Source organism: Streptomyces sp. NPDC048416, from assembly GCF_043200435.1.
GTDB lineage: Bacteria > Actinomycetota > Actinomycetes > Streptomycetales > Streptomycetaceae > Streptomyces.
Window position 1 is genome coordinate 57,672 of the sequence record NZ_JBICXU010000016.1, and the last position, 57,671, is coordinate 115,342.

The 57,671-nt window shown below is 70.0% G+C and carries 44 protein-coding genes, 2 tRNA genes and 2 pseudogenes (2 of these 48 cut by a window edge); 25 read left to right on the top strand and 23 right to left on the bottom strand.

Annotation, left to right across the window (positions count from 1 at the left end):
• The 6 genes from ACGFW5_RS20860 to ACGFW5_RS20885 all read left to right on the top strand — a co-directional run.
• On the top strand, positions 1–1,106 hold the 3' portion of the coding sequence (locus ACGFW5_RS20860; RefSeq protein WP_393835825.1) for a TadA family conjugal transfer-associated ATPase. It extends 31 nt beyond the left edge of the window; only the last 1,106 of its 1,137 coding nucleotides appear in the window; the start codon falls outside the window, past its left edge; it ends in the stop codon at positions 1,104–1,106.
• Between the two features lie 11 nt (positions 1,107–1,117).
• A complete protein-coding gene (locus tag ACGFW5_RS20865; protein ID WP_393835751.1) occupies positions 1,118–2,071 on the top strand; it encodes a type II secretion system F family protein in 954 nt (317 codons plus the stop codon).
• On the top strand, positions 2,068–2,919 hold the full coding sequence (locus tag ACGFW5_RS20870) for a type II secretion system F family protein (RefSeq protein ID WP_393835752.1): 852 nt from the start codon (positions 2,068–2,070) through the stop codon (positions 2,917–2,919). The genes ACGFW5_RS20865 and ACGFW5_RS20870 overlap by 4 nt, the downstream gene beginning before the upstream one ends.
• Before the next feature lie 374 nt (positions 2,920–3,293).
• Positions 3,294–3,497, top strand: a complete 204-nt coding sequence (locus ACGFW5_RS20875) for a DUF4244 domain-containing protein (protein ID WP_393835826.1) — start codon at positions 3,294–3,296, stop codon at positions 3,495–3,497.
• Complete coding sequence (locus tag ACGFW5_RS20880) at positions 3,484–3,861, top strand: TadE family type IV pilus minor pilin (RefSeq protein WP_393835753.1); 378 nt, start codon at positions 3,484–3,486, stop codon at positions 3,859–3,861. Before ACGFW5_RS20875 ends, ACGFW5_RS20880 begins: the two co-directional genes overlap by 14 nt.
• A gap of 125 nt (positions 3,862–3,986) precedes the next feature.
• A complete protein-coding gene (locus tag ACGFW5_RS20885; protein ID WP_393835754.1) occupies positions 3,987–4,379 on the top strand; it encodes an Rv3654c family TadE-like protein in 393 nt (130 codons plus the stop codon).
• A 147-nt stretch (positions 4,380–4,526) separates the two neighbouring features.
• On the opposite strand, the gene ACGFW5_RS20890 is transcribed toward ACGFW5_RS20885, so the two are convergent.
• Positions 4,527–7,004: a DEAD/DEAH box helicase gene (locus ACGFW5_RS20890; protein ID WP_393835755.1), complete on the bottom strand. Its 2,478-nt coding sequence runs from the start codon at positions 7,002–7,004 to the stop codon at positions 4,527–4,529.
• A 79-nt stretch (positions 7,005–7,083) separates the two neighbouring features.
• Between ACGFW5_RS20890 and ACGFW5_RS20895 the strand changes: the two genes are divergently transcribed.
• From ACGFW5_RS20895 to ACGFW5_RS20940, 10 genes are all read left to right on the top strand, one after another.
• Positions 7,084–7,437 (top strand): STAS domain-containing protein, encoded by a 354-nt coding sequence (locus tag ACGFW5_RS20895; protein WP_053728100.1) that lies wholly within the window; start codon positions 7,084–7,086, stop codon positions 7,435–7,437.
• Between the two features lie 104 nt (positions 7,438–7,541).
• Positions 7,542–7,988: an ATP-binding protein gene (locus ACGFW5_RS20900; RefSeq protein ID WP_393835756.1), complete on the top strand. Its 447-nt coding sequence runs from the start codon at positions 7,542–7,544 to the stop codon at positions 7,986–7,988.
• A 261-nt stretch (positions 7,989–8,249) separates the two neighbouring features.
• Complete coding sequence (locus ACGFW5_RS20905) at positions 8,250–10,643, top strand: sodium-translocating pyrophosphatase (RefSeq protein WP_393835757.1); 2,394 nt, start codon at positions 8,250–8,252, stop codon at positions 10,641–10,643.
• 178 nt (positions 10,644–10,821) lie between these two features.
• A complete protein-coding gene (locus ACGFW5_RS20910; protein WP_393835758.1) occupies positions 10,822–11,526 on the top strand; it encodes a small secreted protein in 705 nt (234 codons plus the stop codon).
• Positions 11,527–11,623: 97 nt separating this feature from the next.
• Positions 11,624–13,123 (top strand): methyltransferase, encoded by a 1,500-nt coding sequence (locus ACGFW5_RS20915; protein ID WP_393835759.1) that lies wholly within the window; start codon positions 11,624–11,626, stop codon positions 13,121–13,123.
• Between the two features lie 667 nt (positions 13,124–13,790).
• Positions 13,791–16,613 (top strand): type I DNA topoisomerase, encoded by a 2,823-nt coding sequence (topA, locus tag ACGFW5_RS20920; RefSeq protein WP_393835760.1) that lies wholly within the window; start codon positions 13,791–13,793, stop codon positions 16,611–16,613.
• 432 nt (positions 16,614–17,045) lie between these two features.
• Complete coding sequence (tmk, locus tag ACGFW5_RS20925) at positions 17,046–20,366, top strand: dTMP kinase (protein ID WP_393835761.1); 3,321 nt, start codon at positions 17,046–17,048, stop codon at positions 20,364–20,366.
• A 395-nt stretch (positions 20,367–20,761) separates the two neighbouring features.
• Complete coding sequence (locus ACGFW5_RS20930) at positions 20,762–21,967, top strand: DNA polymerase III subunit delta' (protein ID WP_393835762.1); 1,206 nt, start codon at positions 20,762–20,764, stop codon at positions 21,965–21,967.
• Positions 21,968–22,224: 257 nt separating this feature from the next.
• The gene (locus ACGFW5_RS20935) at positions 22,225–23,784 is read left to right on the top strand and encodes an alpha/beta hydrolase (RefSeq protein ID WP_393835763.1); all 1,560 of its coding nucleotides are present in this window, start codon (positions 22,225–22,227) and stop codon (positions 23,782–23,784) included.
• 95 nt (positions 23,785–23,879) lie between these two features.
• Positions 23,880–23,953, top strand: a tRNA-Thr gene (locus ACGFW5_RS20940).
• A 140-nt stretch (positions 23,954–24,093) separates the two neighbouring features.
• On the opposite strand, the gene ACGFW5_RS20945 is transcribed toward ACGFW5_RS20940, so the two are convergent.
• The 6 genes and pseudogenes from ACGFW5_RS20945 to ACGFW5_RS20970 all read right to left on the bottom strand — a co-directional run.
• Positions 24,094–24,273 (bottom strand): hypothetical protein, encoded by a 180-nt coding sequence (locus ACGFW5_RS20945; protein ID WP_393835764.1) that lies wholly within the window; start codon positions 24,271–24,273, stop codon positions 24,094–24,096.
• A 132-nt stretch (positions 24,274–24,405) separates the two neighbouring features.
• Positions 24,406–25,185 carry a carbon-nitrogen hydrolase family protein gene (locus tag ACGFW5_RS20950; protein WP_393835765.1) on the bottom strand — a complete coding sequence of 260 codons (780 nt, stop codon included), beginning with the start codon at positions 25,183–25,185 and terminating at the stop codon, positions 24,406–24,408.
• Complete coding sequence (locus ACGFW5_RS20955; protein WP_393835766.1) at positions 25,182–27,590, bottom strand: site-specific integrase; 2,409 nt, start codon at positions 27,588–27,590, stop codon at positions 25,182–25,184. The genes ACGFW5_RS20950 and ACGFW5_RS20955 overlap by 4 nt, the downstream gene beginning before the upstream one ends.
• Positions 27,587–27,928, bottom strand: coding sequence for a helix-turn-helix domain-containing protein (locus ACGFW5_RS20960; protein WP_393835767.1), 342 nt, complete (start codon positions 27,926–27,928; stop codon positions 27,587–27,589). The genes ACGFW5_RS20955 and ACGFW5_RS20960 overlap by 4 nt, the downstream gene beginning before the upstream one ends.
• Complete coding sequence (locus ACGFW5_RS20965; RefSeq protein ID WP_393835768.1) at positions 27,928–29,055, bottom strand: tyrosine-type recombinase/integrase; 1,128 nt, start codon at positions 29,053–29,055, stop codon at positions 27,928–27,930. The genes ACGFW5_RS20960 and ACGFW5_RS20965 overlap by 1 nt, the downstream gene beginning before the upstream one ends.
• A 58-nt stretch (positions 29,056–29,113) precedes the next feature.
• Positions 29,114–29,845 (bottom strand): annotated as a pseudogene (locus ACGFW5_RS20970) (site-specific integrase); the annotation flags it as partial.
• A 160-nt stretch (positions 29,846–30,005) separates the two neighbouring features.
• On the opposite strand from ACGFW5_RS20970, the gene ACGFW5_RS20975 reads away from it, so the two are divergent.
• Both ACGFW5_RS20975 and ACGFW5_RS20980 read left to right on the top strand, forming a co-directional pair.
• Positions 30,006–31,628, top strand: coding sequence for a restriction endonuclease fold toxin-2 domain-containing protein (locus ACGFW5_RS20975; protein WP_393835769.1), 1,623 nt, complete (start codon positions 30,006–30,008; stop codon positions 31,626–31,628).
• A gap of 18 nt (positions 31,629–31,646) precedes the next feature.
• Positions 31,647–32,081, top strand: coding sequence for a hypothetical protein (locus tag ACGFW5_RS20980; protein ID WP_393835770.1), 435 nt, complete (start codon positions 31,647–31,649; stop codon positions 32,079–32,081).
• Between the two features lie 791 nt (positions 32,082–32,872).
• Here the strand turns inward: ACGFW5_RS20980 and ACGFW5_RS20985 are convergent.
• The 10 genes and pseudogenes from ACGFW5_RS20985 to ACGFW5_RS21030 all read right to left on the bottom strand — a co-directional run bounded on the left by ACGFW5_RS20985 (position 32,873) and on the right by ACGFW5_RS21030 (position 41,605).
• Entirely contained in the window at positions 32,873–33,316 is a 444-nt protein-coding gene (locus ACGFW5_RS20985; RefSeq protein ID WP_393835771.1) for a hypothetical protein, read from the bottom strand.
• Between the two features lie 94 nt (positions 33,317–33,410).
• Positions 33,411–34,100: pseudogene (locus tag ACGFW5_RS20990) on the bottom strand (DUF317 domain-containing protein).
• 235 nt (positions 34,101–34,335) lie between these two features.
• Positions 34,336–34,551, bottom strand: coding sequence for a hypothetical protein (locus tag ACGFW5_RS20995; RefSeq protein WP_393835772.1), 216 nt, complete (start codon positions 34,549–34,551; stop codon positions 34,336–34,338).
• A gap of 250 nt (positions 34,552–34,801) precedes the next feature.
• Positions 34,802–35,410 carry a restriction endonuclease gene (locus tag ACGFW5_RS21000; protein ID WP_393835773.1) on the bottom strand — a complete coding sequence of 203 codons (609 nt, stop codon included), beginning with the start codon at positions 35,408–35,410 and terminating at the stop codon, positions 34,802–34,804.
• 544 nt (positions 35,411–35,954) lie between these two features.
• The gene (locus ACGFW5_RS21005; RefSeq protein WP_393835774.1) at positions 35,955–36,101 is read right to left on the bottom strand and encodes a hypothetical protein; all 147 of its coding nucleotides are present in this window, start codon (positions 36,099–36,101) and stop codon (positions 35,955–35,957) included.
• 821 nt (positions 36,102–36,922) lie between these two features.
• Positions 36,923–37,432, bottom strand: coding sequence for a hypothetical protein (locus ACGFW5_RS21010; protein WP_393835775.1), 510 nt, complete (start codon positions 37,430–37,432; stop codon positions 36,923–36,925).
• A gap of 539 nt (positions 37,433–37,971) precedes the next feature.
• Positions 37,972–38,892, bottom strand: a complete 921-nt coding sequence (locus tag ACGFW5_RS21015) for a hypothetical protein (RefSeq protein ID WP_393835776.1) — start codon at positions 38,890–38,892, stop codon at positions 37,972–37,974.
• A gap of 765 nt (positions 38,893–39,657) precedes the next feature.
• Positions 39,658–39,981, bottom strand: a complete 324-nt coding sequence (locus ACGFW5_RS21020; protein ID WP_393835777.1) for a hypothetical protein — start codon at positions 39,979–39,981, stop codon at positions 39,658–39,660.
• Positions 39,978–40,217, bottom strand: coding sequence for a hypothetical protein (locus tag ACGFW5_RS21025; RefSeq protein ID WP_393835778.1), 240 nt, complete (start codon positions 40,215–40,217; stop codon positions 39,978–39,980). The genes ACGFW5_RS21020 and ACGFW5_RS21025 overlap by 4 nt, the downstream gene beginning before the upstream one ends.
• 1,214 nt (positions 40,218–41,431) lie before the next feature.
• Positions 41,432–41,605, bottom strand: a complete 174-nt coding sequence (locus tag ACGFW5_RS21030) for a hypothetical protein (RefSeq protein ID WP_393835779.1) — start codon at positions 41,603–41,605, stop codon at positions 41,432–41,434.
• Between the two features lie 215 nt (positions 41,606–41,820).
• Between ACGFW5_RS21030 and ACGFW5_RS21035 the strand changes: the two genes are divergently transcribed.
• The 4 genes from ACGFW5_RS21035 to ACGFW5_RS21050 all read left to right on the top strand — a co-directional run bounded on the left by ACGFW5_RS21035 (position 41,821) and on the right by ACGFW5_RS21050 (position 45,553).
• Positions 41,821–41,894: transfer RNA gene (locus tag ACGFW5_RS21035), tRNA-Met, on the top strand.
• A 238-nt stretch (positions 41,895–42,132) separates the two neighbouring features.
• The gene (locus ACGFW5_RS21040) at positions 42,133–43,731 is read left to right on the top strand and encodes a class I SAM-dependent DNA methyltransferase (RefSeq protein ID WP_393835780.1); all 1,599 of its coding nucleotides are present in this window, start codon (positions 42,133–42,135) and stop codon (positions 43,729–43,731) included.
• 5 nt (positions 43,732–43,736) lie between these two features.
• Positions 43,737–44,699 carry a hypothetical protein gene (locus ACGFW5_RS21045; RefSeq protein ID WP_393835781.1) on the top strand — a complete coding sequence of 321 codons (963 nt, stop codon included), beginning with the start codon at positions 43,737–43,739 and terminating at the stop codon, positions 44,697–44,699.
• A gap of 437 nt (positions 44,700–45,136) precedes the next feature.
• Positions 45,137–45,553, top strand: a complete 417-nt coding sequence (locus tag ACGFW5_RS21050; protein WP_393835782.1) for a DUF3592 domain-containing protein — start codon at positions 45,137–45,139, stop codon at positions 45,551–45,553.
• Positions 45,554–45,649: 96 nt separating this feature from the next.
• Here ACGFW5_RS21050 and ACGFW5_RS21055 read toward each other — a convergent pair whose 3' ends face one another.
• Complete coding sequence (locus tag ACGFW5_RS21055) at positions 45,650–46,627, bottom strand: LuxR family transcriptional regulator (RefSeq protein WP_393835783.1); 978 nt, start codon at positions 46,625–46,627, stop codon at positions 45,650–45,652.
• Between the two features lie 896 nt (positions 46,628–47,523).
• On the opposite strand from ACGFW5_RS21055, the gene ACGFW5_RS21060 reads away from it, so the two are divergent.
• The 3 genes from ACGFW5_RS21060 (at position 47,524) to ACGFW5_RS21070 (ending at position 49,498) form a co-directional block, all read left to right on the top strand.
• On the top strand, positions 47,524–47,781 hold the full coding sequence (locus ACGFW5_RS21060) for a hypothetical protein (protein WP_393835784.1): 258 nt from the start codon (positions 47,524–47,526) through the stop codon (positions 47,779–47,781).
• A gap of 134 nt (positions 47,782–47,915) precedes the next feature.
• Positions 47,916–48,506: a hypothetical protein gene (locus ACGFW5_RS21065; protein ID WP_393835785.1), complete on the top strand. Its 591-nt coding sequence runs from the start codon at positions 47,916–47,918 to the stop codon at positions 48,504–48,506.
• A 122-nt stretch (positions 48,507–48,628) separates the two neighbouring features.
• Positions 48,629–49,498: a hypothetical protein gene (locus ACGFW5_RS21070; protein WP_393835786.1), complete on the top strand. Its 870-nt coding sequence runs from the start codon at positions 48,629–48,631 to the stop codon at positions 49,496–49,498.
• A gap of 738 nt (positions 49,499–50,236) precedes the next feature.
• On the opposite strand, the gene ACGFW5_RS21075 is transcribed toward ACGFW5_RS21070, so the two are convergent.
• The 5 genes from ACGFW5_RS21075 to ACGFW5_RS21095 form a co-directional block, all read right to left on the bottom strand.
• Complete coding sequence (locus ACGFW5_RS21075; protein WP_393835787.1) at positions 50,237–52,972, bottom strand: ATP-binding protein; 2,736 nt, start codon at positions 52,970–52,972, stop codon at positions 50,237–50,239.
• 276 nt (positions 52,973–53,248) lie between these two features.
• Positions 53,249–53,392, bottom strand: coding sequence for a hypothetical protein (locus tag ACGFW5_RS21080; protein ID WP_393835788.1), 144 nt, complete (start codon positions 53,390–53,392; stop codon positions 53,249–53,251).
• Between the two features lie 57 nt (positions 53,393–53,449).
• Entirely contained in the window at positions 53,450–55,477 is a 2,028-nt protein-coding gene (locus ACGFW5_RS21085) for a carbamoyltransferase C-terminal domain-containing protein (protein WP_393835789.1), read from the bottom strand.
• Positions 55,478–55,575: 98 nt separating this feature from the next.
• On the bottom strand, positions 55,576–55,908 hold the full coding sequence (locus tag ACGFW5_RS21090; RefSeq protein ID WP_393835790.1) for a YciI family protein: 333 nt from the start codon (positions 55,906–55,908) through the stop codon (positions 55,576–55,578).
• Positions 55,909–56,146: 238 nt separating this feature from the next.
• Positions 56,147–57,671, bottom strand: the 3' portion of a protein-coding gene (locus ACGFW5_RS21095) for an NHLP bacteriocin export ABC transporter permease/ATPase subunit (protein ID WP_393835791.1). The gene runs 1,418 nt beyond the window's last position; 1,525 of the gene's 2,943 nt are visible here — the last part of the coding sequence; its start codon lies beyond the right edge, outside the window; the stop codon is at positions 56,147–56,149.

Here is a 57,671-nt window from a genome sequence, read left to right on the forward strand (position 1 = left end):
AGAGCGGGGCCGAGCCCACCCCGGCAAGGGTCGCGGCGGCGCTGCGTGCCCAGGGCCGGCTGCTCGGCGACGCCGAAGTGCTGGGCGGTGCGCAGGAGTTGCGGTCCGAGCTGGTGGGGACGGGCCCGCTTGAGCCCCTGCTCGCCGATCCCGACGTGACGGACGTCCTGGTCTCCGCGCCCGACCGGGTGTGGGTGGACCGGGGCAGCGACCTTGAGCTGACCGGCATCCGCTTCCCCGACGCGCCGGCCGTGCGCCGACTGGCCCAGCGTCTCGCCGCGGTGGCGGGCCGCCGGCTCGACGACGCGCGGCCCTGGGTGGACGCCCGGCTGCCCGACGGCACCCGGATGCACGCCGTGCTTGAGCCGGTGGCCGTCGGATCGGCCTGCCTCTCCCTGCGGGTGGTGCGGCCGAAGGCGTTCTCGCTGACCGAGCTGGCAGCGGCCGGCACCGTGCCGCCCGACGGCGGACAGCTGCTGCGGGCACTGATCGAAGCCCGGGTGTCGTTCCTGGTCAGCGGAGGCACCGGCACCGGTAAGACGACGCTTCTGTCGACCCTGCTCGGTCTGGTCGGAGCCGGGGAGCGGATCGTACTGGCCGAGGACTCCGCCGAGTTGAGGCCCGACCACCCCCATGTCGTACGCCTCGAAGCCCGCCCGGCGAACCAGGAGGGCGCGGGCCTCGTGACGCTGCGGGACCTGGTGCGCCAGGCCCTGCGAATGCGCCCGGACCGGCTGGTCGTGGGGGAGGTGCGGGGCGCCGAGGTCACCGATTTGCTGGGCGCCCTGAACACGGGACATGAAGGCGGCTGCGGGACGGTCCACGCCAATTCCGCCGCCGATGTGCCCGCTCGCCTCGAAGCGCTCGGCACCGCGGCCGGGCTCGACCGCGCCGCGCTGCACAGCCAGTTGGCGGCCGCGCTGTCGGTGGTGGTCCATCTCGTACGCGACCGGGCGGGCCAGCGCCGGATCGCGGAGGTGCGCGTCCTCGAACGGGACGCGGCGGGCCTGGTGATGACGGTGCCCGCGCTGCGATGGGGCGCGGCGGGCTTTGTGCGCGACTCGGGCTGGGAGCGGCTGCGGGCGTTGATCGGGGGAGCGTTGTGACGGATCTTCGGATGGAACCGCCCGCGTGGGCGGCGGTGTGCGCGGGAATGGCCGCGTGGCTGTGGGTCGGACAGGACCGGGGGATGCGGCGGGCCCGGCTGGTCTTCGCGGGAGCGGGAGCGGGAGCGGCGGCCGGAGCGGGAGCAGGGGCGGGGGCCACTGGCGGCGACGCCGACGCCGGCCTCGGCGTCCGCGGCGGTGGTGCCGGTGCGGCCGGGGTGGGCGCCGCGTTCAAGGTGTCACCCCTGGGGCGTTGGCTGGAGGGGGCGCGAGGGCGGCAGCGGTGGCGCGTGGAGTGGCTGTGTCTGCTGCTGGGTCTTGTGCTCGCGGTCCTGGGGGAGTCGGTGCTGCCGCTGGTGGCAGGGGCGGTGGCGGTGCCCCTGGTGGGGAAGCGGCTACGGGCAAGGGAGCGCGAGCGGGTCAGGGCGCGGCGGGCCGACGAGGTGATCGCCTGGTGCGCCGCGGTGGCGGGAGAGCTGCGAGCCGGCCGCCAGCCCGGGCAGGCGCTGGTCGCGGCCGCGTGGGACACGGCGGCCCTGGGCCCTGCGTCCGCCCCCGTGGTGGCGGCCGCGAAGTTCGGCGGTGATGTGCCGGCCGCGTTGCGTGCGGCGGCCGCGGAGCCGGGCGCCGAAGGGCTCGCCGGAGTCGCGGCGTGCTGGCAGGTGGCGGTGGCCGGCGGGGCGGGACTCGCCTCGGGCCTTGAACGTCTGGAGAACGCGCTGCGCGCGGAGCGGGAGCAACAGGACGCGCTGCGCGCCGAGTTGGCGGGCCCGCGCACCACGGTGCTGCTCCTGGCGCTGCTTCCGGCGTTGGGCCTCGTGCTCGGCACGGCGATGGGTGCGAGTCCCCTGCGGGTGCTGCTGCACAGTGCGGCGGGATTCGGGTGCCTGCTGGTGGCGGGGGTGCTGGAGGCGGCCGGGGTGTGGTGGGCGGCGCGGATCGTACGGGCGGGGGAGGGACGGTGAGCCTCTTCGGGCCGGACGTTGTCCACAGGCTGGGGGCGGTGCTGGGGGTGGTGGCTCTCGCCCTGTGGGTGGCGCTCGGGGTGGCCCGGCGCCGGGAGGAGCACGAGGTACGGCGTCGGGTGGCCGCGCTGGTGGCCCTGGAGGGGCTGGCCTCGCCCTCGCAGAGCCGCTGGAGCCGGGTGTGGAGCCCGGTGTGGAACCCGGGGTGGAACCGGGCGCGGAGCCCGGTGTGGAAAGCGGGGTGGACTGCGCGGGCGAGGCGGTGGGGGGCGCCGCTCGGGGCGCTGGTGGCCGGCTATGTGCTGCTCGGTGGGGTGGCAGGCGTGCTGGGCGGCTTGGCGGCGTCGTACGGGGCCTGGGCATGGGGGCGTCGGCGCCGTGCGCGCGGGGACACGGCCGACAGGCTCGGAGTCGCGCGGGAACTCCCTCTCGCCGCAGACCTGTTGGCGGCCTGCCTGGCCGCCGGGGCGGGGCCGCGCGAAGCGGCGGGGGCGGTCGGCGCCTGCCTGGAGGGGCCCGTGGGCGCCCGGCTCGCCCAGGTGGCCGCCGAACTGAGGATGGGCTGCGAACCCGCTGAAGCGTGGGGGAGGTTGGGGGCGATACCGGGCACGGCCGAACTGGCCCGCTGTCTGCGGCGGGCGGCCTCTTCGGGGGCGCCCGCGGCCGGCCCCGTCGCACGGGTCGCCGAGCGCTGCCGGGCCGAACGGGCCAGGCAGGCCTCGGCGCGGGCCAGACGCGCAGGCGTGCTGATCACCGGCCCGCTCGGCCTCTGCTTTCTCCCGGCCTTCCTGGCGGCCGGCGTCGCCCCGGTCGTGATCGGCCTCGCGGGCGGGCTGCTCGCGCGGTGACACCGACCCCTTCCGGGGACGCCGAACGGCACGCCTTGCGCGACCCCGGTCGGCAGGCACGGCCTTGCGGGACCCCGGTCGGCAGGCACGGCCTTGCGGGACCCCGGTCGGCAGGCACGGCCTCGCGGGACGCCGTTCGGCAGGCACCCCTCGCGGCATGCCGTTCGGCAGGCACCCCTCGCGGCATGCCGTTCGGTACGGCATTCGGTACGGCATTCGGCGCTCCTTCTGGCGCTCCTTTCGGCAAGCGAGGCGGTTCGCGAGAGCCGCGCTCATGACTGTGTGAATCGGTCAACAAGCACACCTATCAAGAGAGTTGGGACGACAACATGGACGCGATCATGGACCGGCGGGCGAAGGTGACGGAGAGCCGGATGCGGCGCTGGAGTGCGGGGCTGCGACGTCGGGTGCTGCGGTGCCGAGGGCGGAGCGACGCCGGAATGTCGACCTCCGAGTACGCCGTGGGCACCCTCGCGGCGTGTGCCTTCGCGGCGATCCTGTACAAGGTCGTCACGAGTGGCGGGGTTGTGACGGCGTTGACGAAGCTGATCACCAAGGCGCTCGATGTGCAGTTCTGAGCGCGGCCCCCGCAAACGGGGCGACCGGGGTTTCGTGACGGCCGAGACGGCCATGGTGATTCCGGCCCTCGTGGGGTTCGCGCTGGCCCTGCTCTGGGCACTGACGGCGGCCGCGTCCCAGATCCGATGCGTGGACGCGGCCAGGGCCGGGGCGCGCGCGGTGGCCCGCTCCGAGCCCGAAGCGGTGGCGGTGGCGGCGGCCCGCTCCGCCGCGCCGGCGGGCGCCACGGTCACAGTGCGGCGCAGTGGAGACCTGTGGCGGGTCCGGGTGGAGGCCGCCGCCCCCGGGCCGCACCACCTCGCCCTGACGCTGAGCGCCGAGGCGGCGGCGCAGGCCGAGGACACCATGGGGGAGGTCCCGTGAACGGGAGCGCAGCACCAGGTGTTGCGAGCCGCGGGGTGCGGGGCGCCGAGCGAACCCTTTGCGGGGCGGACAGTCGGGGGCGGCGCCGTGTGCCCCCACGGGCGTACGGCCTTCTCGAATGGCGGATGCGCGAGGGGAACCGCGCCGACCGGGGGTCGGCCACGGTCTGGGTGGCGCTGACGGCCGCCACCCTGTGCGCGGTGTTCGCGGCCGTGCTGTGCCTCGGACAGGCCGTGGCCGCGCGGCACCGGGCCGGAGCGGCGGCCGACCTGGCCGCCCTCGCGGCCGCCGACCGCGCACTGTGGGGCGCGCCGGACGCCTGCGCCAGGGCCGGCGAGGTGGCCAGGGCCCAGGGCGCGGAGATGGTGCGCTGCTCGGTGTCCGGGGAGATCGCGGACGTACGGGTGCGGGCGAGGTTCGGCCCCTACGCACCCAGCGTCAGGGCTCGCGCGGGCCCGCCCCTGGCCGGCCCCGGGTTACCCGCGCCGGCCTCGAAGCTCGGGCCGGCCCGCCTGTGACCGGGCCGGGGCTGCCGGTGGCGGTCTGGTGAGGGCGCCGGACGGAGGGGCGTGGGCCAGCGCCGGTCAGCATGCGGGCCTGTCCGGGGCCGCCGGTGGCGGCCTGGTGAGGCCGCCGGGCGCCAAGGCGTGGCTGGGCACGTGCGGTCAGGGTGCGGGCGGGGGTGGCTCCGGGGTTGCCGGGGCTCCTCGCAGCAGCTCCGTCAGGAGGCGTACGGCGCCGCGCTTGTGCAGGGGATCGTTGCCGTTGCCGCACTTGGGTGACTGGATGCAGGACGGGCAGCCCCCCTCGCACTCGCAGGACGCGATCGCCTCGCGGGTCGCGGTCAGCCAGCGCGCGGCGGTGTGGAAGGCGCGTTCGGCGAATCCGGCGCCGCCCGGGTTGCCGTCGTACACGAAGACCGTCGGCAGCAGGGTGTCCGGGTGCAGCGGGATGGAGACGCCGCCGATGTCCCAGCGGTCGCAGGTGGCGAAGAGCGGCAGCATCCCGATGGAGGCGTGCTCGGCGGCGTGCAGGGCGCCGCCCAGGATCTCCGGGCCCACCCGGGCGGCATCGAGCTGGTCCTCGGTGACCGTCCACCACACGGCCCGGGTGCGCAGGGTGCGGGGCGGCAGGTCGAGCTTGGTCTCGCCCAGCACCTCGCCGGTGATCAGTTTGCGGCGCAGGAAGGAGACGACCTGGTTGGTGACCTCGACGGAGCCGTAGCAGAGGCGGCCGGACCCCCAGGGGATCTCGGTGTCGGTGGCGAGGACGGAGATGGAGGTGGTGTCCCTGGCGACGGTCGAATAGGGCGGGGCGGCCTCCTCGACGAGGGCGGCGGAGTCCTCCAGGTCCAGGTGTTTCACCAGGTACGTACGGCCCTGGTGGAGATGGACGGCGCCGTCGTGGACGGTGGTGTGGGCGGCGGACGCGTCGACCGTGCCGAGCAGCCGTCCCGTCGAGGCCTCGACGATCTGGACCGGGCGGCCGCCGCCGCCCCGGATGTCGGTGAGGTCGGCGGCCCGCTCGCGCCGGGTCCAGAACCAGCCGTTGCTGCGGCGGCGCAGCAGCCCGGCGCGTTCCAGCTGCGGCAGGAGATCCGGGCTCGCCGGGCCGAACAGGCCGAGGTCGGCCTCGGTGAGCGGGAGCTCGGCTGCGGCCGCGCACAGATGGGGGGCAAGGACGTACGGGTTGTCCGGGTCGAGCACGGTGGACTCGACGGGCTGCTGGAACAGCGCCTCGGGGTGGTGGACGAGGTAGGTGTCCAGCGGGTCGTCGCGGGCGATCAGGACGGCAAGGGCGCCCTGGCCCGAGCGGCCGGCCCGGCCCGCCTGCTGCCACAGGGAGGCCCGGGTGCCCGGGTAGCCCGCGATGAGGACGGCGTCGAGGCCCGAGACGTCGATGCCGAGTTCCAGGGCGGTGGTGGCGGCGAGGCCGAGCAGTTCACCGGAGTGCAGGGCCTGCTCAAGGGCGCGGCGCTCCTCGGGGAGGTAGCCGCCCCGGTAGGCGGCGACACGCCGGGCGAGGGTGCGGTCGACCTCGTACAGGCGCTCCTGGGCGATGACCGAGATGAGCTCGGCGCCGCGCCGGGAGCGGACGAAGGCGACCGTGCGGACACCCTGCACGGCCAGGTCGGTGAGGAGGTCGGCGGTCTCGGCGATGGCGGTGCGGCGCACGGGCGCGCCCTTCTCGCCGGCGAGCTCGGTGAGCGGGGGCTCCCACAGGGCGAAGACCAGTTCGCCGCGTGGGGAGGCGTCGTCGGCGACCTCGACGACGGGCAGGCCGGTCAGGCGGCCCGCGGAGAGCGCGGGCTCGGCGGCCGTGGCCGAGGCGAGCAGGAAGACCGGATCGGAGCCGTAGCGGGCGCACAGGCGGCGCAGCCGGCGAAGGACCTGGGCGACGTGGGAGCCGAAGACACCGCGGTAGGTGTGGCACTCGTCGATGACGACATAGCGCAGGGCGCGCAGGAAGGAGGCCCATCTGGGGTGGGAGGGCAGGATGCCCAGGTGCAGCATGTCCGGATTGGTGAGGACGTAGTTGGCGTACTGGCGCACCCACTCGCGTTCCTCGACCGGGGTGTCGCCGTCGTACACGGCGGGCCGGATCGCGTTGCCCAGGGGAGCCGCGAGGGCCTTCACCGAGCGGCGCTGGTCGGCGGCCAGGGCCTTGGTGGGGGCGAGGTACAGGGCGGTCGTGCCGCGTCCGTTCGGGGCCTCGGAGCCGTCCAGGAGGGTGCTGAGGACGGGGGCCAGATAGGCCAGCGACTTGCCGGACGCGGTGCCGGTGGCGATCACGACCGACTCGCCGTCCAGCGCGTGCCCGGCGGCGGCCGCCTGGTGGGCCCAGGGGTGCTCGATGCCGGCGTCCTGGATGGCGTTGATCACTTCCGGACGGATCAGGTGCGGCCACACTGCATGACGTCCGCCTCGCGGGGGCAAGTGCTCCGTATGAGTGATGCGCGCAGCCCGGCCTGCCCCTGCGGTGAGCCGGTCGAGGACCGTGCCGGGGTCGGGTCGTTCACCCGTGCTGTCGGCGGGTGTTCTGGGGCGGTGATTCCTGGCCATCGGCACCGAGTGTGTCACTGGCGTAGCGGACAATGGTCCCAAGGCGTCGTGCATGGCTGCTGGTAAGTGATTGAATGCCATCGCGGCTGGCGATCCGTTCTCTGGCTCCGCCGGGGAGTCTCAGGGGGCGGCCGCTCGATAGCAAGGTGCTGGAGGATCCGTGGACCTGTCCCTGTCGACTCGCAATGTGTCCGGCCCTGGTGGCGACCGTACGGTCGTCGAGGTCGGTGGCGAGATTGATGTGTATACCGCGCCCAAGCTGCGCGAGCAGTTGGTCGAGTTGGTGAACGACGGCAGCTACCACCTGGTTGTCGACATGGAGGGCGTGGACTTCCTCGACTCCACGGGCCTGGGTGTGCTGGTGGGTGGGCTCAAGCGCGTGCGCGCGCACGAGGGCTCGCTGCGCCTGGTCTGCAACCAGGAGCGCATTTTGAAGATCTTCCGGATCACGGGGCTCACCAAGGTGTTCCCGATCCACGGCTCGGTCGACGAGGCCGTCAACGCGACCGACTGACGGCGGCCGTCCAAGGACGGCTCCGGAGGAAGGACAGGGGCGCCGGGCGGCACAGTGGCCCGGGGCCCCTGAGATGTACGCCCGTACGTTCGAGGGGGATCGCCATGGCCACCGTTGAACTCCGATTCAGTGCCCAGCCCGAGCACGTCAGGACGGCCCGTCTCGTGGCGGCCGCCGTCGCGCGCCGGGCCGGGGTCGATGAGGCAGTGCTCGACGAGGTCAGACTCGCCGTCGGCGAGGCGTGCAGCCGTGCCGTCGGTATGCACCGTTCGCACGGGATCGACTCCCCCGTCCACGTCGTCCTGACCGAGGAGGAGAAGCTGTTCTCCATCGAGGTCGGCGACGGGGTGCCGGGGTCTGGCGGCGGCGCCGCGGCGGTGCCGGGCGTGCGCGGTCCGGCTCCCGATGACGACCTCGACGACGGCGCGGAGGACGAAATGGGCCTCGCTGTCATCAGCGGGCTCGTGGACGACGTGGAGGTCATCTCCGGCGAGTCAGGGGGTGTCATCCGGATGACCTGGCCCACCACGCCGTCCGAGGTGCTTCCCTGATCACGTGCTTCCATCATGAGGACCGGCCCTGCTGAGCAGGGCCTTTTTTCATTTCTTGATCCATATTGTCGGTCCGGTTCCTAGATCGCCGATCAAGCGTCAATGCTTTTGCCCCATTACCGCTTTCGGGGTCACTTTCGTGACCGGATCTCTCTCTGATGAGCCGATGAAGGTCAATTCCATTTGCGGCGCCCTGTTTTGATCGTGTTCCGCTACCTACAATCCGTCCACATCTTGAGCTCTGAGCGTCAAGGAGGACGAATGGCGGGGCTCTTCAACCCAACGGAACTCGACCACCCCACATCCCTGGCGGCCGCGGTCCTGACCGACGGCAACCGGCTGATCGTGATCGTCATCGCGGCTGTCGCGCTGGCGGCCCTGATCGTGGCGCAATTGCTGGTACGCCAGGTCCTCGCCGCAGGCGAGGGCACCGATTCGATGAAGAAGATCGCGGCGGCCGTACAGGAAGGCGCGAATGCCTATCTGACCCGGCAGTTGCGCACCCTCGGCGTCTTCGCCGTCGTGGTGTTCTTCCTGCTGTTCCTGCTGCCTTCCGACAACTGGTCGCAGCGCGTAGGCCGTTCCGTGTTCTTCCTGATCGGCGCCGTCTTCTCGGCGACGACGGGATACATCGGGATGCGTCTCGCCGTGCGCGCGAATGTGCGCGTCGCGGCGGCCGCCCGAGAGGCGACTCCCGCCGAAGGCGAACCCGAAAGGGATCTCACCTCGGTTTCCCACAAGGCCATGAAGATCGCTTTCCGTACGGGCGGCGTCGTCGGCATGTTCACCGTGGGCCTCGGCCTGCTCGGTGCCTCCGTCGTCGTGCTCGTGTACGCGGCCGACGCGCCCAAGGTCCTTGAGGGCTTCGGGCTCGGCGCAGCGCTGATCGCGATGTTCATGCGTGTCGGCGGCGGCATCTTCACCAAGGCCGCCGACGTCGGCGCCGACCTTGTCGGCAAGGTCGAGCAGGGCATCCCCGAGGACGACCCGCGCAACGCCGCCACCATCGCGGACAACGTGGGCGACAACGTCGGCGACTGCGCCGGCATGGCGGCCGACCTGTTCGAGTCGTACGCCGTGACCCTGGTCGCGGCGCTGATCCTCGGCAAGGCGGCGTTCGGCGACTCGGGCCTCGCCTTCCCGCTGATCGTCCCGGCGATCGGCGTGGTCACCGCGATGATCGGCATCTTCGCGGTCGCCCCGCGGCGCGCCGACCGCAGCGGAATGTCGGCCATCAACCGCGGCTTCTTCATCTCGGCGGTGATCTCGCTGGCCCTGGTGGCCGTCGCGGTCTTCGTCTACCTGCCGTCCTCGTACGCCAAGTTGAACGGCGTCACGGACCAGGTGATCAAGGGCCATGACGGCGACCCACGGGTCCTCGCGCTCGTCGCCGTCGCCATCGGCATCGTGCTCGCGGCGCTGATCCAGCAGCTGACGGGGTACTTCACCGAGACCACTCGGCGTCCCGTCAAGGACATCGGCAAGTCCTCGCTCACCGGACCCGCCACCGTCGTCCTCGCCGGCATCTCCATCGGCCTCGAATCGGCCGTCTACACCGCCCTGTTGATCGGTCTCGGCGTGTACGGGGCCTTCCTGCTCGGCGGCACCTCGGTGATGCTCGCGCTGTTCGCGGTGGCGCTGGCCGGCACCGGCCTGCTCACCACGGTCGGCGTGATCGTCGCGATGGACACCTTCGGCCCGGTCTCCGACAACGCCCAGGGCATCGCGGAGATGTCCGGCGACGTCCAGGGCGCGGGCGCCCAGGTGCTCACCGACCTGGACGCCGTGGGCAACACCACCAAGGCCATCACCAAGGGCATCGCCATCGCCACGGCCGTGCTGGCCGCGGCGGCGCTGTACGGCTCGTTCAAGGACGCCATCGCCACGGCGGTGCACGATGTCCACGCCAGGGCCGACGAGTTGACCCTGAACATGGACATCTCGCAGCCCAACAACCTGGTCGGGTTGATGCTGGGCGCGGCGGTCGTCTTCCTCTTCTCGGGGCTCGCGATCAACGCCGTGTCCCGCTCGGCCGGAGCCGTGGTCTTCGAGGTGCGGCGGCAGTTCCGCGAGCACCCCGGGATCATGGACTACACCGAGCAGCCGGAGTACGGGCGGGTCGTCGACATCTGTACGAAGGACGCGTTGCGCGAGCTGGCCACCCCCGGCCTGCTCGCCGTGCTCGCCCCCATCGCGGTCGGCTTCACGCTCGGCGTCGGGGCGCTCGGCTCGTACCTGGCGGGCGCGATCGGCACCGGCACCCTGATGGCGGTGTTCCTCGCCAACTCGGGCGGCGCATGGGACAACGCCAAGAAGCTGGTCGAGGACGGCCACTTCGGCGGCAAGGGCAGCGACGCCCACGCCGCCACCGTCATCGGTGACACCGTGGGCGACCCCTTCAAGGACACCGCGGGCCCCGCGATCAACCCGCTGCTCAAGGTGATGAACCTGGTGGCACTCCTGATCGCGCCGGCCATCGTCAAGTTCAGCTACGGCGACGACGCGAACCCGCTGGTCCGGGGGATCGTGGCGGCGCTCGCCATCCTCGTCATCATCGGCGCCGTGTACGTGTCGAAGCGGCGCAGTGTGGCCGTGGGCGACGACGGCACCAACGAGCGGGTCGCCAAGTCGGCCGACCCCGCGGTGGTTTCGTAGCGACGGAAGCGGCAAGGAGCGGGCGGACGGTGGGGTTTGACACACCGTCCGCCCGTTCTGCTTGGTGCAAATGGCTGCAAATAGCCGCAATAGGAGACACATCACACGGACGGCAAGCGATTGTCGCCCACTTGGCGTGTATGTTCCGGGGCCGAGAGCCTTGGAAGGGACCAAACCGGTGAACAAGAAGCTTGCGGCCGCACTGTCCGGCGGTGCGGTACTGATGCTGACGTTGTCGGGCTGCAGCGACGACTCCGACAAGAAGGTCGACGACTGGGCGAAGACCTTCTGCAACTCGGCCCAGCCCCAGTTCAAGAAGATCACTGACGCCAACGCGGCCATCCAGGCGCAGACGCGCGACGACAGCAAGCCCGCCGAGGTGCAGAAGACGGACTCCAGCGCCTTCCAGCAGATTTCGGACGCCTACAAGGCGCTTGCCGGATCCGTGGACAAGGCCGGCGCCCCGCCCGTCAAGGACGGCGCCACCACGCAGCAGGAAGCCGTCAAGGGCCTGAACGCCTCCTCCGTGGCGTACGCGAACCTCAAGAAGAAGGTCGACGCGCTCGACGCGGGCGACCAGGCCGCCTTCGCCAAGGGCCTTGAGGACATCGCGACCGAGCTCAGCAAGACCAGCACGACGGGTGACGCGTCCCTGAAGAACCTGGAGTCCGGCGACGTCGGCAAGGCCATGCAGAAGCAGCCCGGCTGCCAGAAGCAGACGCCGTCCTCCCCCGCGCCCTCCGGTTCGGGAGCGGGCGCGCCGGCCGACACGTCGGCCACGCCGTCCCAGGCGGCCTCGCCATCGGGTTCGGCATCGCCCTCGGGATCCGCCTCGCCTTCCGGTTCCGCCTCGGCGTCGCCGTCGCAGAGCGCCAAGTCGTAGCCCGTACGCGCCGTCGTTCGTGGCCCGGACCCCTTCGTGGGGGCCGGGCCACAGGCGTGCGGGGGTGATTGTCAGAGGCAGCGGCGACAATGGCCGGGTGAGTACGACCAGTCTTCCCGCGCCCGGTCACGCAGCCCGCCTGCGCGACGCCCTGCTCGCCGCCGCCTTCACCGCCGACGGCCTGCTCGACCTGCTCGGTGCGCCCGCGTATGCCGCGCTGGCCCGCAGCGAGACCGTCCCCGCCCTGCGGGCCACCCGTGGGAAGGCGCCGCTGGACACGCTGGTGCGGCTCTTCCTGCTCCAGCAGACCGTTCCGTACGAGAGTGCCCGCGCCGCCCTGCCGTTGGAGGAGGCGCTGGCGGACGGCTGGGTGGTCCGCGCGGACAACCGGGTGCGGGCCACGGTCGACGTGCGCCCCTACGGCGGTCCCGAGGGCCAGGACTGGTTCATCGTCTCCGATCTCGGCTGCGCGGTGGGCGGCGCGGGCGGGGCGAGCGGGCGCGACGAGGCCATGGTGCTCGGCGTCGGCGGCGCCTCCACGACGCTGGCCGGCCTCACGGTCCGGCTGCCCGTCGGCTCGGCCCTCGACCTCGGCACCGGCTCCGGCATCCAGGCGCTGCACGCCGCGCAGCACGCCACCCGGGTCACCGCCACCGACCTGAACCCGCGCGCCCTCGCCTTCACCCGCCTGACGCTGGCTCTGTCGGGCGCGCCCGAGGCCGAGTTGAGGACGGGCTCGCTGTACGAACCGGCGGGTGAGGAGACGTACGACCTGATCGTCTCCAACCCGCCGTTCGTCATCTCGCCCGGCGCCCGGCTCACCTACCGCGACGGCGGCATGAGCGGGGACGATCTGTGCCGCACGCTCGTTCAGCAGGCGGGGGACCGGCTCAACCCCGGCGGGTACGCCCAGTTCCTCGCCAACTGGCAGCACGTCGAGGGCGAGGAGTGGCAGGACCGGCTGCGCTCCTGGATTCCGCGCGGCTGCGACGCCTGGATCGTGCAGCGCGAGGTCCAGGACATCACCCAGTACGCCGAGCTGTGGCTGCGCGACGCCGGTGACCACCACACCGACCCGGAGCGGTACGCGGAGCGTTACGGGGCATGGCTGGACGAGTTCGAGGCGAGCGGCACCAAGGCGGTCGGCTTCGGCTGGATCACCCTGCGCCGCACCGACAGCGACCGGCCGTCCATCGTGGCCGAGGAGTGGCCGCACCCGGTGGAGCAGCCGCTCGGCGACACCGTGCGGGCCCACTTCGAGCGTCTTGACTACCTGCGCGGGCACGACGACGCGGCCCTGCTCGCCGACCGGTTCCGGCTGGCCGGTGAGGTGGTGCAGGAGCAGGTGGGTCTGCCGGGCGCGGAGGACCCGGAGCACGTGGTGCTGCGGCAGAACCGGGGCATGCGCAGGGCCGCCAAGGTGGACACGGTCGGCGCCGGGTTCGCGGGCGTCTGCGACGGCGAGCTGCCGGCCGGCCGCATCCTGGACGCGATCGCCCAGCTGATCGACGAGGACCCGGTGCTGCTGCGCGACCGTACGCCGGAGTCGATCCGGCTCCTGGTGGAGCAGGGCTTCCTGGAGCCGGTGGGGCAGTGAGCCGTGATGTGACGTTCGGCGCCCCCGGGCGGCGCCCCGTGTGACGCTCGACGCCGAGCCCGGGCGGCGCCGCGTGTGACGCTCGACGCTGACCACGGCAGGGCGGTGTGTGACGCTCGACGCCTTTCGGGGGCGGCGATCTGGCTGAAATGTGCATGATTGCGTGTCCGTTCATCCGGCGTTCGCCCCGATGCGGCCCCCGCTCCGCTCGCAGGTGCCGCGCGGTGGCCACGATCGCGTCCATGAACGCACTGGTAGGGACCGAGGCGGGGCCCGCCGTCTTCGCGGGAGCGGTGTTCGTGCTGTTCGGGAGCGCTCTGCTGCTGTGGACGTGTCCTGTGCGCGCCGCCGCAGACCGGTCGCGGACGGCGTGCCCCCGGTGGCCTCCGCGGTGCTCGCAGGGGCCTTCGGTGTCGGATTTCTCCTGCTTGGGCTGTGGTGCTTCGCCCGTATCCAGGGCACGTCCTAGCCCGAAAGGGGATGAAACGCTTTTCGGAAGGCTTCGGGACGGTCCGGGCGGCAGGATCGCGGTAAGTCGGGTTACCGTTCGAGTGGCCGCTGCGGGCTTTTGCTGTTTGACACGGGGGCGGGTTGTACCGTCACACTCCGCAGCGACACGTACTGAAACGTGCTGAACCCCGAGTGCCGACCGGAGAGAAGAGCGAAGTTGTCCCCGACCAGCGAGACCGCAAAGGGCGGCCGCCGACTCGTCATCGTCGAGTCTCCTGCCAAGGCGAAGACGATCAAGGGCTACCTCGGCCCCGGTTATGTCGTCGAGGCGAGCGTCGGGCACATCCGCGACCTGCCGAACGGCGCCGCCGAGGTGCCCGAGAAGTACACCGGCGAGGTGCGCCGGCTCGGCGTGGACGTCGAACACGACTTCCAGCCGATCTATGTCGTCAACGCCGACAAGAAGGCCCAGGTCAGGAAGCTCAAGGAGCTTCTGGCCGAGTCCGACGAACTGTTCCTCGCCACCGATGAGGACCGCGAGGGCGAAGCCATCGCGTGGCACCTCCAGGAAGTCCTGAAGCCCAAGGTCCCGGTCCACCGGATGGTCTTCCACGAGATCACCAAGGACGCCATCCGGGACGCCGTCGCCAACCCGCGCGAGCTCAACCAGCGCATGGTCGACGCCCAGGAGACCCGCCGCATCCTCGACCGTCTCTACGGCTACGAGGTCTCGCCGGTCCTGTGGAAGAAGGTCATGCCGCGGCTGTCCGCCGGGCGCGTCCAGTCCGTGGCCACCCGGCTCGTCGTGGAGCGGGAACGCGAACGCATCGCGTTTCGTTCTGCTGAGTACTGGGACCTGACCGGCACGTTCTCCACCGGACGCACGGGCGACGCCTCCGACCCGTCCACGCTGGTGGCGCGGCTCAACACGGTCGACGGCCGGCGCGTGGCGCAGGGCCGTGACTTCGGCCCCGACGGACAACTCAAGAGCGACGTCCTGCACCTGGACGAGGCCAACGCGCGGGCCCTGGCCGCGGCGCTGGCCGACTCCTCCTTCGCCGTGCGCTCGGTGGAGTCCAAGCCCTACCGCCGCTCGCCGTACGCCCCGTTCCGTACGACGACGCTCCAGCAGGAGGCCTCGCGCAAGCTGGGCTTCGGTGCGAAGGCGACCATGCAGGTCGCCCAGAAGCTGTACGAGAACGGCTTCATCACCTATATGCGTACGGACTCCACGACGCTGTCCGACACCGCCATCACGGCGGCGCGGGCCCAGGTGACGCAGCTGTACGGCGCCGAATACCTGCCGGACAAGCCGCGTACGTACGCCGGGAAGGTCAAGAACGCGCAGGAGGCGCACGAGGCGATCCGTCCTTCGGGTGATCGTTTCCGCACCCCCGCCGAGACGGGTCTGACCGGCGACCAGTTCCGGCTCTACGAGCTGATCTGGAAGCGGACCGTCGCCTCCCAGATGAAGGACGCGGTCGGCAACTCGGTGACCGTGAAGATCGCGGGGCGGGCGAGCGACGGCCGGCAGGCCGAGTTCAGCGCGTCCGGCAAGACGATCACCTTCCACGGCTTCATGAAGGCCTACGTCGAAGGCGCCGACGACCCGAACGCCGAGCTCGACGACCGCGAGCGCAGGCTGCCGCAGGTCGCCGAGGGCGACGCCCTGTCGTCCCAGGAGATCACGGTCGACGGCCACGCGACCAAGCCGCCGGCCCGCTACACCGAGGCCTCGCTGGTCAAGGAGCTGGAAGAGCGCGAGATCGGGCGTCCTTCGACGTACGCCTCGATCATCGGCACGATCCTGGACCGCGGGTACGTCTTCAAGAAGGGCACGGCGCTCGTCCCGTCGTTCCTGAGCTTCGCCGTGGTCAACCTCCTGGAGAAGCACTTCGGGCGGCTCGTCGACTACGACTTCACCGCCAAGATGGAGGACGACCTCGACCGCATCGCGCGGGGCGAGGCCCAGTCGGTGCCGTGGCTGAAGCGTTTCTACTTCGGCGAGGGCGACGCGGCGACGGCCGGTGCCGCCTCGGCCGCCGGAAACGGCGACGGGGACCACCTGGGCGGGCTCAAGGAGCTCGTCACCGACCTCGGCGCGATCGACGCCCGCGAGATCTCCTCGTTCCCCGTCGGCGAAGGCATCGTGCTGCGCGTCGGCCGCTACGGCCCCTACGTCGAGCGCGGCGAGAAGGACTCCGAGGGCCACCAGCGCGCGGACGTCCAGGAAGACCTGGCGCCCGACGAGCTGACCGTCGAGTACGCGGAAGAGCTGCTGGCCAAGCCGAGCGGCGACTTCGAGCTGGGCGTGGACCCGGTGAGCGGCCACCAGATCGTCGCCAAGGACGGGCGCTACGGCCCGTACGTCACCGAGATCCTGCCCGAGGGCACGCCGAAGACGGGCAAGAACGCGGTCAAGCCGCGCACCGCGTCGCTCTTCAAGTCGATGTCCCTGGACACGGTGACGCTGGACGACGCCCTGAAGCTCATGTCGCTGCCCCGGGTGGTCGGCGTGGACGCCGAGGGCGTCGAGATCACCGCGCAGAACGGGCGCTACGGCCCGTATCTGAAGAAGGGCACCGACTCGCGCTCCCTGGAGACCGAGGACCAGCTCTTCTCCATCACGCTCGAAGAGTCCCTTGCCATCTACGCCCAGCCCAAGCAGCGGGGCCGCGCCGCCGCCAAGCCCCCGCTGAAGGAGCTCGGCGTCGACCCGGTCAGCGAGAAGCCGGTCGTGGTGAAGGACGGCCGCTTCGGCCCGTACGTCACCGACGGCGAGACCAACGCGACGCTTCGGACCGGCGACAGCGTCGAGGAGATCACGCCGGAGCGCGGCTTCGAACTGCTCGCGGAGAAGCGCGCCAAGGGGCCTGCCAAGAAGACGGCGAAGAAGGCTCCCGCCAAGAAGGCCGCCACCGCCAAGAAGGCCCCGGCCAAGAAGGCGGCCGCGAAGAAGACGACCGCGTCCAAGACGACCGCGGCGAAGAAGGCTCCCGCGAAGAAGGCTGCCGCCAAGAAGGCCGCGACTTCGGAGTAGGGCCCGGGCTGTTGAAGGGGGGCCGGGGCACACGCCCCGACCCCCCTTCCCCGTTGTTGGGGCGCGTGCCCGGCGCCCGCTCCCCGTTGTTGGGGTACGTCCCCGGCCCCCGCTCCCCGTTGTCGGGGCACGTGCGCGTCCCCCCTTTCCCCGTTGTTGGGGCGCGTGCCCGGCGCCCGCCCCCCGTTGTCGGGGTACGTCCCCGTCCCCCGTTCCCCGCTGCCGAGGCACGCCCCCGGCCCCCGCTCCCCGCTGTCGGGGCAGATGGCAGAGCCCCCGTTCCCCACTGCCGGGGCGCATGCCAGGCCCCTTTCGTCGTTGCTCGGCCCGGCCGCCGCGTCGAGGCGGCCGTGGGGGGCGCCGGGTGGTGGCATCCGCCCACTTGTTCGGGCACCCCCGCCAGGACCGGCACGCTCCGGATAGGCTGGGCGGATGACGCGAGGAGCCGAGCATCACCCAAGCTCTGAAGGATCAGGGGGGACCCCCACGGTCGTGAGCCCCATCTCCGAAGCCCTGGCCGCAGATTCACGCGAGCGTGCCGTACGCGCCCTGTTGCGCATCCCCACGCTGCGACGATTGTGGAGCGCACAGCTCGTCGGCGGGGTCGGCGACGTGCTCGCCGTACTCGTCACGCTGCTGCTGGCGTTGCAGGCCGCGCTGGACCAGCAGTCCTTCGGGGGTGGTTACCGTGGGGCGGCCTTCGCCGTCGCCGCGGTGCTGGGCGCCCGGGCGCTCGCGACGGTGCTCTTCGGCGCCGCGCTGCTCGGCCCGGTCTCCGCGCTCGTCGCGCCGAAGGGGCCGCTGGAGCGGCGCTGGACGATGGTCGGCGCCGACGGCGTACGGGCCGCACTCCTGATCGTCGCCCCACTGTGGATCGACTGGACACCGTCCCACGCCCTGCTGCTCGTCCTCGTCACCGCCTTCCTCGCGGGCGTCGCCGAACGGTTGTGGACGGTCGCCAAGGAGAGCGCGGCCCCCGCGCTGCTGCCCGCGCCGCCCCTGGAGGGCGCCGCCGTCCGGCCGCTTCCGGACCACCTGGGCGCGCTGCGCAGGCTCTCGTTGCGTACGACGTTCGTGGCGATCCCGCTGGGCGCCGCCGCCCTGCTCGTCGCGGCCCTCGTCAGCAATCTGCTCGGGACGGGCATCGACTGGTTCAAGCTGCACCAGGCCGCGCTCGCCTCCTACCTCGCCGCCGGACTGTTCGCCGCGTCGATCTCCGTGGTCGCCCTGCTCGAACTCCCCGACACCCAGACGCCGCGGGCCCGTTCACCGCTGGAGGGGCTGCGCAGGCCCAGCACCGGCAACGGCCCCGACAAGGGGCGCACGGGCGCGGTCCCGCTGCTCGTGCTCGCCTGTGCCTCGGTCGCCGCCGCCATCGCCGCGGCCGCGTCCGTCGCCGTACTGCACGCCGTGGACCTGGGCGGAGGCCCGGCCGCGTTCGCGCTCCTCGTCCTCGCCCTGACCGGTGGCACAGTGCTCGGCATCCGTACCGCGCCCAAGATCCTTCCGGTGCTCTCGCGGCGCCGGCTGCTGTCGTTCGCCATCACCGTCACCGGTGTCGCCCTGCTCGCCATAGGCCTGGTGCCCGACCTCGCGACCGTGCTGTTCATCGCGCTGGTCGCGGGTGTCGCCGCCGGCGTCGCGGCCAACACCGGGCACGTACTGATCGACCAGGAGACCGAGGAGTACCGCAGGGCCCGCACCGGCGAGCACCTTCAGGCGGTCGTACGGGTCTCCATCGGACTCGGCGCCATCGTCGCGCCGCTGCTCGCCGCGGCCATCGGCAGCCACCGGGTCGAGTCGGGCTCGTTCGTCTTCGCGCACGGGGGCGCCGGGTTCACGCTGATGCTGGTCGGCGCGCTGCTGCTGCCGCTGGCCGCCGTCGTACTCGGCAAGGCCGACGACCGTCAGGGTGTCCCGCTGCGACGCGACATCGCCGACGCGATGCGCGGCGCGGACCCCACGCAACGTCCGGCCACGACCGGGTTCTTCATCGCCCTTGAGGGCGGCGACGGAGCCGGTAAGTCCACGCAGGCGGAGGCGCTCGCCGAGTGGATCCGGGCCAAGGGCCACGAGGCCGTGGTGACCCGCGAGCCGGGCGCGACACCGGTGGGCAAGCGGCTTCGGTCGATCCTGCTCGACGTGTCGTCGGCCGGGCTCTCCAACCGCGCCGAGGCACTGCTGTACGCGGCCGACCGCGCGGAGCACGTCGACTCGCTGGTGCGCCCCGCCCTCGAACGCGGCGCGATCGTCATCTCGGACCGCTACATCGACTCGTCCGTCGCCTACCAGGGGGCCGGTCGTGATCTGTCCCCGACCGAAATTGCCCGAATCAACCGGTGGGCAACGGGCGGACTCGTACCGCATCTGACCGTTCTGCTCGATGTTTCGCCCGAAACGGCCCGCGAACGCTTCACCGAGGCGCCGGACCGGCTGGAGTCGGAGCCGCCCGAGTTCCACGGACGGGTCAGGTCCGGGTTCCTCACCCTGGCCGCCGCCGACCCCACGCGCTACCTGGTGGTCGACGCGGGCCAGGAGCCGGAAGCCGTTACCACGGTCGTACGCCACCGGCTCGACCAGATGCTGCCGCTCTCCGAGGCCGAGATCAAGGCCCAGGAGGAGGCGCGCAAGAAGGCAGAGGAAGACGCCAGGAGGCGCGCCGAGGAAGAGGCCGCTCGCAAGGCCGAGGAAGAGCGCGTCGAGCGCGAACGGCAGGCGCAGCTCGCGCAGCTGCGCGCCGAGGAGGAGGCGCGCAAGCGGCGCGAGCTGGAGGAGGCGCGCCGCCGCGAGGAGGAGCGCAAGGCGGAGCAGGCCCGGCAGCGGGCCGAGGAGGCCAGGCGGCTCGCCGAGGAGGAGCGGGTACGGCGCGAGGCCGAGGACAAGGCGCGCGCCGTCGAGCAGGAACGCCTGCGCAAGCAGGCGGAGGAGGAGGCCCGGCTGCGGGCCGAGGCGGAGGAGCGCCGCCTGGAGAAGCAGCGCAAGGCCGAGCAGGCACTGCTGCGCGCGGAGGAGGCCCGCCGTCTCGCGGAGTCCGCCGCCGCGGCGGCAGCGGCGACCGCGGCCACGGCGGTCGTACGGGAGCCCGGTGCGGGCCCCGCTGCCACGTCCCGCTCCACGGGCCAGGCCGATTCCGCGCGGCAGGCCGGGCCTCGCCCCGGTTCGACGGACACCGCCCGTTCCGCCGACGCCTCCGGCCACGCACCGGCCGACGCCTCGGCGTCGGAGGTCACCGTGTCGACGCCGGTCGTCAGCCCGAACGAAGTGACGCAGCCGGTGCCGGTCCCCGAGGCAGGCGACGCCGCCCACGCAGGCCGGGGTTCTGGTCACGATGCCGAGGAGACGACCGTTCTGCCGTCGGTGACGGACGCTGCGGCACCGGGTACGGCACGCGGCGCCGAGGAGACGACCGTCCTGCCGTCGGTGCGCGACGCCGAAGAAACGGCGGTGCTGCCGCCCGTGCGGGACGCCGAGGAGACCGCGGTGCTGCCGCCCGTGCGCGGCGCCGGGCCGGCGGACCGGGTGCCGCCGGGCCTCTTCCGCGACGAGCGGGAGGCCGGCCGTCACGATGACGGCGGCAACGAGCGCACGCGCGAACTGCCGCAGATCGACCCGGCGACCGGCCAGGAGCGGCCGCGTCGGCGTTCGGACTGGGCGGAGGAGACCCCGCTGGACGACCTGCCGTCGCTCGCCGACGAACTCCTCGGCCCGCACGACGGCGAGGACGACGACCCGCGGGGCGGCCGCCGCCGCTGACCGCACCGGGCGGACCCGGCCCGGCCGGGTGCCGCCTCGCGCGGGGCGCCCGTAGCGGCCGAGGCTAGGTCGTCCCCAGGGTTGTCGCAGGGAGCACGTCCCGACCATCGGGCCGGCACGCAGCCAGCATCGCGTGCCGGCCCGATGGTGCGTGTCGGCCCGATGGTTCGTGCCGGCCGATGGTTCGTGCCGACCGATGGTTTCGGGCGCGGATGCTCCATGGCCTGGCCTTCCTCGTAAGCCGAAGCCAAAGCCCAGGCCGAAGCCGAAGCCGAAGCCGAAGGCTCCCCATCCATCACCCTTCTGACCTGCGGAGCTCCCCGCTCTGGCGTCCGCTGTCAGTGGGGTGCCGCACAATGGGCGGAGCAGTGACCGGAGGCACGGAGGGGCAGTCGATGGCGGTTTGGGACGACCTGGTGGGCCAGGAACGAGTACAGGAGCAGCTGGGCGCCGCCGCCCGGGATGCCGATGCGCTCGTCACCGCCGAGCGTTCCGGTCAGCCGCGTCCCGAGGCGTCGAAGATGACCCACGCCTGGCTGTTCACCGGCCCACCCGGCTCCGGCGGCCCCACCGCCGCCCGTGCCTTCGCCGCCGCGCTCCAGTGCGTCAGCCCCGACCGCGCGCTCGGCGGACAGCCGGGCTGTGGCTTCTGCGACGGCTGCCATACGGCCCTGATCGGTACGCACGCCGACGTCACGGTCGTCACCACCGAAGGCCTCACCATCGGCGTCAAGCAGACCCGCGAGCTGGTGCGGGGCGCGCAGATGTCGCCGTCGAGCGGCCGCTGGCAGGTGATCATCGTCGAGGATGCCGACCGGTTCACCGAGCAGGCGGCCAACGCCGTCCTGAAGGCGGTGGAGGAGCCCGCCCCCCGCACGGTGTGGCTGCTGTGCGCGCCCTCGTTGGAGGACGTGCTGCCCACCATCAAGTCCCGCTGCCGCCACCTCACCCTGCGCACCCCGCCGGTCGAGGCGGTCGCCGATGTGCTGATCCGACGCGACGGCATTGAGCCCGATGCCGCGTACGCGGCGGCCCGCGCCACCCAGGGCCACATCGGCCGGGCCCGCCGGCTGGCCACCGACGCCTCGGCCAGGGCCCGGCGGGCCGCCGTCCTGAAGGTGCCGCTGCGGGTCGACGACGTGGGCGGCTGCCTGAAGGCCGCGCAGGAGCTGGTCGACACGGCGGCGGAGGACGCGAAGCAGGTGGCCGAGGAGGTCGACGTCAAGGAGACCGAAGACCTCAAGGCGGCGATGGGCCAGGTCGCGGGCGGGCGCATGCCGCGCGGTACGGCGGGAGTGATGAAGGAGCTGGAGGACAAGCAGAAGCGCCGCAAGACCCGCACCCAGCGCGACAGCCTGGACCTGGCGCTCACCGAACTGACCGGGTTCTACCGCGACGTTCTCGCCCTGCAACTGGGCACGAGGGTGGCCATCGCCAACGAGGACGTACGGGACACGGTGGACCGGATCGCCCGCGCCTCAAGCCCCGAGCGCACGCTGCGCCGCATCGAGTCGATCCTGGCCTGCCGCGACGCCCTCGACCGCAATGTGGCCCCGCTCCTGGCGGTGGAAGCGATGACGTTGTCGTTGAGAGCGGGCTGACGACGCCGGGCCGGCCGATCAGGCCCGGCGGCCTGGGTGCTGGGGTTCGGGACCGAGACCGGGGTCGCGAGGGATGCGGCCCGGGCCGGGTGTCGACCGGGGACCACGATCACGGACCACGACCACGGACCACGGACCACGACCACAGATCACCGGCATGTTGACGGAGGTCACCGGCATGTTGACGGAGGTCACCCGAACGAGCCGCACCGTCGCGCACCGCGTGCATCCCGTCACAAGGCGGCTACGCTCCGGAGATGGACTCCAGGCGCCTGCTCCGTACCTCAGCCATCGCCGTCGCGACCGCCGGTCTGCTCATCTCCGGCTGTTCGTCGGGGAGTTCGTCCACGTCCGCGACCGCGTCCGCGCAGAGCGTGGCGAAGACGGACCCGGCCGACGCGCCGACGGCCGAGGACCTTGCCCCGTACACCGGGCAGAAGCTGAGCTGGCGGGCCTGCGGAGTGCCCAAGTTCGAGTGCGCCACGATGAAGGCGCCGCTCGACTACGCGAAGCCCGCGGGGCCTTCGATCAAGTTGGCGGTGGCCCGGGTGAAGGCGACCGGGCCGGGCAAGCGGATCGGATCGCTGCTGGTCAACCCGGGCGGCCCGGGCGGCTCGGCGGTCGGCTACCTCCAGTCGTACGCCGGCCTCGGCTACCCCGCGCCGGTGCGGGCCCGCTACGACATGGTGGCCGTGGACCCGCGCGGGGTGGCCCGCAGCGAACCCGTCGAATGCCTCACGGGCCAGCAGATGGACGCGTACACGCAGGTCGACCAGACCCCTGACGACGCGGCCGAACGGGCCGCCCTGGCCAAGGCGTTCAAGGACTTCGCCAGCGGCTGTGAGACCAAGTCGGGCAAGCTGCTGCCGCATGTCTCGACGGTCGAGGCGGCCCGCGACATGGACATCCTCAGAGCGGTGCTCGGCGACCAGAAGCTGTACTACGTCGGCGCCTCGTACGGCACGTTCCTCGGCGCGACCTACGCCGAGCTGTACCCCTCCCGCGTCGGCCGGCTCGTCCTGGACGGCGCGATGGACCCCTCCCTCTCCTCCCTCGACATGAACCGCGACCAGACGGCCGGCTTCGAGACGGCCTTCACGTCCTTCGCCGCGGACTGCGTCAAGCAGAAGGAGTGCCCCCTGGGCACGGAGTCCGTCGAGGACGCGTCGGACCGCCTGAGGAAGTTCTTCAAGAGCGCCGACGCCAAGGCGATCCCCACCGGCCAGAGCCGCCGGCTCGGCGAGTCCCTGGCCACCACGGGCGTGATCGCCGCGATGTACGACCAGGCCGCGTGGCCCGAACTGCGTACCGCCCTGACCCACGCCAAGAACGGCGACGGCGCGGGCCTGCTGGCCCTCGCGGACTCCTATTACGAGCGCGACGCGGGCGGCAAGTACGCGAACCTGATGTTCGCCAACGCCGCGGTGAACTGCCTGGACCTGCCGCCGTCCTTCACCGGCCCCGACGCGGTGGCAGCGGCCCTGCCCTCCTTCGAACAGGCGTCCCCCGTGTTCGGCGAGGGCTTCGCCTGGGCCGCCCTGAACTGCACGTACTGGCCGACCAAGGCCACCGGCACCGAGCACCGCATCGAGGCGAAGGGCGCCGCCCCGATCCTGGTCGTCGGCACCACCCGCGACCCGGCGACCCCGTACAAGTGGGCGCAGTCCCTCGCCGCCCAGCTGTCCTCCGGCACCCTGCTCACGTACGAGGGCGACGGCCACACCGCGTACGGCCGCGGCAGCGACTGCATCGACACCGCGATCAACACCTACCTCCTCGACGGCACCCCGCCGACGAAGGGAAAGCGCTGCTCATAGCCCCACCGGCACCGCCACCGACCGTGGTCGGGACCACTCCAGAAACTGTGTAGACTTGGCGACGCTGCTGCTCGCACCATGGTGCGCAGGGCGGTGCCGCCTTAGCTCAGCTGGCCAGAGCAACGCACTCGTAATGCGTAGGTCTCGGGTTCGAATCCCGAAGGCGGCTCTGTGGAAGCCCCAGGACTCACTCGCCGTGACCTGGGGCTTTTGCTTTTTTCGGGGTCGTTTACGGCTTGGCGAGACGCACCGCTGGGACTCCGTAGAGGGGCTTGCGTGAGCGATGCGTGAGCGGAGCCGCTCAGGGACCTACCTCTCGGGCTTCCGGCGCTTGGCCTTCTTCTTGGCCTTGGCCTGGGCTTTCGCTTTGTCCTTCGGCTTGCGGCCGCCGCCCTTGCGGGTCTTGTTGGCCTCGGCCTCTTTGGCCTTCGCCTTCTTCGCTGCCCTGCGAGCCGCCTTCTCCGCCTCAGTCTTGCGCTGAAGCGGCACCAACTTCGCGGTCGCCTCGGCGGCGTTCTTGCCGACTTGAGGCAGGACGCTTAATGGTGACGTCGGGTATTGGAATCCTCCGAATGCCTGCCCGTGGATGCATCCAGTTTGTCCCGTTCCTTTTGGTCTGCCCTAATCTTCGTAGCTCAGCCTGAGAAGGTCCTGCCGTCGCTGGCCGAGGTACCAGTTGGCGGACTGATCGAGATCGATGGTGGTTCTGATGACAGCGGTCTCGCCGGACGACACCTCAGCGATCACCTCCCCTCGCGGTGAGATGATCATGCTGGGGCAGTGCTGGTGCGGGTCCGCGACGTTCGCCGCCAGGACGAACCGTTGGTTCTCCGCTGCGCGACTGATGAGGTGGCTTCTCCAGACTCCTGCTGGCTCGGCCGTGTTGGCCGCGTGGGTGAGGTAGATGAATGCCTGCGCTCCGCTGCTGGCGAGGTGCTGCCATTGCTCGGGGAAACGGATCTCTCGGCAGATCTGGGCACCGAGAGTGACCGGCCCGTCGGCCATCTGGATGGAATGAGTGCGGAGTTCGGCGCCGGCTTCCAGCAGGCCGCGTTCGTTCATCGCCAGATTGATCTTCCGATAGATCCACCTGACACCGTTGGGTGAGAAGTAGAGGGCGGCGTTGCTCCAGACGCCCTGGTCAAAGAACAGCGTGCCGCAGAACAGATGGACCGCTTTGTGTTGTGCCAGGTCGGCAAGGCGGTCTGTGGCGCGCGTGAGCTCCTGAGTGTCGAGGTCGTCCAGGGAGGAGAGGTCGGAGCCGTAGCCGGACAGCGCGCCCTCGGGCATGACAACGAGGTCGTCGGGTCGGGTTTGGGCCATGGCCTCGGTGATCGACTCCAGATTCCGCTTGATATCCCAGGTGATGGGGAACTGCGCGACGGTGAGCGATACCTTCATGAATCCTTCTTTCGGCGGCTGACCTCGGCGGCGTATGTGGCCCAGTCGCCTGCGGGCAGACGCTGCCAGGCGACGGCGACGTCGGTGTGGATGCCCAGGGTGCGAGCGAGGATCGCGGCGGGGATCTCGGTGGTGAGCTGGAAGAGCGCGGTGCTGCGGGCCTGGTTGGGTCGGATCCCGAGCTGGTTCAGTCGCTGGGTCAGCTGTGTGGTGCTGATCGGCCGTCCGGGCTGGCCGCCGGGGAAGAGCCATGGGGACGGAGTCAAGGCCCCGATGGTCGCGTGACCCTTGCGGTTCGCGGCAACCAGGCGGGCCAGTGCGGCGACGGGCTCGGGCAACTGAACGGGAGCCTCGCCGAGATGGAGACGTACTTCCTGGGCGCCGGCCTCGACGTCCTCGACGGTCAATCGGCTGATCGCTGACGGTCCTTGGGCATAGAGGAGGAGAAGGAGTCCTGCGAGGCGGTCTTCTGCTTTGAGGGTGTCCTCGTGCAGGAGTCGGCGTGCAACGTTCCACCGATGCTCGTCATCGAGTGGCTGGGTGGGGCCGTTCCAGCGGACGGCGGGGACGTGGACGGCGGTGAGCTTGTTCGTGCGAGCCCAGCGGATGAAGTGCCCGGCCGTGTGGCGGTAGGCCGACGAGTCGTCGGTGAGCCACTGGTCGAGGTCGGCCTGCTGGCAGGTCTCCGGGGCGAGGTCGTGAGCCTTCAACCAGGTCAGAAAGGCGACGGCCGCGTGGGTGCGTTGCCGCGCGGACATGAACTGCTGCGGGGTCAGGGGGTGGCCGTTGCTGCGTCGGCGTAGTCGCCGGACCAGGTGCCATATCGCGTACCGGTGCAGGACTTTGCGCTGTTCGGGATCTTGCTGTGATGCGAGCAGGCCGGTGAGGAAGCGTTCGAGGCGGACCATGTACTCGTCCCGCTCGGGCAGGGCACCGACGCCGACGAGGACTTGGCGGAGGTGGGCGAGGGGCGGACTGTCGGGCAGCTCGTCGAGGGCCTCGTGAGTCAGGGCTCGTCTGCCGGCCGCGAGGTCGGCCAGGACCGGAGACACGGACGGCTTGTTCAGCCACCGCCTGGCGGTGATGGGGTGCTCGGCGGTGGCGATATCGTTCCGCAGGGCTTTGAGACCGGGGTGGAGGGCATCGGACGGAGGGCCCAGAAGCTCGTTGAGGCGCCGGTTGATGAGACAGCGAGCGCACTGGCCGGGGTGCGGGTAGTCGGGATCGCTGCAGGTGGGGCAGGTGTGCCAGACCTCAGGGACGGTGCAGTCCGCGCAAAGGGGGTGGTCGAGAGTGCCGGAGACCACCGCCGCGACGCTGTCGCAGGCCGAGCACGGCGCCGAGCGTCGCTGGCATTCCAGACACCATGGCCGACCCGTGGTGCGGGAGGTGCCGCAGGGCTTTTCCGCGCCGCAGATACTGTAAGTCGCGGTGACCAAGGAGGGGCAGCCCGAGCAGAACGGGCCTTCCAGCGTGCGGGTGTTCACGACCTTTCGTCGGCCGAAGTTGATGCAGGTCTCCAGGTTCGCCGGGTCGCTGACCAGGCAGTTCGGACACACTGGCCGGCCTTGGGCGTCGCGGGTGGCGGGCTCTCGGCGGGCTCCGCATCCCGAGCACTCCTCGATACGGGAGTGGGAGATGCACATGCGGCAGACCCGCTGTCCCTCCAGGGGCTTGTCGATGCGTACGACTCTGTGGCAGCCGGGGCAGGACGGTCGGACGATCCCGGTGACGCCGGCCTCGTGCAGCAGGTCGATCAGTTTGAGGATCGCGCGGTGGGGTGCGAGGTGGCCGTCCCCGGTCAGCAGGGCTGGGTGGGATTCCAGGGCCCAGGCGAGTTTCTGCTGGTAGGAGGGACGGGGTGTCGATCGACGGACCGCGTCGGCGACCGTCTCCGGTCGGGCCTGCGGGTCCAGTTCCGCGATCAGGGCGCCGATCACTACGACGGGGTCGCGTCCGTCGGTGTCCGGGCACTTGCCGCATCGTGGCCGCCCGGTCCGGTCCCGTGTAGCGACCCGGCGGGTGTTTCCGCAGGCAGCACACGGCTCGGGCTGTGGTCCGCAGTGCCAGCAGTACCAGTCCTGGCCGCGGCGCTGGAGGGTTCGCATCTGCCTGCCGCATTCGGCGCAACACGGCGGCGAGATGGCCTGGGCTCCGGCCTCGCGCAGGGCGATGAGCAGGTCTCCGACGGCCCTGGGCGCCGGCGAGCGTCCGTCGGTCAGCACGCGGGGATGCTCGGCGAGATGTGCCGCGAGGCGGCGTGACTTTGAGCGGCCGCCCGCGACACTGGCGACCACGGCACGGATCCGGTCAGGCTCCAGGTGATGTTCGACCGCCGCGACCAGGTCCACGATGACCCCGATCGGGTCGGTGACCGCCCGATCGGGAGATCCGGGTGTGGTCACGGCCGCTCGAGACCGCGGATGCGGGCTCGCTTGGGTCGCAGGTCACCGACGCCCGTCTCGGCTCCAACAGCCTTCTTTGTCTGGGTAGTTGTTCCGGCACCTGCTACGGCGGTGGGCTCGATGAGATCGTCCATGGTGCAGTTGAGGATGTCGAGCAGGGCCATGAGGATCTTCAGGCTGAGTCGTTCGGGGCGCTCGACGACGAGCCGGTAGACCTGGCTGGACGACAAGGTGATGCCGCGTTCGTCCAGTAGTGGGATGAGGTCAGTGGTGGAGAAGAGCCCGCGGTCGGCCATGACCTTGCGCAGGTGCCAGTGGTAGTCGGGCTTCGCGGCCATCAGCGGTCCTTGTCTGCAGGGATCGGGGCGAGCGCGGGAGCAAGTGCCTTGTGGAGCATCGTGTTCATGAAGTCGTCGCTGACGTGGGTGTAGATGGCGGTGGAACTGTCATTCTCGTGACCGACTTGCTGCTGCAGAAACCGCCGGTCAACCCCGTCCTCCGTGAGGTGGGTGACGTAGGAGTGGCGAGCAGAGTGGACCGTCAGCGCCTTCGGGAGCTTCAGTGCGTCGCGGTAGGCGACGAACCGGGCATTGATCTCCGCCGGCTTGACCCGGCCGCCCCTCTCGGTCACCCACAACGCGGGGTGGTCCTCGCAGCCGAACCGCGGCCGTACGTTCTCCACGTAGTCGACGACCGCGTCCACCGCCCAGTCCATCACCGACAGCACGTTCCGACGACGCGGTGGCTGGCCCTTCTTCGCTTTGCCGTAGCGGACGTTGAGGGTGCCGTATCGGCCGAACTGCGGAGCCTTCGCGTTCCGCCCGAAGTCCACCACATCCAGCTTCGATGCCTCGGTCCGGCGCAGACCCCACCCATAGATGACCTTGAAGAGGGTGGCGTCGCGGTAGGCGGCAAGGGCTCCCTTGCGCTTGGCCCGTACCGCCCGTTCAACCTGGTCGTCGGCGTAGTCGAGAAAGCTCTGGATCTCCTCGCGGGTGAACGGCCTCGCCTCGGGGCGCCCCTCATAGTCATTGAGGTGAGCGATGGTGTTCCACTCGTGGCAGATGGCCACGGGGTGGGTGCCGAAGGCGTCCTCGCAGGCCACCGACCAGCCGTAACGGCCGTCGATCAGGAACTCGCTGAACAGGCGCAGGCTGCCCTGGTAGCTGCGGATCGTGGACGGCGCGAGGTGTTTCTCGCTGGTCAGCCACAGTGACCACTCGTCCACGTGGCCGGGCGTCCAGGACCACGGATATTCGTTGGTGTACTCCAGAAACCGGCGTACGAGTCGTTCCCGGGCCGTGACCGTGTCCTCGCGGAGCCCACGAGCAGCTTGTTGAGCGCGCCAACCCCGCACCATCGCCTCGACCATCGCGTCCTGCGGACGCAGCTGGGCCACCCCGGAGACCAACTCCAGGTGAGCCGCCCCAGCCAGGTCGGCACGTCGCTGTAGACCCGCTTCCACCCTCCCTTTCAGAGGGCAAATCCTGCATTAGATGGGATCTGATTGCCAAACTCCCAGTTCAGGCCGCCAAGTTGTAGGAGGATGGAGTCCTCGTCAGGCCCCGCTCCGACCTGGCGACCTGCGACTCCTCGCCCGTCTGATGCAATTCCTGAGGGTTCTGGTAAATGTCCCGCGTGATGCGGGTGTCGCTGTGCCCGAGGGTGTCCGACACGATCTTGATGTCGATGTCGGCGGCCAGCATGAGGGTGGCCGCGCCGTGGCGCAGGTCGTGCAACCGGATCGGCGGGAGACCGGAGGCGGCGACGAGCCGCTCGAAGAGAGCGGTCACCTTGCCGGGGTGGAGCCAGGAGCCGTCCTCCTGGGTGAAGACGTGGCCGGTCTCGACCCAGGCCGATCCCCACTCCGCGCGGTTCGCTTCCTGCCGCTCACGGTGCCGCTTCAGCACGCTGACCGTGTCGTCGTCGAGCGCGACCACGCGATAACCGCTGTCCGTCTTCGGGTCGGATGCCTCGACCTCCCAGCCGTCCTGCACGAGTTGGGATGAGGCGGTGAGGGAGTGGGTGTCGAGGTTCGTCTCCGACCACGGCTGCCCGCACGCCTCGCCGCGGCGCAGCCCGCGAAAGGCGATCAGGTGCCACATCGCGTACAGCCGATCCTCGGCGACGAAGTCAAGGAAAGCGCCAGTCTGTTGGGGCGTCCAGACCATCACGGGCGACGGCTTCTCGCCCGTCTGCTCCCACTCGGCGATCCGCTCGTCCGTCCACACCAGCGCCTTCGGCTCCGGGGCAGGGCAATGGTCCTCGGCGATAGCGCTTCGGAGGGCTATGGAGGCTGCGGGTCGGGTGGGGGCGTCTCATCTGAGGCCCGCTTGCATGAGCAAAACCCATCTGAGGTAGAACGATTCTGCTACATGGTGGCGCACGAGTCTCGTCAACGGGGAGGCGAAGCTGATGGAGATGCCTGCCGATCTCGGCATGATTACCAAGGACATGATCGGCGCGGCCATGGAGATGGTGAAGGCGGTGATGCCGGGCGCCCGTGACACCACCATCGCGCTCTTCCACGACCTGGACCGACAGAAGGGCGTGGCGGGAGACGACGACGCCGGCCGCGAGTTCGCGAAGGTCTACGAGTCCGCAGCCTCCACGACCCTCGACAAGATGGGTTTCAGCGCTCTGGTCATGAGCGAGACCGGCCGCGGCCTGATGCACACGGCACGTGAGTTCATGGCCAGGGAGAGCCACATCGCCTCGCAGATCCTGGGCCAGCAGGTCGACATGACCGACAGCATGGGCGATCCGTACGAGGACTGCGAGGAAAGCTTCCTCGGGCGCGGCCAGGAGCTTCAAGGGGTCGTCGGGGACACCGCATGGTTCGACCAGTACGCGCCAGGAGGCAGGAGCAGCCGGTTCCGGGGCTCGCCCGAGAAACTGCGTGATGTCGCGGAGTCGTGGCGCCGGGGCGGGAAGCTGATGGTGCGCTTCCTGGAGGATGCCCAGGCGTGCGCGCATACCGCGGACAAGGCCCACAGCGGCGAGGCCGCGGATACGTTCCGCAAGTACTTCAACAACTTCGTGGGCTTCGCCGCACCGCCGGACAACGCGCACCCGGACGAGACCCTGGTCGCGAATCTGGTCGCTGCCTGTATCCAGCTCGCGAAGGCGTGCGACCGCTACGCCGACCATGTCGAGGACGCGAAGAAGAAGATCCAGCAGCACGAACTGGACCCCTTCCACCTGGACATGCCCTGGGACTCCCCGATGTTCGGTGGGAACGGGTACGACGGCGGGCTGAAGGACGCGGTCCTCGACGACCCCTGGATCCACAGGCTTGGCGACGTCGCCCACGCCCTCGACACCTCCGAAGCGCGGGTGAAGCTGCCCGACGGCTCGCACAACCGCCCGTGGTTTCCCGGGCTGCCGCTCGTGCCCGGCCTGCTGCCAGAGGGCATTCCTGTGCTTGTCGCCTCCTACCGAGGCGGCGCGTCCGGCATCATGCCCGCGTCGTACGTCAATCCCGACCCGAGCATCCCCATCAAGGACCCCGTGCCCCCGGTCCCGGGCACGACCCGCTTGCTGAGCATCGACGAGCGGAAAGAGTTCGTCTCCTTCGTCAACACCCTCAAACCACTCGGCCTGGGCAGCAACGCGAAGACCCCCAATTCGCCTGAGAACGCCTACCAGTTGAGGACGGCCGGCTACCCCGAGCGCAAGATCCCGCTGCTGCCCACGTCCAAGCGACCCTTCAAGGCGGCCGACGGAATGCGACCCGTCGACGGCTACATGATCGACTCCAAGTACGTGAAGAACGACGGCAAGGATTGCTGGCGCAAGCCGGAGACCTTCGACCAGCTGGAAGACAAGTACGGCGCCGACGGCAAGAAGAAGTGGAACAAAGGGTCCTTCTTCAAGGGCCTGGACGAGGGTGAAGTCGGCCAGTACCGCGACGCCATGACCGCCCACAAGGAAATCCGCGGACTGTCGATCGTCACCAACGACAAGGACGCGGCGGCCTACTGGCAGACGCTCATGGCGCAGCAGGGCGTCAAGGGAACCTCGCAGTACGTCCCGTAACCGAGAGGAAGCACCCCCGTGGATTTCGACGAGTACAACACCGCGTACCTGCTGTACGCGCCGGCGAAGAACCCGCAAGGGTGGAACCTGGACCTGTCCTCATTTGGCCAGGCGCTCGACGACGCCTTTCCTGAGGTGCGCTACCAGTCGGAAGAGGGTCATGCGGCTCGCCTGTCGTTCTGGGCCATGACCGCAGACGGCGAGGAGTTCGACGGATTCGCCGACAATGAATCCCGCGCCACGATCGCACTGAGCTCGACCACGGTCGACGAGGCCGCCACCTTCATCCTGTGGCTTCGCGACTCGTATCTCCCCGCACCCGACCTCATCCGCTTCACCTCCGAACTCGCCTACGAGCGGGAGATGGACACCGACTGGCGAATCCCGGCCACCGGAGACCACGCGCGGATCGCCGACGAGATCAAGCACCATATCCAGGTCGTCGTCGGCTGACCGACGACCCGGCTACGCGCCGAGCTTCGCGACCGCCTCATGCGGGTGGGCGTCAACCAGGGCCCGCCTGCCGGAGACCACCACGACCACCGCCCCATCCGCACAGCCGCCTGCTTGCGCACGCTGCGGCACCCGCCGTTGGTGAAAGTGAGCAGCTGGCTCCACCGCTCGTTACCCAGCCTCGGGGCAGGCACCTCCTGAGTCGTGACTGGGGGTATCGCCAACCACCACCTGATGCGTGGCGCAGGTGACCATCGCGTCGGAGATCCGGCCCATGCCCTTGGAAGGCTTGTCCTCAGTGTCGCTGGACAGCTCTTCGGTCACCTCTGAACCGCTGGTGCCCACGTAGGTGAAGGACGCCTTCGCCTTGCGCGGGAAGTTGAAGCCGCAGCCCACCGCAGCTTCGCCTCCGAGGTTCTCCAGCGCTGGCAGCCGATCATCGTGACGTCGTCATGCCGCTTGGGCTGCTCCGCCCTGTGGATGTAGCCCTCGCCGAGATCGCCCGCGTCGAGGAGCCACTCACTCAGCACGGCCGAGGAGAGCAGGGTGGGTGCCGCGGCGCTCGTGCCCTCCTGTCGCGCGGTGGCCGAGGAGCCCCGGGTGCCGCCGGGCGCGTCGCCAGTGGAGCAGCCCGCCAAGGCCAGGAGGCACAAGGCGGCACTCAGGCTGAGGACTGTCGTGGTGTGAAGACGCATGCGATATCCCAAAGTTGATGCGGTGGGATGGTCTGACTGGGCCTGCCCTCCGGGCGCCGGCGATGCGTAGGGGTAGGGGCGAGGGGGCCCGCGAGGTCAGTGGCCGAGGTGGCGCAGGCCGTCGTCGAGGGTGGGGTGGAAGTGGTCGACCGGGCCTGAGTTGCGGTTGTACCAGGCGGTGTCCAGGCCCGTCTCCTTCGTCTCGTGGCCCGCCATGCAGCGCAGCCCGTCGCGCATGTTGAACACGATCCAGTTCCGGTACGCACCGCACTCGCGGCACTCACGGACCTCCCCATCGATGACGAGCGGCCGGTCCCAGCGCATCATGAATCCGGCGACGTCCTGGCGGGCAGGCGCGCGAAAGTCCGGTGGCAGGAAATCAGGCGCCATCGTCCCCAGGTCCGAACCGCTCGGCGCCGGTGCCTCGGTCTGGACGGTGTCGAACGGCGGCGGCTCGTGTGCGTGCATCTGCAGCAGTGCGAGTGCCTCGCGCTGGGCCTCACGAAACTCGCGCTCGGCGCGGGCACGGCGTCGGAACATGAACTCTCCATCTCGGTCATCTGACGGGCACGGGGAACGGGCCACTCAGGGAAAACAGCGACAAGCAGCACAGCAGCTCTGGGGGCGCGGATCGTCAGCTGCGGCGGACGATGCTGAGCCGGCTCCCAGCGCTCGCGGGCAGAGTGCGGCGGGGCACCGGGACCGGCGAGGCGAGCGAGCCAGCGAACGCGGCGACCAGGTCGTGGGGGACGCTGGCGCTGAAGCTGGCGCACCACAGATACGGGGCGCCGAGAACGGGTTACGCCCACGCCTGCCAACCCACCAGGTCAGGGCGCGGGTCGGCATCCTGGACGAGCGGCGGCAACAGCTCCAGCGAGACGCTGCCGGAGAACCCGGGGTCCACGGCGGTGGTGGTGCGTGGCCGGTCCACGTCGCGGAGCCAGCCCTGGGCACCGAGCGCGTTCAGGACCGTCTCGGGCCCCTCGAATCCGGCGTCGGGCACCTGGTGGGCGTCGATCGCCACGAGGAGATCAGCAAGTGCCTCGTACGGGACGCCAGGGGTGAAGTACGCGTTCCACTCCGTCATCGCAGAGCCGGCATCCGGGCGGGCGCTCAGCTGCCAGGCGACAGGCAGTCCACGCAATTCGAACGGCGAGGCCGCGAGGAGCCACTCGGCGCCGCACAGCTCGTCCGGGCTCACGTACAGCAGGGTGTGCCGGGCAGTGGGCCACATCCGCCAGCCCAGGCTGGTCAGACAGTCGCCGATCCGCTCGGCCAAAGTACCGTCGTCACCGGCCAGATGGCGTGGGGCGACCCAGTACACCGGGCCCTGTGAGTCAGGGCGGGAGGGATCGTCGGAATGGTGCGGGTGCAGGGGCGCCTCCGAGGGCTTGAGGTCGGTCTTCCAGCAGGAACGTCGTACGTTGACATGCCCTGCGGCAGCGCACCAGTCCCCCTTGGGGGTTCTTCCTGTCTGCCCCTGGCGAACTGGCGCAAAGGTGGCAAGACGCTGCCCGAAGGATGATGGGCCATTCAGCGTGGGAGGGGCACCAGGGAACTCACGGCCTGCCGGATTGCGAGATGTTCTGCACGACCTGGCCCACGGCGTTCAAGACGCCCTGCCCAAAGCCCGTCGGGGCGACCAACAGGCCGAACACCATCACAATGACCACGGTCAGCCACTGGTCGGACCGACTTCGGGCCTGCACGCGTCGGCGTATTCGCACGAAGATGATGACGGCCAGCAGGACCGCCACGTTGATCGTCATACTCATTGGCCCAGTCCTCCCATCAGGCATGACATCGAATCTCCCGGTCCTCCTGCATAGCCCGAACCAGGCGCTGTAATGGTCCAGTTACCGGGAGTTGGCGATAGAGCTCCTGCCTGGGGCCTGATTTACGTGGCACGTGCGCAGCGCATGCGAAGGAAGCCACGTCACTTCGCACCGTGTGACGGCCGGCGGGGAGGCACCCTGCAGTGCCCGGACGCGAGCCGAAAGAGCACGCCACTGCACCAACGCGTGGTCAGGACAGAGCTGTCGGCCGGCGGGGAGGCGGGATGCGGTCGAGCAGGTCCCACAGCGGACGTGATCCTGCGGCCCACTCGCCGAGCACGCGGCGGTCGACGAGATGGATCCGGTTCTGTTTCCCCCAGGGAATGGCCTTTGAGGAGAAGCGGCCGTTGGTGAGGACGACCGCGATGTCTGCCCCGTGGATCTGCCGGGCGGTGCCGTTGACCTGTTGCAGCACTCCGACGCCCACGGCGGAGCCGCGGTCCCCGTCCCGGCGGTGCTTGCACTGGATGGCCCAGACCCGGCCGACAGGGTCGACAGCGCGAACGTCACAGGCATTGTCGCCAGCACCGCCGAGCTGCTCAGCCTTACACCCGTCCCGGCGCATCAAGTCCCGTATGGCGAACTCGAACGCGCGGTGATCCAGGGCGTCTATCTCGGCGATGCGCAGCCGCAGGGCCTGGGTGCGTGCTCGTGCCCACTCGCCCCGTTGCCGGACCTGCTGGAACCAGAGGCCACCCGTGCCGACGGCGACCAAGGCAGCAAGTGCGAGGATCCACCAATGGGCGAGCAGCCATTGCACGACGGCAACGACCAGGCCGACCGCGATGACCGCGGTCACCAGCAAGGTGGCTCGCTCGTCCTGCCTCTTGGAACGACGGCGGACCGGGCGGCGCCGGTAGGTACGCCGTACGGGGCGACGGCGGCTCACAGTGCCACCCCCGGCTGATCTGGAGCGGCGGGGGCGGGCTGGCACGATGGCGATGGCAGGACCTTTGCTTCACCATCGAACGCGCTGCCGCCCTTAAAGCCTCCCCATTTGCACGCCGGTACTCGTAACTTCATGAATGAACACCCCTCGACCCAAGCTCGTCGGCCTGTCCCCGCACAGGTCGTATGAGAGCACGCGACACTGACACAACGTCACTGAACGATCACCAGAGGCGACAGGCTTTCAGTCAGTGGGCCTCTCCTGTCGATGCGTCTGGAAGCCAGCGACCTGCGCGTTCAGCGGCTCGGTCGACCAACTTTCAGCCGTTTCCACATCCTGGGGACAGCGCCGCGGGCGACAGCCGAGCAGCGGCCTCCCTCCCGCGCGTCGGTTCGCGCCCCGGACTCGGGTTACGCGGATGGGCGGCGCAGCTCGGCACGCCAGAAGATTTCCTTCAGCTGCCCAGCTCCTCCTCGATGGCCATGGTCACGGCCTGCCATGGGACTTTCGGTTCGCCGAACAGTCGCCAATAGCGGTACGACGCGCGGACCAGGGAGCTGACGCCCAACCTCGCCGAGGCAGGGTCGATCGTTCCGATCACTCGGCGGGTGATCCCGCCGGCTCCTCGCGCGGCGGGACGGACGCCGTGCGCGAGGAGGAGAGTGGCAGTGCGGACGGCATCCAGAGTCGGCGGTGGCCAGGGACGCGAACCTACCGAAGATGAGGTCCCTCCACCCCACCCGCGTCCGCGCCCAGGCCAGCCGTTTCCAGCCCGGTGTCGAGGTCCACCGCCGCGACGCACTGATCGAACGTTGCAACGAACCCCTCGACGCAGGCCTACGCAGACTCACCGAAACAGCGCCGACGGCGATCTCCGCGATACCGGTGGGCGGCCCACCAGGGAGCCGGCATGACCGGGCACGACCTGTGCCGACTGTTCCTCAACCACCAACCCGGCGCCGACCACCCCGACGACCGACGACCGCGCCCTGCTCCTCCTGGCATGCGCGGGCGGCGACGCGCGGCTCAGGCACGGGCTGCCAGGACGGTGTTATCAATGCACCCCGGCGCGAAGGGGGCGCGTAGAGCCACCGCACCCCAGAAACAACTGACAGTTCGCGCAGGACACAGGGCCACGGGTAGAGAGCGTTGGTGCGCCTGCGGCCCTGTTATGGCGGTGGTGAGCCGCTGGCGCACCTCACGGCACATCCACGTGTCTGAACTCCTCGGCGCTTGCGCCACCATCGATCGCACGGTTACCGCAGCGGCGCCCGGGCTCGGGGGCCCAGAGCGGCCGGCGCGTGCGTCGAGCCAAGCTGTCGCCATGCGCAGGCCTGAGCGGGTCGCGGCATCGCGAGGACGGCACCCTTGTGCGGGTGTCAGTCGTAGCGGCTGCCCCGCCGTGCACCTGGCGAGCGGGGGCTACTGTGCGCGCGCAGGCGCAGTCTGGTCTGCCTTTGATCGCCGCGAGCGGGCGAAGGGGAGGGCCGGGCTTTCGATGTCCGGCTTGGCTTGTTGCGTCTCATGGAGCACGGTGGTGGCAAGTTGACGTAGGGCATCAGCGTGTTCTGTGAGAACGCGGTGAGTGTGAGAGTCGTCCGGGTCGGTGAGTAGCAAGCGCGCGGCGGTGTTGATGGCCCGCAGCCGTGGCTTCTGGGCGTCCCGGTGGCAGGCGGGCAGGCACCGCCAGGCGGTGTTGGCGATCGTGACGTGGCGCCAGGTGGGCGACGAGGACGGTTCCACCTCGTAAAAGCGCAGGGCGTGGCGGCTGACCAGCCAGTACGACAGGGCCAGCGATACACCGGCGAGGGCGTCGAAGACCAGCCACAGGTACGGGAGCCGGCGGTGTCCGGTCAGTTCGTCGGCCAGCCATGCAAGACCTGCGCCGCCCGCGCCGAAAAGAGTCAGGGCGGCCAGAGTGAAAAGCAGCACCGCAGGAAGGAGGCCAATACAATTATCGCTCTCCAGGCGGGTCAGACCTTTCCAGTGGGGCGCGAGATACCTGGCGTACCGCACTGTTCTGGGGGCGGGCTCGATGACGGCGATACGTCTCGCCCAGCTTACAGCCATAGCGATTTCACTCCGAAAGTCCTGGCTTTGCACATATTGGACGTTGGAGAAACGAGCGAAGCGGGCATCCGACCCTGCCAGAAAAATGAAATAACGTTTCTGCGTGAGATGTTACGTCGAATAGCAGGGGCGCAATAGAGGCGCATAAGGGAGGCGCTTCATGAATTGCGCGCAGGGGGCGGAGCCGCCCGTCGGTCTGCGGCATGAAATAACGTTTATTCATGAGTCCTGTGCGGCTCAATGCCGAACGGGTAACTATCCAAGCATATTGCAGCTCGTGCGATGGGTCTTTCGGCCGGCCCCGGGCAGTGCGCCCAAGCCCGGGCTGGCACGCGCAAGAGGTGCGCGGCGGCGGCCGGGCCAACGGGCACGAACCGTCTGGCCGGCCGCCGTACGCGGGCCTACTGCGGCGCGTGGTGAGCCATTTGCCAGTGGTTCAGGATCCCGTCCCAGTTGTAGGCAACGGTCGGGGGGTCTGCCGGAACGTAGGGCTCGTAGTATTCCTGCGTCCAGGCGCCGGGGTGGCCTGCTACCGGCTGGGGCGGAACGGCGCCGACGCCAGAGGACGCGTACCTGCGGTGATCGGACGAGTCCTCGTCGTACCCAGAGTCCTCCTCGTGTCCAGCCTGGCCCCGGGAGCGGCGGTGACGGCCGGTCTCCCGGGCCTGTTGCTCGCTCAGGCGCCCCTCGGCGGACAGTTGCTGCACACGGGACACCAACTGCACCAGCTCCAGCCCGAACTGACTCGCCAGGACAGTCAGGTCGAGACCCTGCTGCCAGCTGTTGACCAGCAACGCGTCCAGCGCCGCCGTCCACGGCTGCCCACCCCCCGCAGCATAGGAGGGCGCGGACGGCCTGACAGGCGGAGGCGCGGGATGGTCATACGGCTCGTGCGCAACCGGAGGCTGGGGTTGATTCTGAGCGGGCTGAGCCGGTGCGGGTGGAGCCTGGCCGGCCTGCCCCTGAGCAGGCTGGGCCCTGCCGTAAGCCTGCCCTTGCGGACCCGTCCCCGCAGGAGGCGTTGTCGATGGCGGGGCGTAGGCGTGTCCCGCGGTCGGCGGTTCGCACGCCTCGTACGCCTCCGGTACAAGTTCGTCCTGCTGGCGCGGCGGGGGCACGAGAAGCGAATCGGCGACACTGCGCGCATTGTCCTTGCCCACGGAGCGCCGGGCCTGCCGCACCTCCCGCTCGTGGAGCCCGAGCAGCCCCGCCACCACCCCGTCACTGCCCACCGTGACGGCGAACGCGGCCAGCGTCTGGCTCCGATTGGCTTGCGCCTCGTCCAGCGACACCTGGGTTTCCCGCACATGGTCGTCGCTCATACAAAACGCCTTCGCAAGCACTGCATGGCGTTCCCACAATTGCCTAGGTTCCATGCACACCTAACGCCTTGAAACCCGTTCGGCTCCGCCCCGATCGAATCGCCACCCGATTGGGCGCTCCGGCCCGCCCCCCGCGCCTCGCTCCAATTGTGCCCGGGCCCCCAGATGGTCCAATCCTTTCGCAGAACAACATCGTTGAACGGAGGTGCATGAAATTAAGACGCCTCTGCTGCGACGCTTGGGTCCCTGGATGATGTACTCCGCCAGCCAGGATGGCGGCGCTGCCCTCCCGCCCTCCGTATACCTTGAGCATTCTGGTCAAGTCGTCAAACTTGAATATGCTGACGAACCGCTTATTGCCCTTCTCGCAGCGCTGGACCACATCAAGGACAGCACGCGCGCGCAATACACACTCCAACCGCGTCTGACCCTGGCCGGCGTACCGGCACAGAAGGCACGTACCTCATCGCCCGAGTGAAAGACCGCCCGCGGACCCCGATGGGCCGGCGAGCGGGGTGGCTTGCTGCCGTCCCCTGCCCCGTCACCAGCCCGGCAGGAACGGGTTCTGCGGAGCCCGGCCGCGGCTGGGTCGAGCACCCCTTGGTAACGCGGTGAAGCCGACAGCGGCATAGGGACCAACCAGGCGATGCGACCGCCCTGTTGCGGCGGAACCGCCCCCGCCGCGGTCGCATTTCTATTGACCGGGGCTCCTTCACGCCTAAATCAGGCGGAGCGTTCTTCCTGGCCTCGTCGCTCTTGGTGCGGTCAGGTGGATGAGCACGCCGGAACGCTCGATGACGTTCTCGGCCAGGTCGATCGCCTGGCTCCAGTTGATCCGGGACCGGCCCCGGTGGAGGGGGCCGTAGACGAGCTCACCGATGAAACACCGGTCGAAGAGGATCCGCCCGGGCCAACGAGGATGTTCTTGTAGCGGGTGCCCAGGTCGAGATGGTCGGGTGTCTTCGAAGAGTGCAGCACGGCGAAGTCTTGGTCCGTCGACAGGCGTTCGCCGAGCGTGCTCTCGCCGACTCCGTCGCAGCCTTCCAGGACCAAGGTCTGGTACTCGCCGACGATCTCGTCGAGGTTCATGTGGCCAGCCAGGACAGTGCGGCGTCGCTGTTGTCGAGGTGAGCGTCGGCTGCGTACTGGATCATGAGGTTCCGCCAGTTCGGCTCGCGGCCATTGGCGTGCGTGAACGGCGGGCCCGGTTGGAACGCTGCGATCCGTACGCCGCTGGCCGCAGCCGCACCCATGAGCAGGGCGGTTCCGGGCGGTGTTTCCGGGGAGGTCGGAGCCAGACGAGCCACCTCGAAGAGGAAGGCCACTTGCCGGGATGGAGCGAGGAGCCGTCCTCCCGAGTGAAGGCATGGCAGGTCGCGACCCAGACCGAGCCCCACTCCTTGCGGTCTGCGTCCTGCCGTTCTCGGTACTGCTTCAAGGCCTTGCCGGTGTTGTCGTCGAACGCGATCACGCGGTATCCGCTGTTGGTCTTGGGGTTGGGCGCCTCAACCTCCAGCCGTCCCGCACGAGCTGCGAGGACACGGTGAGGGAGTGGGTGTCGAGGTTCGTCTCCGACCACGGCTGCCCACACGCCTCGCCACGGCGGAGGTGGCGGAAGGCGATCAGGTGCCACATCGCATACAACCGGTCCTCGGCGACGAAGTCGAGGAGGACGCCGTTCGTTGAGGTGCTCAGACAATCTCGGGCGACGATTGCTCGCCAATCCGCTCCCGCTTGGCGACCCGCTCGTCCGTCCACACCAGGGCCTTGGGCATACGCACGGGGTCGATGTCGACATGTGCGACCGGGGGGAAGGTGACGGTCTGTTGCCCGATTCGTCGTTCAACGCGGATCGCAGCGTGGTCTTGATACGCAGCCGGGGAGCCGGACCGGTCACACGCATGAACGGCGGCATGACATCGTTGTTGGTCCCTTTCCACGGCACGATCGTCAACCCCTCGGCCGGGGTCCCGGGGTTGGTCGTTCTGCTCAAGAATCTTGGTATTGGCGTCAAGGACGGCCGTGAGCATCTCGTTGAGATGCCTCGCGCGCAGCCGACCGAGATGGTGGTGGCCGATCCGAGGCTCCAGATGAAGCCGGATGTTCGGTTGAGTAGCGGCTGTGCCCCCGACTTGCGGATGACCCTAGCGTGGGCCATCGGTCGAACCACTCGCTGGCGGTCAGGTGGCCGATCAGGTCCTGACCGAATGGTTCGCGGCCCCGCGGACCGTCCGCCCGATACCGTGGAACGGGTACCCCCGACCATTCGACCTCCGTCGCCAAGTACGGTGCCGCAGTGGGCCGCTGCCACAGGGAAGCGCCGAGTCTGCGGCTTGCGCGCGTGAGTCTCCTCGAAGACGAAGACGCCTTGCATGCGCTCGGACATATCGGTAGTCCGTAGCAACGGCGCGACGGGTACCGCCGCGCCGTTGGTCGCCACCCCCACCTGCCGGCGTGCCGCACGCAGCTTTTCCAAGCTGTCGAGGACCCCGGCCTGGCGGCACGACACCGGGGCCGCGATATCGGTGCAGCACGTCTGTCACAACTCCGCAGTCGACCATGCGCAGTCGGTACCGGTGCGGACGCGCCCAAGGGTGGATGGATACGCCTGCTCAGCCACGATGCTCAGAACGTACGTCTGCTCCTCCACCTCCAGACCATGGCGGGTGGCGAAGCCGGCCCGCGAGTCGACGAGCGCTCCCCGCCGGTCCACGAACGTGTTGTCGAGGTCGAAGAGAACCAGGCGCTACCGCAAAGCTCGCACCCTACGCGCGACGGTCAACTCTGTGCTCGGGGCCGCTGCCAAATCCTCGGGTGGCAAGCAGACGGCGCTCCTTCCCCAAGGCTGAACAGAGCGGTGGGTGGCAGGCCTGCCCCGAGAAGAGGAGCCAAGGTCGGTGCCGGCATGCCGTATGGTTAGGGCACCGACGCGGGGTGGAGCAGCTCGGTAGCTCGCTGGGCTCATAACCCAGAGGTCGCAGGTTCAAATCCTGTCCCCGCTACGAGCGTGATGTCTCAGGGCATCTTGGACGGCCGAACTTGCTAGTTATGAGTTCGGCCGTCTTTAGTTACACCGGACGGGGCCGGGGGGCGTCTACCCAACGCCACACTCACTCCGCATCAACTACTCCCGAAGGTCTGCTTGCCCCCTGGCCTGATCTTGCTCGGGGCCCTGCGCGCACCCCGCGGCGTACTCGCGGTTGGCGGCGGCGATTTGCGACGGGCGGCTAAGGTTGTGCCGTGACGGATGACTCTACGCGTACTCCCAGTGGCCCCGAGCACCAGCAGGTGCGGGCGCCGGTACTCAAGAGCCTCATGGAGGCAGGTTGGGATTCGGCCCAGCTGCAGTGGAAGCCTGAATGGCGCGTACCGCAGTCACCCCACGACGCTGCGAAGCGGGAGGACGGCAAGTCCTTTGCTGGTTGGCCTGTAGATCTGGCTATTTTTGATGATGTGCAGAATGCAGGTGATTGGGAACATGTCCTGGTCATCTGCGAATTCAAACAGCCTACGATCGATGCCGGCATTTCTCAGCTTGAGATCTATCTCAGCCGTGAACCGCGTGCGCGTATGGGTTATTGGACCAATGGTTCCGATGACGCCAGGGTCTACAAGTTGGCCGACGGCAGGTTTCAGTGTGTCCGAAACCGCGGCCTGCCGCAGCCTGGGGAAGGATTTACGCGCCCCTCCAAGAAGCCGTTGACATTCAAAGACTTGGTTACGCCAAAGAGCGGACAGCTGCGGTCAATCTTTGGGCGACTGTTGGATGTCGTGGTTGCGAGAGACAGTCAATCAACCCGTTCAGAAGCGCAACTTAACGAACTTTGCAACCTCCTGCTACTTAAGCTGGAGTCAGATTCAAACGCATCGTACGACCCGAGTAAGCCGGTCGCTTTCCAACTCTCTCAGGGGGGCGAAGTCGCGACGGGTAAGGCCATGCGGGCACAGTTTGATGCTCTCAAGAAATTTCGACCAGAAGTTTTTGCTGACCATCGCGAAGGTGCCCTCGAGCTGGATGATCACACCATTCAGGAAGCGGTGTATGAGCTTTCTAATTTGAATCTGAATGACGCGGGGCCTGAGGCGATTTCCTCCGCCTTTCAGGTGTTTCGTCGGGCAAACCTGAAGGCGGGGGAAGGGCAGTATTTCACCCCGCAGCGCGTCATCGCCGCTGCCGTCAAAATGATGGATATTCGCCTGGAAGACAGGATCATCGACCCGGCATGTGGAACGGGAGGATTTCTCACCGAAGCATTCCTTTCGCTGGTCGATCGGATCCCTGCTGGCGACTCTGCTGCTGCAGCGAGAACCTGGGCCCACAGGAACGTCTACGGAGTGGATAAGGATTCCATCAACGTCAAGCTCACTCGGGCGATCATGGTGGGTCTTGGTGACGGATCTGTCAATGTGCACACTGGCGATTCGATAAGGGGGGACCGGTGGGCGAAGGATTATCCTCAGCTTGAGCGGCCTCTTAGTGACGAATCGTTCACGGTGGTGATCACAAACCCGCCCTTCGGTAAGAACCTGAAGGTCAGCAAGATTGATGCGCGCCGTAACGATTACAGCATCGCGGCAGCAGCCAATCGGAAGCCGGGCGAGTATGCAGATCTAGAAATTGGGCTTGTCTTTCTCGAGCGAGCGCACAGACTCCTGATGAAGGGGGGCAGGCTCGGCATTATTTTGCCGGAAACTTACTTTTTTTCGCCTACATATAAGTGGCTACCAGAATGGCTGAGCGACCGGTTCATCCTGCGGGGCGTCCTCAATATTCCCATGGAAGCCTTTCAAGGGTTCTGCCGAGCAAAGACCAACTTCTACGTCTTTGAGAAGAAGTGATTTCCATGGTGCATAGGCCCGCCTGGTTCCGTGAAGGTCAGGTATTCGTCTCCTACGCCCCGACCGTAGGTATCAACAAGGACGGCGAAGATCTATTCGTCGTTGCTGCTGATACTGGAACTCGAACGGGCGTGATCGACGACCAGATCGCCGCAGATGTCACTGCTCTGGTGGACGAGTTCGGTACGACGGACACGAGTCGTTGGGTGGAGAGCGGTGAGCTCACTGAGCAGCTGATCGCCGTTCCAAACTATTTCGATGAACGTTCAGTGCGTAACTTCTTCACGCTGATGGATGCGCCAGAAATGCAAGGTTTCGCAAGTGCTTCCATCGGAGAGCTGGTTGACGATGGATTGCTGATCTCGATGCATGGGCATGGAAGCCCGTCAGCAGACTTTAGAACCGGTCACGTCCCTTACATTAAAGTCTCCGATATTCGCGCCGGGCAGGTGAATATCAATCCGACGAATCGTGTGCCCGATGTGGTTGCCGAGCGTTTCTGGAGGGGGAGCGAATCCGGGCTCAAAGAATATGATTTGATCACCCCGATCCGCACCAGTAAGAACATCGGCGATTTTGCGGTAGTCATGCCGGGGCAAGAGAGGGTCGTGCTGACCAAGGAGGTTCTGGTTCTGCGGGCCTCAGAGTCCGCTCCCTTCGATAACTTCTACCTCCTGTGGGCAATGACGTTGAAGGCGGTGCGTCGGCAGTGGGATCGCGTCGTCTTTATGCAGACCAACCGTGAAGACGTCGGCCGACGGTATAAGGAAATCCGTATCCCTGTTCCTCCCAGCCGCGAAGTGGCAGAGGAGGTCTCGAAGGCGTTTCGGGACTATTACCTGGGGACGCAGCGGCTGCGCGAGAACCTGGTGACCTATCTGGCGAACGATGACAAGCATCACATCTTCATGTCGAGCGTCGCTGCGGCGGTGGAAGAGCTTGAGGATGAGGCTGACGGCGCTGAGTGAGCGTAGGCAATCTCATGGCTGCAACGGTGGGCTATGTACGGATCTGCACGAGCGACGGGGCGGACAGTCCAGCACTCATTGGACGGGGCAGCACGCTGCCGAGCTTGGCAAGTCTCTGACCAGGGGAAACCGAATCCAACGTGATCACGAATCTCTGCCCGTCGTGATCGTGCAGGCTCAATTTACGTAGGTCGCGGGTTCGAATCCCGAAGGCGGCTCTGTAGAACCCCCAGGACTCACTCGCCGTGACCTGGGGGTTTTGCTTTTCGCTGGATACGGCGTCGGCGCCGGGCGCGGGTCGGGCGCCGGTCATCAGTCTCAGTTCTGGGCAGTGGCCGGCCGTTGTGCTGTCGGTTCTGTCAGGGGTGGGACCCGGTGGGCCGGCCCCTTGCCGGCCCCTTGCCGGGGCCGCTCCGGCGGGCTCGTAGCCTGACGGGGTGACGATATTTTGGGTGGGGGTCTGCATTCTGGCGGCCTGCGGCAGCCTCTGCTTCTTCCTGACGCGGCAGCTCATGGGGCGCGTGCGCACGGTGCGGCGCGGGATCGCCGTGGAAGGGCGCTGTGTACGCAGGTTCTCGACCAACGGCAGCGACGGCGACACCTACTGGCACCACGTCCATGGCTTCACCACGCTCGAAGGGCAGTACATCGAGTTCCAGGAGGACGCCATGCTGCTCGCGGAGGGCAACGCGGTGACCGTCCGGTACCGGCCCGCCGACCCCGCTCGGACCGCGACCATCATGGGGTCCGGGGGGAGTTGGGCCCCGTTGTTCGGGAGCCTGTTCGGCATCCTGGTCTCCGGGATGCTCACGCTCCTGGGCGTGCTGTTCGTCTTCCTGGGTTTCAGTCAGTAGGGCGGATCAACGCCGTATTGCTGCCAAGGAGTTCGGCTCGGGGCCGCATTCCTGCCGGTGAGTTCGGCTCCGGCCGCATTCCTGGTGCAGGACGGGTCAGATCCAGCCTGCTCTCGCCGCCTTCGCGCCGAACTCGAAGCGGCTGGACGCGCCGATACGGTCGGCCAGTTCGGCGACCATGCGGCGCTCGGTGCGGAGTCCGATGCCCAGGGTGCGGGCGATCGCATCGTCCTTCGCGCCGGACGCCAGGAGACGTACCAGCTCGTGCTCCTGTGGCGTCAGGCCACCGTTGCGCGGCGGCGCGGGCGTGCCGAGGCGGGTGGCGTGTTCCCAGTACGACTCGAACAGCGCGGTCATCGCCGCCACGATCGCCCGATTGGTCAGCACCAGAGCGGTCGGCCGGCCCTGCTCGAACCCCTCACCCACCACCGCCGACGCCCCGTCCACGATCAGCAGCCGCATCGGCAGGGACGGCGCGGTCCGGATCTCCCCGCCGCGCTCCTTCACCCACCGGACGTACTCCAGGGTGGCCCGCTCCTTGCTGATGCTGTCCAGGTAGATGCTGCGGAAGACGACCCCACGGTCCAGCGCGCGCTGATTGAGCGGCTGCGCCGCCTCGGTGCCCTCCACGGACAGCACATTGCTGGGGTGGAACGCCAGGGCCTCGATGCGGCACTCCTGCGACAGCATTTCGAGGCGGGTACGGATCTGATCCATCCCCACCAGCCGCTCCGTTCCGGTCAGGCCGCCCGACGCGCCCTGCGCCGAGTACTCGGCGGCCAGCGCGGCGAGCGCGGCGCGGTGCTGCTCGATCCGCCATTGCCGGGCGGCCAGTTCGCGCTGTTCGGCCTGGACCAGGACTTCCAGGCCGAGCGCCGGGCTCACCGCCCGCAGGCTGCCGGGCCGGTCCCAGGAAGGCTTCAGGAGGGTCAGCGCGATCAGCCGCTCCACCGCGTTCACCACCCGCTCCTCGGGCATCGCCAGATACTTGGCGAGCTCGGGCACCGCTTGCTCCTGGTGGAGCAGGATCGCGCGGTAGACCGCCAGCGAATCCTGATCCAACTCAGCAGGCATCCCCACAGTGCATCCCCTGTCCCGGGCCGTCGACCCGACGGACCCACCCCCTGGTCCCGCCGGTCCGCGGCACCACCCACCCGAGCGTGTGCGGGACCGTCGCGCCCCGCCGTCCGCGGCACGCCCCGATCCGGCCGGCCGCAGGATCGACGACCGTAACCGACCCCGTGGTCGAGACCGTCCCCGAGGCCGAAATCGACCCCGTGGTCGAGGTCGCCCCTCGGGGTCGAGATCTACCCCGTGGCCGAGACCGGCCTCGTGGTCGAAGTCGGGCAATGCTAGTACGAAATCTGTTGTTTGCACCGTGAGTTGGTGCGGGCTTCCCAGTCAGGATGGCCTTTCCGGAGGCATCGCAGGCCCCCTCCGGGAACCCTCCGGTAACCCGCTGGGAGCTTCGTACGGACAAATTTCGTGGTCCTGCCGGGAGCCTCGCACCCCGCTTGTGCGGCCTTCCGCGGCCGTTCCGGGAACCTTCTGCGGTCTTCCTCGGCCCTTCCCGGAACTTTTCGCGACTGTTCCGCACGCTTTCCGCCACCCGCCCGGGGTCTCTCTCTCCCCCTCGCGATTCATCGGCGGGGCTTTTTCGGGCCCCTCCCGGGACTCTCCGGGACCCCGTACCGGCCCTCCGGGACCCGCCCGGCCCCAATCGGTCCCGTTCGGTCCCGCCCCCGGCCCCGCCCCAGGCCCGTCCCCGGGCCCGTTCGGCAGCTTCATGCCGGGCAGCTTCCTGGCTCGCGCAAGCCGATCCCGAACCCTGCGCTCCGGTGTTTTCTATGGGTGTCGCCAGACGCCGCACATCGGCTTTCGGCCAGGGCGGGCGCGACGAAATCCGAGGCGGAGCACCGGCAGGGGGCCGGCGGTCGCCATGGCACCCGCGAGGAATCAGGGGGATTCACATGCGTACCAGGTCCACCGCACACCGCGCCGCGACCCAGCTCACCGCCATCGCCTGTACGACAGCCGTCCTGCTGCTGGGACTGGTGCTCGGCGCGTCGTCGATCATGGGCGGCGGCCGCCACACTCAGGGCCCCGCATCCCGTGACACCACGGCGAGACGCGTCGTCGACGCCGGGACCGACGGCTCGGCCGGCCGGACCACCGTCGTCGACGTGGACTTCCGCTGGGACGGCAAGCCCACCCAAGTACGCGACTGACCACCCAAGTACGCGACTGACCACGCCAGTACCCGGCCGACCGCGGCTGACCGCGGCCGACTGCGGCTGACCGCGCTGCGGATGACTGCGGCCGGCCGCGACCGACTCCTTTGCCTACCCCGAGGGAAACGCCCGTGCCTCACGCCTTCTCCATCTCCCCTTCGGTCCTGGTCGCCAGTGAGGCGACCCGGACCGCGCGGGACGTTACGGCGAGCCTGGGCAACCTGGGCGCGACGGTGGCGGTCTGCGCACCCGAACCAGTGAGCGCCGCCTACCTGTGCCGCGACCTCACGGCATCCGGGGTGCTCGCTCTGCCGTTCCACAGCAGGCCGGGCGACATCGAGGACATCGCACGGCTCCTCGTGGACCTGGCCACCGACGTGGGGCCGCTGGACGCGCTGGTCGACCTCTCGCCCGTCGACGCGGCCGAACTCGCCGCGTTACCCACCGATCCGGACGCGCCCTGGCCGGCGCTGCCCACGTCGCTCCGGCTGACCTGGGCGGTCGCCCAGTCCATGCGGGCCACCGGACGGCCGGGCCGCATCGTGCTCCTCGGCCGCCCGGGCACCTCGGGCGCCGCCCGGACCGTACGGCTGCCCGCCGGTGGCCGGGTCGACCTGCACATAGTGGAGCCGGCCGACCCGGAGGACTCCAAGGGCGCGGGGGACGGCGTCGATCCGTACCCCGCCGAGTCGATCGTGCGCCTGCTGTGGCCACGGCCCTGAACCCCGCCCCGGCCGTGCCGCCGGGAGCCGCGGCCCCGAATACCGCCCCGCCCCCGCGGCCGGGCGGCGCCGGGCGTGCGGCGGGGATGCCGGAAGGAAGCGCAATCGGACAGGAGACCGGCATGAAACCGACCGGTGGGGAATCGCTGTGCGCCGAGTTCTTCGGCATCGGGATCACGGTCACGGCCGCCGCCGGACTCGCCGCGCTGCGCTTCCGCTTCGCCCCGCACCTGATCCCCGAGCCACGTGGGGCCGACCGGCTCCACGTCGACCTCGGGGCCGAACGCCCGGACGGCTCGGCCCAGTTCGCGGTGCGTGACGCCGACGGTACGCCGTTGCTGCGCCGCACCTTCCGCGCCTGGACCAATGTTCCGCCCCCGGTGCCGCCGTTCGCCGCGCTGGCCCGGCGGTTCTGGATCGCACCCGCTGTGGTGCTGGCGAAGGGCCCGGTCAGCGTCGCGCTGCTCGGCAGTCCGCACGCACCGCGCGCCGAGGTGGCCGTCGCGCTGGCCCAGCGGTCGTGGCAGTTCGTCTCGGGCCAACTCCTGGTGGTGGACAGGGCGGTCGGGCACGTTCTGCCGTACCTGGTGCCGTTGGAGTTCTACGGTGCTTCGGCGGCGGCGGTGAACACGGACGCGCTTCCCGAGGGGACCTGGCGCCACCGGCCATCGGCCATCAGCGACGGGGTGCTCCAAGTGCGGCCCGAACGCCTGGGTGCGGTGGTGCCGGTGCAGGCCAGGCTCGGCCCGCCGGTCCTGGTGCAGTTGTGCCGGGCCGCGGGTGAGACGGCCCGGGTGGCACCGGCTCGCGGCGGCCCGGCAGTCTGGCCGCCGGAGGCCGCCGCCGAGACGGCGGGGCTCGCCTCGTTCCGCGTCGACATGCCGGGCTCGGGGGGCGCCGAGGAGGCCGCCTGGCTGATCGACGACCAGGTGGCCGCGTCGGGGGCGGCGGGCGGTCTCTACCCGCAGGCCGCGGACTCCCTCCGGGTCTGACCGAACCAGACCCAGGGCCGGCCCTAGGGACCTGTGCGGGCCATTATTTGCGGTTCCCCGCGCCCTCCCGCAGGGCTGGTGCGGGCCATCATTCGCGTTCCCCGTGCCCCCCCCCGCAGGGATGGTGCGGGCCATCATTCGCGGTTTCCCGCGCCCCCGCGCCCCCCGCGCCCCTGGCGGGGCTGGTGTGGGCCATCGTCGATCGCCTCAGGCTGTCCGTCGTTTGAGGACGGGTGGGTTTCGGGCGTGGCCGGGGTTTGGGGCGGGGCCCCGGTGGGGGTGGTGTTCGCGGTGCGGGTCGTGGGTGGTTGCTCGCGCAGTTCCCCGCGCCCCTGGGGCGTCTGCCGCTAGGCAGGGCGGCCATCCGAGGCCGCCTCAGCCCGTCCGGCGTTTGAGGACGAGCGCCGTTCAGGCGCGAACGGGGCCGGGGGCGGAGCCCCGCCTTCGGGTGCGGGTCGTGGGTGGTTGCGCGCGCAGTTCCCCGCGCCCCTCACCCCCTTTCGACTGCGGGCCGTGGTCGCTTCCCGCGCAGTTCCCGCGCCCCTGGGGCGTCTGCCGCTAGGCAGGGCGGCCATCCGAGGCAACCTCAGCCCGTCCGGCGTTTGAGGACGAGCGCCGTTCAGGCGCGAACGGGGCCGGGGCCCCCGGGAGCCCCGCCTTCGGGTGCGGGTCGTGGGTGGTTGCTCGCGCAGTTCCCCGCGCCCCTGGCAGGGCCGGTGTCAGCCACCCCCCAACGCGTCAGCCAGTCCGTCCCGGCTCCGGTATGTCGCCCAACTCCCTCAACGCGTCGGCCAGTTCGACTCGGCCCCGGATTTCCAGTTTGCGGTATATCCGGCCCAGGTGGGTGTCGACCGTTCGCTTGCTGAGGAACAGCCGCTCGGCCACTTCCAGATTGCTGAGGCCGGTGAGCACCAGGTCGGTCACCCGCCGCTCGCTGGCGGTCAGGCCGACCCGGCGTCTGGTGTCGCTCGGGATGCCGGGCCCGTCGGCCGGGGCCGGGTTGTCGGGACGGGCACCCTCCCCGCTCCCCACGCCGGAAGCCGCCGCAGCCACGCCCGCACCCACCCCAGAACGGGCCACACCCCAACCCGCACCACCCGCACCACCCGCGCCCCCCTCGGAACCGGCGACACCCACACCCATACCCGTCCCCGCACCCGCCCCCCGCGGCGTCAGACGTGTGCTCGGCAGGGCGGGGGCCGCGATCGCCAGGGCGGCTTCCGGTTCGCCAAGGGCCTCATAGGCGCGCCCGGCGTCGGCACGCCACCGTACGCACTCCGGATTGGCGATCCCGCGTGCGGCCAGCGCGTGGCCGCACTCCAGGAACAGCTGCAACGCCTCCCCATGGGCGCCCCGGCCCGCCGCCACCAGGCCACGTGCCTGGAGGAACAGGGCCCGGATCAGCGGGTGCGCCCCGGCCGGGAGCGGGGTCCTTGACAGCACGGTCGCCGCCGCTTCGTACTGCTCACGTGCCACCAGCGCACGGGCCGTGCAGGCGGCAGCCGCCGCGGCGAGACCGGCGGCCCGTACGGACTCGGCGAGCCGCAGCGCCTCCCTGGCGTCGCCGAGAGCGGCGGCCGTACGGTCCAGGCGCAGCGCGATGTCGGCGCGTACGACCAGGGCGAGCGCGAGTTCCCCGGGGCGCGCGGCGCCGCGCGCGGTGAGCACCGTCCGGTCGGCGAGGGCCGCGGCGTCCGGCGCCCGGCCGGTCCAGGCCAGGGCGAGGGCGGCGCCCGGTGCGCCGGTGTCCACTCCGATGAGCGCGGCCGCGTTCGCGCACCGCTCGGCGAGCCGCTGGGCCCGGCGCGGGAAGCGCCCGCCGGCCGCCGTGAGCGCGGCGAGCGCGCCGAGGAAGGCGGGCGCCGCGACCTGGTCGTCCGGTGAGCGGCGCAGCGCGGCCAGGGTGCGGTGGGCGGTGCCCCGATGGCCGGCCAGCAGGGCCTGGGTGGCCAGGGGCAGACGCAGAGCGAGCGGCACCTCACCGGTGTGGCCGGCCTCCAGCGCCGTTGCGGCCTCCACGAAGGAGTGGGCGGCCATCGACGAGTCCATGGTGAGGACGGGCCCCGCGAACGGCAGCAGTGCCCTGGCCCGTTCGGCGGGCGGGCGGATGGAGGCGGCGACAGTCGCGGCGTACCGCGCGCACGCGGCCACGTCCCGGTGCAGCTCGACCGCGCCGAGCTGGCTCGTGACCGCGAGCACCACCTCGGGATCGGCGGACTCGGCGAGCGCCCGGCGCAGATAACGCGCGGCGTTGGCCCAGTCGGAGCCCGCGGCGGCCTCGCGGGCCGCGGTGCGCAGGATGGGCAGCGCCCAGGCCTGGCCGGTCGCGCCCACCGACATCAGGTGCTCGGCGGTCTGCGCGGCCGGAGCGCCGAGCCGCAGCAGGAGGGCGGCGGCGCGGGCGTGCAGGTCGAGCCGGGTCTTGGGCTCGATGCGGGACAGGATCGCGGTGCGGACCAGTTCGTGCCGGAAGCGCTGCGGCGGCCCCGGGTCGATGAGCCCGCTGCGGCGCAGTTCCTCCCCGGCCAGCGCGGTCTCGAACTCGCCCTGGTCGGCGAGGGCGGCGGCCGTCGTGATGTCGGCGCCCGGGCCCAGTACGGCCAGGTTGGCGAGCAGTTCCACGGCGGCCGGATGGCGCCGGCTCAGCCACTCCACCGTGGTGTCCGACAGCGTGGCCGCGCCGATCTCCAGGACGGCCGCCTGGTCGGGGGAGCCGGCCGATACGCCTGCCGCGAGCAGCCGGTCGGTGAGCTCCCCCAGGACCAGCGGGTTGCCGAGCGACAGGGTGTGGCAGGCGGCGGCCAGTTCGGTGTCCAGCGGCGCCCCGAAGGCCTGCGCCATCCACTGCGCGGCGCAGCTCTCGCAGAGCGGCCCCGGCCGCAGCAGCCGGGTGTGGGCCAGCGCGTCGGACTCGGCGGCCTGCGCGTCGTGCGCGTCCGGCGCGGCGGTGTAGACCAGGGCCAGCGGCAGCCCGTCCAGCCTGCGCACGATGTACGAGAGCCAGGCGAGCGATTCCTGGTCGGCGAAGGTCAGGTCGTCGACGGCGATGACCACCGGTTTGCCGTCGGACAGCGAGCGGGCCGCCTGGAAGAGGTCCTGAAGCTGCTCGTGCACCTCCGCGCCGCCGGCCCCGGCGTGGGCGCCTGGGCGCAGTTCGAGTCCTGCGGTGCCGGTGCGCCCGGGCCGGCTGAGCAGCCGGTCGAAGAGCTGGCGCACCACGCCGTACGGGAAGTTCCGCTCGCTCTCGTGACAGCGGGCCCGCAGCACGACGGCCTGCCGCGGTACCCGGGCGAGCGCGGCCCGCAGCAGCGCGGTCTTCCCGATGCCGCGCGGGCCGTGGATCGCCACCACCGATGAGCGGCCCTCGGCGAGCTCTTCCATGGTCCGGTCCAGCTGGGCCAGTTCCTCGTCCCGGTGCAGCAGCCCCGCCGGTCTGCGCGGTCCGCCTTTCGCTCCCCCGTCGACTGCTGCCACTTCGCCCCCCTCTGAGGACTCCGTCGGTCGGAGCCGCATCCGCGCGACGTCGGCCGGGACCGAGACCGTGACCCCGACCGAGACCGTGACCCCGACCGAGACCGTGATCCCGACCGAGACCGCGACCCCGACCGGACCGTAATCCCGACCGCGACCTGGTCCCGATCGTGCCGTCAGCCGTCAGCCGTCAGCCGTCGTCAACTGTCAGCCGTCAGCCGTCGTCAACTGTCAGCCGTCAGCCGTCGTCAACTGTCAGCCGTCAGATGTCAGCCGTCGTCAGCTGTCAGCCGTCAGGCCGGCCGTGACGTCGGTCGCGATGACATTGCGATGACATTGCGATGACATCGCGACGCCAGTCACGACACCGGTCACGACACCGGTCACGACACCGGTCACAACGCCGGTCACAACGTCGGTCACGACGCCGGGCCCGTGACGTCGCCCCCGCGGTGTGCACCGCGAGGTCAATGAGGTCAATTATGCGGAACTTCCGCCTTTTCGCAGCGTGTTGATGACACCGAAGGCGCCGGTCAGTGTCGAGGGGTCGGTGAACGAGGCGCCGGGGCCGTGCGTGCGCCGGAAGTTTTCGGCGAGGCCCGTGAACGACGGGTCGACGGTGGCCCGGTATCCGGCGAGCAGATTGACGCGTTCCGGTGTGGCGAGCGCCCCCTCGGCGCGCAGTTCGGGGGAGCGGGCCAGCAGGAACATGCCGGGCACCGTGTACCCCTGGTCGAGCCAGTCCTGCCAGATCGCGTCCCGGTCCTCCTCCTGGCCGGTGAAGAACTCCACGGCGCGCGGGCGCGGCCCGGCCGGCATCAGCTCCGCCGCCCGCTCGTCGCCGGCCCGCAGCTCGATGCGGCGGCCGCACAGGTAGAGGATCCCGATGCCCTTGCGTACACAGAAGTTGAGGGCTTCGGCCGCGGTGTCCACGATGGCCTCGCCGCGGTCGTTGAGCGAGGTGTTGCACAGGATCGGCACGCCGGTCGCGTCCCGGAAGGCCGAAAGGGCCTGGTGCAGGCGCGGGTTGGTCTCCTTGTGGACGACTTGGTGGCGGGCCGACCCGTCCAGGTGCAGGATCGCCGGGACCTGCTCGCGCACCTCGTCGCGTACCTGGACGGCCTCCAGCATGTACGGCGAGTCGCGGTCGCTGGAGAACCACTCCCCGACGTGCTCGGCGAGCACCACCGGGGCCACCGGACGCCACCACTGGCGCTGCTTGTACCCGTTGAGCAGGTCCTTGACCTCGGTGGAGCGGGGGTCGCCGATGAGGCTGCGGTGGCCAAGCGCGCGCGGACCGATCTCGGCGCGGCCGTCCACCCAGGCGAGTACCGACCCGGACACGTCGGCCACGAACCGGTCCGCGTCGAACGGCTCGACCGAGCCGATCCAGGGCGCGAACTCCTCCAGCGCCTCCTCGACGCCGCCCACCTCGCGCCCCAGGTACGCGGACTCCACCCGCACATCGGCCTCGTCGAGGACGCCGGTGCCGTGGAGGCCGAGCAGGCCGAGTCCGATGCCCTGGCCGGAGTCGTTGGCGCACGGCGGCGTGAGCAGGCCCCGGAAGCCGAAGTGGTCCATCAGGAGCGTGTTGGTGGGGCAGTTGAGGGCGTAGCCACCGCTCGTGGAAAGGTAGCAGTCCTCGGCGCGCAGCCCGCCCAGCTCCAGCAGGTGCTCCACATTGCGCACGGCGACCAGTTCGGAGCAGCGCTGCACCACCTTCATGGCGGCGCTGCGCAGGTTCTCCTCGCGTGAGAACGCCGGGTCGAGCCGTACCGAGTCGAGCTGCGCATCGGCCGCCTCGACCACGGACCGCACCAGGGCGAACGCCTCCTTCCACGGCTGCACCTGGCCGCCGTACAGGGCGATCCGGGCGACCGCCGACTCGGCGTCGAAGGCGATCTCGGTGGTGCTGGCCGAGGCGAGCGCCATCAGGGTGCCGGGCTCCTGGCCGAACAGCGTCTCGGCGGCGGTGTAAAGCGGCGCCGGGGACTCGACGGGGGCGAAGGTGAGGGAGCCGCGGTCGGCGACGGCGCCCGCGTACCAGTAGCGGGTCGGGCCGCCGTCCTGGACGTAGTCGGGCAGCGCGTCGATCGCCATCGCGACGATCTTCTCCCGCTTGAACAGCGCGGTGTCCATCATCAGCCCGCTGAACAGGTGCGCGAGGCTGTGCACCGGGAAGTCCCCGGCGCCCGGCGGGATCGGCACGGGTTGCGCGGCCGGTAGCCCGGGGGTGCCCCAGCAGACGGCGATGTCGGCGAGCGTGAGGCCTTCCTCGGCGAGCAGCGCGCTGAGGAACGTCTCGGCGCGCGCCGCCGTGTACAGCGGCCAGAAGTGGTGTTTCTGGCCGCTGACGCGCTCCAGTTCCCACAGCCGTACGAGCTCGACGGACGCCCCCCGGCGCCGCCACAGGGCCACGTTCTGGTCGTGCCTGACCGAGAAGACGGCGCCGGGCCCCGGCGGGGTGAGGTAGCAGGACAGGAAGTAGTGCGCAGGGCGTTCAGCCATGGTGCGTTCCCTTCGACTCGCGTTCCGCGTAGGACAATGGGTGGCGCCCCGGGCGGGGGCGCCTGCCGGGATGCCGGGCGCGTGGCCGCGCCCGCCGGCTATCGGGCGCTCGGCCCCGGCCGGTCGCAGCGGCGCACCTCGACCCGGTTGCCCGGGCCGGCCGGCACCTTCGCGCCCCACTCCAGGGCCTCCTCCTCGGTGGCCACCTCGATCAGCCACAGGCCGCCGAGCTCCAGGGCGCCGTCTCCGGCCCGGGGTTCTCCGGCGAGCACGTCGGGGCGGGCGAGCCGGGCGCCGTAGCGCACGCTCACCCCGGCCTCGGCCAGGGCGCGGCCGAAGGCGCGGTTGGCGGTGAACCGCTCCGTGCGCTCCTGCTCGGACATCCGGTCCCAGCTCTTCTCCTCGCCGAAGATGAGCAGCGCGAACTCCACGGGATCTCCTTCCGGTCAACCAATGGGAAAAACAGGGGTGTTCAGACAGGGGCGGCGTGTTCAGGCAGGGACGGGGTGTTCAGGGCAGGGGCGCGGCGTTCAGGGCAGAGACAGGGACGGGGTGCTCAGGGCAGGGAGACGGGGTGTTCAGGACAGAGGCGGGGCCTTCAGGGCAGAGACAGGGACGGGGTGTTCAGACGGGGGCGGGGCGTTCAGAGCAGAGACAGGGACGGGGTGCTCAGGACATCTGGCGCTGGGCGAGCCGGGCGAACAGGCCGCCGGAGTCGGCGAGCAGTTCCTCGTACCGGCCCTGCTGGACCACCCGCCCGCCGTCCATGACGACGATCTTGTCGGCGTCCGCGACGGTGGAGAGGCGGTGGGCGATGACGACCCGGCTGGCGTTGAGCCGGCGGGTGGATTCGGCGACCATCTTCTGGGTCGGGTTGTCGAGCGCGCTGGTCGCCTCGTCGAAGAAGACGATGCGGGGCCTGGCCACCAGCGCGCGGGCGATCATCAGCCGCTGCCGCTGTCCGCCGGACAGGGTGCTCGTGCCCTCGGAGAGCACGGTGTTCATGCCCATCGGCATCGCTTCGATGTCGGCGGAGATGCCGGCCATCTCGGCGGCCGCCCAGGCGTCCTCGACGGTGTAGCTGCTGCTGCCGACGATGTTGGTCTTGATGCTGCCCGCGAGCAGCGCCCCGTGCTGGAGGACCACCCCGCACTGGCGGCGCACCGCCGAGACGTCCAGCTCCGCGAGGTTCTGCCCGTCGTACAGGACGGACCCGGCGCTCGGCTGCTCGAATCCGAGCAGCAGCCTGAGCACCGTCGATTTGCCGCTGCCGGACGGCCCGACCAGAGCGACGAACTCGCCGGGTTCCACCGCCAGGTTGACGTCGTCAAGGACCAGCGGGCCGTCCTCCTTGTAGCGGAACGCCACATGGGACAGCGCGACCCGGCCCGACAGATCGCCCGGATCGGCCTGTACGTCGTTGACCTCGGGCTCCGCCTCCAGGATCGGCCGCAGCTCCTCCAGCATGGGCACCACGCCCATCGCGATGATGGCGGCGGCGGTGAACTGGAGGGAGGCGGCGAGCAGCAGGTTGAACGCGGCGAAGAAGGAGAGGAAGGCCGCGATCGGCACCGTGCCGCCGAGCGGGCCGCCGACCACCGCGAACAGGATCGCCGAACACAGCACCGGGTAGGCCGCGTTGAAGGTGGTGACCATGTTCTGCACCCGGCGCGCCGACGCGGCCTGGGCGCGGCCCTTGCTGAACTGGTCGGCCCACACCCCGAACACCCGCTCCTCGGCGGCGGTGACCCGCAACTTCGGTATGGCGGTGAGCAGTTGGAAGACCCGGGAGGACATGCGCTGTTCGTGGCTGTAGAGGCGGCGCTGCCAGCGGACCTCGAAGTATCCGGCGACCAGCGCGAACGCCCCGCCGGCCAGCACCAGGCCGGTCGCGAGCAGCGCCAGCCACACGCTGTAGAAGTACACCAGGCCCAGATTGGCGAGGCCCGTGAGCAGCCCGAGGGCCGCCGTGGTCGTCATCCCGGACAGCATTTCCTGGGCGGTGCTGATGCCGAGGACGGTGGTGCCGAGCTCGCCCGTGGAGTAGCGGGAGAAGAAGGAGGCGGGCAGCGAGAGCAGCCGTGTCCACATGCCGACCTGCATCGCCGCCGTGGAGCGGCTTTCGATCCGCAGCACCGCGATGTTCTGGAGGATCGACAGGGCCGCCACCACCAGGGCGGAGCCGATGACCACG

Coding starts and splice junctions, on each gene's coding strand:
- ACGFW5_RS20935 (WP_393835763.1), top strand. CDS start 22,225: ATGGACTCCAGGCGCCTGCTCCGTACCTCAGCCATCGCCGTCGCGACC.
- ACGFW5_RS21015 (WP_393835776.1), bottom strand. CDS start 38,892: ATGAGCGACGACCATGTGCGGGAAACCCAGGTGTCGCTGGACGAGGCG.
- ACGFW5_RS21020 (WP_393835777.1), bottom strand. CDS start 39,981: ATGAACCTCGACGAGATCGTCGGCGAGTACCAGACCTTGGTCCTGGAA.
- ACGFW5_RS20995 (WP_393835772.1), bottom strand. CDS start 34,551: ATGAGTATGACGATCAACGTGGCGGTCCTGCTGGCCGTCATCATCTTC.
- ACGFW5_RS20975 (WP_393835769.1), top strand. CDS start 30,006: ATGGAGATGCCTGCCGATCTCGGCATGATTACCAAGGACATGATCGGC.
- ACGFW5_RS20890 (WP_393835755.1), bottom strand. CDS start 7,004: ATGGCATTCAATCACTTACCAGCAGCCATGCACGACGCCTTGGGACCA.
- ACGFW5_RS21055 (WP_393835783.1), bottom strand. CDS start 46,627: ATGCCTGCTGAGTTGGATCAGGATTCGCTGGCGGTCTACCGCGCGATC.
- ACGFW5_RS21085 (WP_393835789.1), bottom strand. CDS start 55,477: ATGGCTGAACGCCCTGCGCACTACTTCCTGTCCTGCTACCTCACCCCG.
- ACGFW5_RS20905 (WP_393835757.1), top strand. CDS start 8,250: ATGGCGGGGCTCTTCAACCCAACGGAACTCGACCACCCCACATCCCTG.
- ACGFW5_RS20950 (WP_393835765.1), bottom strand. CDS start 25,185: ATGAAGGTATCGCTCACCGTCGCGCAGTTCCCCATCACCTGGGATATC.
- ACGFW5_RS20875 (WP_393835826.1), top strand. CDS start 3,294: ATGCGGCGCTGGAGTGCGGGGCTGCGACGTCGGGTGCTGCGGTGCCGA.
- ACGFW5_RS20865 (WP_393835751.1), top strand. CDS start 1,118: ATGGAACCGCCCGCGTGGGCGGCGGTGTGCGCGGGAATGGCCGCGTGG.
- ACGFW5_RS21045 (WP_393835781.1), top strand. CDS start 43,737: ATGGTGCATAGGCCCGCCTGGTTCCGTGAAGGTCAGGTATTCGTCTCC.
- ACGFW5_RS21060 (WP_393835784.1), top strand. CDS start 47,524: ATGCGTACCAGGTCCACCGCACACCGCGCCGCGACCCAGCTCACCGCC.
- ACGFW5_RS20880 (WP_393835753.1), top strand. CDS start 3,484: ATGTGCAGTTCTGAGCGCGGCCCCCGCAAACGGGGCGACCGGGGTTTC.
- tmk (WP_393835761.1), top strand. CDS start 17,046: ATGACGCGAGGAGCCGAGCATCACCCAAGCTCTGAAGGATCAGGGGGG.
- ACGFW5_RS20985 (WP_393835771.1), bottom strand. CDS start 33,316: ATGTTCCGACGCCGTGCCCGCGCCGAGCGCGAGTTTCGTGAGGCCCAG.
- ACGFW5_RS20900 (WP_393835756.1), top strand. CDS start 7,542: ATGGCCACCGTTGAACTCCGATTCAGTGCCCAGCCCGAGCACGTCAGG.
- ACGFW5_RS21070 (WP_393835786.1), top strand. CDS start 48,629: ATGAAACCGACCGGTGGGGAATCGCTGTGCGCCGAGTTCTTCGGCATC.
- ACGFW5_RS20885 (WP_393835754.1), top strand. CDS start 3,987: ATGCGCGAGGGGAACCGCGCCGACCGGGGGTCGGCCACGGTCTGGGTG.
- ACGFW5_RS20930 (WP_393835762.1), top strand. CDS start 20,762: ATGGCGGTTTGGGACGACCTGGTGGGCCAGGAACGAGTACAGGAGCAG.
- ACGFW5_RS20960 (WP_393835767.1), bottom strand. CDS start 27,928: ATGGCCGCGAAGCCCGACTACCACTGGCACCTGCGCAAGGTCATGGCC.